This is a genomic window from Sphingobium sp. TomTYG65, from assembly GCF_055395525.1.
On sequence record NZ_AP027330.1, the window covers coordinates 2564970 to 2620081 of the forward strand.

At 60.6% G+C, this 55112-nt stretch carries 58 protein-coding genes, 2 tRNA genes and 1 riboswitch (2 of these 61 cut by a window edge); of the genes, 35 read left to right on the forward strand and 25 right to left on the reverse strand.

All coding sequences use genetic code 11. From position 1 onward, the window contains the following. The 11 genes from ACZ5Y5_RS12680 to ACZ5Y5_RS12730 form a co-directional block, all read left to right on the forward strand. A protein-coding gene (locus ACZ5Y5_RS12680) for a ribonuclease (protein WP_464808967.1) crosses the window boundary here: on the forward strand, positions 1-758 show its 3' portion. It extends 232 nt beyond the left edge of the window; the window shows 758 of its 990 coding nt (coding positions 233-990); the start codon falls outside the window, past its left edge; it ends in the stop codon at positions 756-758. Then, positions 748-942 (forward strand): DNA gyrase inhibitor YacG, encoded by a 195-nt coding sequence (locus ACZ5Y5_RS12685; RefSeq protein WP_464808968.1) that lies wholly within the window; start codon positions 748-750, stop codon positions 940-942. The genes ACZ5Y5_RS12680 and ACZ5Y5_RS12685 overlap by 11 nt, the downstream gene beginning before the upstream one ends. Positions 943-993: 51 nt before the next feature. Then, positions 994-1069: transfer RNA gene (locus ACZ5Y5_RS12690), tRNA-Phe, on the forward strand. 174 nt (positions 1070-1243) lie between these two features. Beyond that, positions 1244-2473 (forward strand): tyrosine-type recombinase/integrase, encoded by a 1230-nt coding sequence (locus ACZ5Y5_RS12695; protein WP_464808969.1) that lies wholly within the window; start codon positions 1244-1246, stop codon positions 2471-2473. A gap of 1056 nt (positions 2474-3529) precedes the next feature. Then, positions 3530-3739: a helix-turn-helix transcriptional regulator gene (locus tag ACZ5Y5_RS12700; protein WP_464808970.1), complete on the forward strand. Its 210-nt coding sequence runs from the start codon at positions 3530-3532 to the stop codon at positions 3737-3739. After that, a complete protein-coding gene (locus ACZ5Y5_RS12705; RefSeq protein ID WP_464808971.1) occupies positions 3736-3942 on the forward strand; it encodes a hypothetical protein in 207 nt (68 codons plus the stop codon). The genes ACZ5Y5_RS12700 and ACZ5Y5_RS12705 overlap by 4 nt, the downstream gene beginning before the upstream one ends. After that, complete coding sequence (locus ACZ5Y5_RS12710; protein WP_464808972.1) at positions 3939-4421, forward strand: hypothetical protein; 483 nt, start codon at positions 3939-3941, stop codon at positions 4419-4421. The genes ACZ5Y5_RS12705 and ACZ5Y5_RS12710 overlap by 4 nt, the downstream gene beginning before the upstream one ends. Further along, complete coding sequence (locus ACZ5Y5_RS12715) at positions 4414-4674, forward strand: hypothetical protein (protein WP_464808973.1); 261 nt, start codon at positions 4414-4416, stop codon at positions 4672-4674. Before ACZ5Y5_RS12710 ends, ACZ5Y5_RS12715 begins: the two co-directional genes overlap by 8 nt. Positions 4675-4676: 2 nt before the next feature. After that, on the forward strand, positions 4677-4934 hold the full coding sequence (locus tag ACZ5Y5_RS12720) for a hypothetical protein (protein ID WP_464808974.1): 258 nt from the start codon (positions 4677-4679) through the stop codon (positions 4932-4934). Between the two features lie 193 nt (positions 4935-5127). After that, positions 5128-5433, forward strand: a complete 306-nt coding sequence (locus ACZ5Y5_RS12725) for a hypothetical protein (protein WP_464808975.1) — start codon at positions 5128-5130, stop codon at positions 5431-5433. Positions 5434-5565: 132 nt separating this feature from the next. After that, positions 5566-7881: a DUF5906 domain-containing protein gene (locus ACZ5Y5_RS12730; RefSeq protein ID WP_464808976.1), complete on the forward strand. Its 2316-nt coding sequence runs from the start codon at positions 5566-5568 to the stop codon at positions 7879-7881. A gap of 24 nt (positions 7882-7905) precedes the next feature. Here ACZ5Y5_RS12730 and ACZ5Y5_RS12735 read toward each other — a convergent pair whose 3' ends face one another. The 6 genes from ACZ5Y5_RS12735 to ACZ5Y5_RS12760 all read right to left on the reverse strand — a co-directional run bounded on the left by ACZ5Y5_RS12735 (position 7906) and on the right by ACZ5Y5_RS12760 (position 14194). Continuing rightward, positions 7906-9351: an SEFIR domain-containing protein gene (locus ACZ5Y5_RS12735; RefSeq protein WP_464808977.1), complete on the reverse strand. Its 1446-nt coding sequence runs from the start codon at positions 9349-9351 to the stop codon at positions 7906-7908. 58 nt (positions 9352-9409) lie between these two features. Next, positions 9410-11551 (reverse strand): KAP family P-loop NTPase fold protein, encoded by a 2142-nt coding sequence (locus tag ACZ5Y5_RS12740; RefSeq protein ID WP_464808978.1) that lies wholly within the window; start codon positions 11549-11551, stop codon positions 9410-9412. Positions 11552-12100: 549 nt separating this feature from the next. Next, positions 12101-12856, reverse strand: coding sequence for a Crp/Fnr family transcriptional regulator (locus ACZ5Y5_RS12745; protein ID WP_464808979.1), 756 nt, complete (start codon positions 12854-12856; stop codon positions 12101-12103). A 149-nt stretch (positions 12857-13005) separates the two neighbouring features. Continuing rightward, positions 13006-13251 carry a DUF6894 family protein gene (locus ACZ5Y5_RS12750; RefSeq protein WP_464808980.1) on the reverse strand — a complete coding sequence of 82 codons (246 nt, stop codon included), beginning with the start codon at positions 13249-13251 and terminating at the stop codon, positions 13006-13008. A 202-nt stretch (positions 13252-13453) separates the two neighbouring features. After that, positions 13454-14062, reverse strand: a complete 609-nt coding sequence (locus ACZ5Y5_RS12755; protein ID WP_464808981.1) for a thermonuclease family protein — start codon at positions 14060-14062, stop codon at positions 13454-13456. Between the two features lie 6 nt (positions 14063-14068). Continuing rightward, the gene (locus ACZ5Y5_RS12760; RefSeq protein ID WP_464808982.1) at positions 14069-14194 is read right to left on the reverse strand and encodes an excalibur calcium-binding domain-containing protein; all 126 of its coding nucleotides are present in this window, start codon (positions 14192-14194) and stop codon (positions 14069-14071) included. A 118-nt stretch (positions 14195-14312) separates the two neighbouring features. On the opposite strand from ACZ5Y5_RS12760, the gene ACZ5Y5_RS12765 reads away from it, so the two are divergent. Continuing rightward, positions 14313-14975 carry a heavy metal-binding domain-containing protein gene (locus ACZ5Y5_RS12765; protein WP_464808983.1) on the forward strand — a complete coding sequence of 221 codons (663 nt, stop codon included), beginning with the start codon at positions 14313-14315 and terminating at the stop codon, positions 14973-14975. 88 nt (positions 14976-15063) lie between these two features. On the opposite strand, the gene ACZ5Y5_RS12770 is transcribed toward ACZ5Y5_RS12765, so the two are convergent. Beyond that, a complete protein-coding gene (locus tag ACZ5Y5_RS12770) occupies positions 15064-15300 on the reverse strand; it encodes a DUF5818 domain-containing protein (RefSeq protein WP_464808984.1) in 237 nt (78 codons plus the stop codon). A gap of 596 nt (positions 15301-15896) precedes the next feature. Here ACZ5Y5_RS12770 and ACZ5Y5_RS12775 point away from each other — a divergent pair. Then, positions 15897-16205, forward strand: coding sequence for a hypothetical protein (locus tag ACZ5Y5_RS12775; protein ID WP_464808985.1), 309 nt, complete (start codon positions 15897-15899; stop codon positions 16203-16205). Positions 16206-16315: 110 nt separating this feature from the next. Here the strand turns inward: ACZ5Y5_RS12775 and ACZ5Y5_RS12780 are convergent, their stop codons facing one another. After that, positions 16316-16537 (reverse strand): WGxxGxxG family protein, encoded by a 222-nt coding sequence (locus tag ACZ5Y5_RS12780; protein WP_464808986.1) that lies wholly within the window; start codon positions 16535-16537, stop codon positions 16316-16318. A 142-nt stretch (positions 16538-16679) separates the two neighbouring features. Here ACZ5Y5_RS12780 and ACZ5Y5_RS12785 point away from each other — a divergent pair, with 142 nt between their 5' ends. Both ACZ5Y5_RS12785 and ACZ5Y5_RS12790 read left to right on the forward strand, forming a co-directional pair. Beyond that, positions 16680-17567 carry an ATP-dependent DNA ligase gene (locus ACZ5Y5_RS12785; RefSeq protein WP_464808987.1) on the forward strand — a complete coding sequence of 296 codons (888 nt, stop codon included), beginning with the start codon at positions 16680-16682 and terminating at the stop codon, positions 17565-17567. After that, positions 17564-17743 carry a hypothetical protein gene (locus ACZ5Y5_RS12790; RefSeq protein ID WP_464808988.1) on the forward strand — a complete coding sequence of 60 codons (180 nt, stop codon included), beginning with the start codon at positions 17564-17566 and terminating at the stop codon, positions 17741-17743. The genes ACZ5Y5_RS12785 and ACZ5Y5_RS12790 overlap by 4 nt, the downstream gene beginning before the upstream one ends. Before the next feature lie 183 nt (positions 17744-17926). Here ACZ5Y5_RS12790 and ACZ5Y5_RS12795 read toward each other — a convergent pair whose 3' ends face one another. Further along, positions 17927-18184: a DUF6894 family protein gene (locus tag ACZ5Y5_RS12795; protein ID WP_464808989.1), complete on the reverse strand. Its 258-nt coding sequence runs from the start codon at positions 18182-18184 to the stop codon at positions 17927-17929. Between the two features lie 156 nt (positions 18185-18340). Continuing rightward, positions 18341-18787, reverse strand: a complete 447-nt coding sequence (locus ACZ5Y5_RS12800) for a ferritin-like domain-containing protein (protein WP_464808990.1) — start codon at positions 18785-18787, stop codon at positions 18341-18343. Positions 18788-18873: 86 nt separating this feature from the next. Here ACZ5Y5_RS12800 and ACZ5Y5_RS12805 point away from each other — a divergent pair, with 86 nt between their 5' ends. Together ACZ5Y5_RS12805 and ACZ5Y5_RS12810 are read left to right on the forward strand one after the other, a co-directional pair. Then, complete coding sequence (locus tag ACZ5Y5_RS12805) at positions 18874-19059, forward strand: hypothetical protein (protein ID WP_464808991.1); 186 nt, start codon at positions 18874-18876, stop codon at positions 19057-19059. 1 nt (position 19060) lies between these two features. Continuing rightward, entirely contained in the window at positions 19061-19423 is a 363-nt protein-coding gene (locus ACZ5Y5_RS12810; protein ID WP_464808992.1) for a low affinity iron permease family protein, read from the forward strand. Here the strand turns inward: ACZ5Y5_RS12810 and ACZ5Y5_RS12815 are convergent. Then, positions 19420-20085, reverse strand: coding sequence for an SOS response-associated peptidase family protein (locus ACZ5Y5_RS12815; protein WP_464808993.1), 666 nt, complete (start codon positions 20083-20085; stop codon positions 19420-19422). The genes ACZ5Y5_RS12810 and ACZ5Y5_RS12815 overlap by 4 nt on opposite strands. Positions 20086-20417: 332 nt before the next feature. Between ACZ5Y5_RS12815 and ACZ5Y5_RS12820 the strand changes: the two genes are divergently transcribed. Together ACZ5Y5_RS12820 and ACZ5Y5_RS12825 are read left to right on the forward strand one after the other, a co-directional pair. After that, on the forward strand, positions 20418-20774 hold the full coding sequence (locus ACZ5Y5_RS12820; protein ID WP_464808994.1) for a hypothetical protein: 357 nt from the start codon (positions 20418-20420) through the stop codon (positions 20772-20774). Continuing rightward, a complete protein-coding gene (locus ACZ5Y5_RS12825; RefSeq protein ID WP_464808995.1) occupies positions 20761-20931 on the forward strand; it encodes a hypothetical protein in 171 nt (56 codons plus the stop codon). Before ACZ5Y5_RS12820 ends, ACZ5Y5_RS12825 begins: the two co-directional genes overlap by 14 nt. A 667-nt stretch (positions 20932-21598) precedes the next feature. Here the strand turns inward: ACZ5Y5_RS12825 and ACZ5Y5_RS12830 are convergent. The 3 genes from ACZ5Y5_RS12830 to ACZ5Y5_RS12840 are packed head-to-tail and all read right to left on the reverse strand — an operon-like array spanning position 21599 to position 22232. After that, positions 21599-21832 carry a helix-turn-helix transcriptional regulator gene (locus tag ACZ5Y5_RS12830; protein ID WP_464808996.1) on the reverse strand — a complete coding sequence of 78 codons (234 nt, stop codon included), beginning with the start codon at positions 21830-21832 and terminating at the stop codon, positions 21599-21601. Further along, the gene (locus ACZ5Y5_RS12835; RefSeq protein WP_464808997.1) at positions 21832-22026 is read right to left on the reverse strand and encodes a helix-turn-helix transcriptional regulator; all 195 of its coding nucleotides are present in this window, start codon (positions 22024-22026) and stop codon (positions 21832-21834) included. Before ACZ5Y5_RS12835 ends, ACZ5Y5_RS12830 begins: the two co-directional genes overlap by 1 nt. Continuing rightward, positions 22023-22232, reverse strand: a complete 210-nt coding sequence (locus tag ACZ5Y5_RS12840) for a helix-turn-helix transcriptional regulator (RefSeq protein ID WP_464808998.1) — start codon at positions 22230-22232, stop codon at positions 22023-22025. The genes ACZ5Y5_RS12835 and ACZ5Y5_RS12840 overlap by 4 nt, the downstream gene beginning before the upstream one ends. 202 nt (positions 22233-22434) lie before the next feature. On the opposite strand from ACZ5Y5_RS12840, the gene ACZ5Y5_RS12845 reads away from it, so the two are divergent. Further along, positions 22435-22629 carry a helix-turn-helix transcriptional regulator gene (locus ACZ5Y5_RS12845; protein WP_464808999.1) on the forward strand — a complete coding sequence of 65 codons (195 nt, stop codon included), beginning with the start codon at positions 22435-22437 and terminating at the stop codon, positions 22627-22629. A gap of 46 nt (positions 22630-22675) precedes the next feature. Here the strand turns inward: ACZ5Y5_RS12845 and ACZ5Y5_RS12850 are convergent, their stop codons facing one another. Continuing rightward, entirely contained in the window at positions 22676-22930 is a 255-nt protein-coding gene (locus tag ACZ5Y5_RS12850; RefSeq protein ID WP_464809000.1) for a hypothetical protein, read from the reverse strand. Between the two features lie 224 nt (positions 22931-23154). Here ACZ5Y5_RS12850 and ACZ5Y5_RS12855 point away from each other — a divergent pair, with 224 nt between their 5' ends. Both ACZ5Y5_RS12855 and ACZ5Y5_RS12860 read left to right on the forward strand, forming a co-directional pair. Continuing rightward, entirely contained in the window at positions 23155-23517 is a 363-nt protein-coding gene (locus ACZ5Y5_RS12855) for a hypothetical protein (protein ID WP_464809001.1), read from the forward strand. Positions 23518-24254: 737 nt separating this feature from the next. Further along, positions 24255-27647: a phage tail length tape measure family protein gene (locus ACZ5Y5_RS12860; protein WP_464809002.1), complete on the forward strand. Its 3393-nt coding sequence runs from the start codon at positions 24255-24257 to the stop codon at positions 27645-27647. Positions 27648-27813: 166 nt separating this feature from the next. Here ACZ5Y5_RS12860 and ACZ5Y5_RS12865 read toward each other — a convergent pair whose 3' ends face one another. Then, a complete protein-coding gene (locus tag ACZ5Y5_RS12865; RefSeq protein WP_324058160.1) occupies positions 27814-28224 on the reverse strand; it encodes a type II toxin-antitoxin system PemK/MazF family toxin in 411 nt (136 codons plus the stop codon). 350 nt (positions 28225-28574) lie between these two features. Further along, positions 28575-28702, forward strand: a riboswitch (yybP-ykoY riboswitch). A 99-nt stretch (positions 28703-28801) separates the two neighbouring features. Here ACZ5Y5_RS12865 and ACZ5Y5_RS12870 point away from each other — a divergent pair. The 5 genes from ACZ5Y5_RS12870 to gltB all read left to right on the forward strand — a co-directional run bounded on the left by ACZ5Y5_RS12870 (position 28802) and on the right by gltB (position 37644). Beyond that, positions 28802-29380 carry a TMEM165/GDT1 family protein gene (locus tag ACZ5Y5_RS12870; RefSeq protein ID WP_464809003.1) on the forward strand — a complete coding sequence of 193 codons (579 nt, stop codon included), beginning with the start codon at positions 28802-28804 and terminating at the stop codon, positions 29378-29380. Between the two features lie 102 nt (positions 29381-29482). Beyond that, positions 29483-30418, forward strand: coding sequence for a complex I NDUFA9 subunit family protein (locus tag ACZ5Y5_RS12875; RefSeq protein ID WP_464809004.1), 936 nt, complete (start codon positions 29483-29485; stop codon positions 30416-30418). Positions 30419-30579: 161 nt separating this feature from the next. Further along, entirely contained in the window at positions 30580-31389 is an 810-nt protein-coding gene (locus ACZ5Y5_RS12880; RefSeq protein WP_464809005.1) for an undecaprenyl-diphosphate phosphatase, read from the forward strand. Between the two features lie 163 nt (positions 31390-31552). Beyond that, positions 31553-33004: an NAD(P)-dependent oxidoreductase gene (locus tag ACZ5Y5_RS12885; RefSeq protein ID WP_464809006.1), complete on the forward strand. Its 1452-nt coding sequence runs from the start codon at positions 31553-31555 to the stop codon at positions 33002-33004. A 101-nt stretch (positions 33005-33105) separates the two neighbouring features. Further along, entirely contained in the window at positions 33106-37644 is a 4539-nt protein-coding gene (gltB, locus tag ACZ5Y5_RS12890) for a glutamate synthase large subunit (RefSeq protein WP_464809007.1), read from the forward strand. 48 nt (positions 37645-37692) lie between these two features. Here the strand turns inward: gltB and ACZ5Y5_RS12895 are convergent, their stop codons facing one another. After that, positions 37693-38172 carry a hypothetical protein gene (locus ACZ5Y5_RS12895; RefSeq protein WP_464809008.1) on the reverse strand — a complete coding sequence of 160 codons (480 nt, stop codon included), beginning with the start codon at positions 38170-38172 and terminating at the stop codon, positions 37693-37695. A gap of 149 nt (positions 38173-38321) precedes the next feature. Here ACZ5Y5_RS12895 and ACZ5Y5_RS12900 point away from each other — a divergent pair. Then, positions 38322-38408 (forward strand) — tRNA-Leu (locus ACZ5Y5_RS12900). Between the two features lie 297 nt (positions 38409-38705). Here ACZ5Y5_RS12900 and ACZ5Y5_RS12905 read toward each other — a convergent pair. Continuing rightward, positions 38706-38843, reverse strand: a complete 138-nt coding sequence (locus tag ACZ5Y5_RS12905) for a hypothetical protein (RefSeq protein WP_464809009.1) — start codon at positions 38841-38843, stop codon at positions 38706-38708. A 48-nt stretch (positions 38844-38891) separates the two neighbouring features. On the opposite strand from ACZ5Y5_RS12905, the gene ACZ5Y5_RS12910 reads away from it, so the two are divergent. The 5 genes from ACZ5Y5_RS12910 to ACZ5Y5_RS12930 all read left to right on the forward strand — a co-directional run bounded on the left by ACZ5Y5_RS12910 (position 38892) and on the right by ACZ5Y5_RS12930 (position 42393). After that, positions 38892-39257: a putative quinol monooxygenase gene (locus ACZ5Y5_RS12910; protein WP_464809010.1), complete on the forward strand. Its 366-nt coding sequence runs from the start codon at positions 38892-38894 to the stop codon at positions 39255-39257. Positions 39258-39311: 54 nt separating this feature from the next. Next, positions 39312-40466 (forward strand): glutathione-independent formaldehyde dehydrogenase, encoded by a 1155-nt coding sequence (locus ACZ5Y5_RS12915; protein WP_464809011.1) that lies wholly within the window; start codon positions 39312-39314, stop codon positions 40464-40466. A gap of 80 nt (positions 40467-40546) precedes the next feature. After that, positions 40547-40879, forward strand: a complete 333-nt coding sequence (locus ACZ5Y5_RS12920) for an FmdB family zinc ribbon protein (protein ID WP_464809012.1) — start codon at positions 40547-40549, stop codon at positions 40877-40879. A gap of 39 nt (positions 40880-40918) precedes the next feature. Then, positions 40919-41500 (forward strand): type 1 glutamine amidotransferase domain-containing protein, encoded by a 582-nt coding sequence (locus ACZ5Y5_RS12925; RefSeq protein ID WP_464809013.1) that lies wholly within the window; start codon positions 40919-40921, stop codon positions 41498-41500. Then, the gene (locus tag ACZ5Y5_RS12930; protein ID WP_464809014.1) at positions 41497-42393 is read left to right on the forward strand and encodes an aldo/keto reductase; all 897 of its coding nucleotides are present in this window, start codon (positions 41497-41499) and stop codon (positions 42391-42393) included. Before ACZ5Y5_RS12925 ends, ACZ5Y5_RS12930 begins: the two co-directional genes overlap by 4 nt. A 329-nt stretch (positions 42394-42722) precedes the next feature. Here the strand turns inward: ACZ5Y5_RS12930 and ACZ5Y5_RS12935 are convergent, their stop codons facing one another. The 5 genes from ACZ5Y5_RS12935 to ACZ5Y5_RS12955 form a co-directional block, all read right to left on the reverse strand. Continuing rightward, the gene (locus tag ACZ5Y5_RS12935) at positions 42723-43799 is read right to left on the reverse strand and encodes a nucleotidyltransferase family protein (protein WP_464809015.1); all 1077 of its coding nucleotides are present in this window, start codon (positions 43797-43799) and stop codon (positions 42723-42725) included. Next, positions 43774-44913 carry a hypothetical protein gene (locus ACZ5Y5_RS12940; protein WP_464809016.1) on the reverse strand — a complete coding sequence of 380 codons (1140 nt, stop codon included), beginning with the start codon at positions 44911-44913 and terminating at the stop codon, positions 43774-43776. Before ACZ5Y5_RS12940 ends, ACZ5Y5_RS12935 begins: the two co-directional genes overlap by 26 nt. 21 nt (positions 44914-44934) lie before the next feature. Then, positions 44935-45237 (reverse strand): hypothetical protein, encoded by a 303-nt coding sequence (locus ACZ5Y5_RS12945; RefSeq protein ID WP_464809017.1) that lies wholly within the window; start codon positions 45235-45237, stop codon positions 44935-44937. 106 nt (positions 45238-45343) lie between these two features. Then, on the reverse strand, positions 45344-46738 hold the full coding sequence (locus ACZ5Y5_RS12950) for an HlyD family type I secretion periplasmic adaptor subunit (RefSeq protein ID WP_464809018.1): 1395 nt from the start codon (positions 46736-46738) through the stop codon (positions 45344-45346). Further along, positions 46735-48885, reverse strand: coding sequence for a type I secretion system permease/ATPase (locus ACZ5Y5_RS12955; protein WP_464809019.1), 2151 nt, complete (start codon positions 48883-48885; stop codon positions 46735-46737). The genes ACZ5Y5_RS12950 and ACZ5Y5_RS12955 overlap by 4 nt, the downstream gene beginning before the upstream one ends. A 696-nt stretch (positions 48886-49581) precedes the next feature. Between ACZ5Y5_RS12955 and ACZ5Y5_RS12960 the strand changes: the two genes are divergently transcribed. Then, a complete protein-coding gene (locus ACZ5Y5_RS12960) occupies positions 49582-50775 on the forward strand; it encodes a calcium-binding protein (RefSeq protein WP_464809020.1) in 1194 nt (397 codons plus the stop codon). Positions 50776-50904: 129 nt separating this feature from the next. Here ACZ5Y5_RS12960 and ACZ5Y5_RS12965 read toward each other — a convergent pair whose 3' ends face one another. Continuing rightward, the gene (locus ACZ5Y5_RS12965) at positions 50905-51177 is read right to left on the reverse strand and encodes a hypothetical protein (protein ID WP_464809021.1); all 273 of its coding nucleotides are present in this window, start codon (positions 51175-51177) and stop codon (positions 50905-50907) included. Positions 51178-51316: 139 nt separating this feature from the next. Then, positions 51317-52051 carry a S24/S26 family peptidase gene (locus tag ACZ5Y5_RS12970; RefSeq protein ID WP_464809022.1) on the reverse strand — a complete coding sequence of 245 codons (735 nt, stop codon included), beginning with the start codon at positions 52049-52051 and terminating at the stop codon, positions 51317-51319. 464 nt (positions 52052-52515) lie between these two features. Here ACZ5Y5_RS12970 and ACZ5Y5_RS12975 point away from each other — a divergent pair, with 464 nt between their 5' ends. Next, positions 52516-55112 carry the 5' portion of an autotransporter domain-containing protein gene (locus ACZ5Y5_RS12975; protein ID WP_464809023.1) on the forward strand. Its footprint extends 2281 nt past the window's final position, so the window shows 2597 of its 4878 coding nt (coding positions 1-2597); it begins with the start codon at positions 52516-52518; its stop codon lies beyond the right edge, outside the window.

Genomic DNA, 55112 nt, shown 5'->3' on the forward strand with positions numbered 1-55112 from the left:
CGACGGTTCTCCTCGAAATCCTGCGAGAGGCGATCCCTGAGGAAGGGCGCGCCAAACTTGCCAAGGCCCGCATAGCGCAGCCCGGCTCCAAGGCGCATCCCGCCCCCAGCCTGCTCCAGCGCCTGCGCGCCACCGGCCTGCCCGTCGTCCCATGTCCTGCGCATGAGGAAGATCGCTTCGAAGCCCATGGCTGGAGCGAACTGATGGAAGAGGCGATCTCGGGCGAGATCGGCACCGAGGAAGCTGCCCTGCGCATCTTCCCCACGCCCGCGATGATCCTGATCGATGTGGACGGCTCGCTCCCACCCGCAAAGCTTGGACCCAAGGGCGCGAAGCTTGCCGCACAGGCTATTCGCCGCTTGGGTCTCACCGGTTCGATCGGCGTCGACCTGCCGACGATGAACAACAAGGACGAGCGCGCCGTCGCCTCGGCGCAGATCGACAAATATCTGCCGCTTCCTTTCGAGCGCACGGCGGTCAACGGGTTCGGCTTCGTCCAGATCATCCGGCGCCGCGAGCGCATGAACCTGATGGAGTTGCTCCGCGCCGACCCCGTGGAGACCGCCGCGCTGGCGCTGCTCCGCCGGGCCGAACGCCACGGCAATGGCGGCCCGGCGGAGATCGTTGCAAATCCGGCAGTCATCGATCGTCTGCGCAAGGCAACCGACTGGATCGAACAACTCGCCCGCCGTCGCGGCGGTGAGATAAGCTTGAAGGCTGACCCCAGCCTCGCCATATCGAGCGGCCATGTCGCCTAAAGCCTCCTCCTGCCCCGCCTGCGGTCAGCCCTCGGCGGCCGAAACCCGTCCCTTCTGCGGAAAGGCATGCCGCGATCGCGACCTGCTGCAATGGCTTGGCGAAGGATATCGCGTCCCCGGCGCACCCGTCGCCGAAGAGATGAAAAAAAGCGACGATTATGGGGTGGACAGCCCCCCGGATTGATGCCTATAGGCACGCCTCTCGACGCTGCCGGTGGTCCTCGCCGGCACCCGTGCCCGGGTAGCTCAGTTGGTAGAGCATGCGACTGAAAATCGCAGTGTCGGCGGTTCGACTCCGTCCCCGGGCACCATTTTCCTGTATGATGATGTTGCCCTCCGTCTTTACTAAGCACGGTTTTCTGCGGTAAATCAGGCGTCCCCTGTTTGTTGCTGTTGCTTGGCGCATGCCTGCAACATGCAACTGATGGGGGCCAGATTGGGGGCTAAAATCGCTTGGCCCCCTGCCGCAGCAAGGATGGCCCCCAGTGGCGCTAACGGATACCGCAATCAAGGCCGCGAAAGCGAAAGACAAGCCCTACAAGCTCGGAGACTCGGGCGGCCTGTTTTTGTTGGTGCAGCCGACCGGCGGAAAACTCTGGCGCCTGAAATACAGAATCGACGGTAAAGAGAAGAAGCTGGGTCTCGGCACCTACCCTGATGTGAGTCTTGCTGACGCCCGCAAGCGCCGCGACGCCGCAAAGGGCGAGTTGGCCGCCGGGAAAGATCCTGGCGTGGAGAAGGTGCGGCGGAAAGTTCAAAGCCGCATGGCCGCTGGCAACAGTTTTTCGATGGTCGCTGCTGAGTTTATCAACAAGCGCACAAAGGAGGGGTGGGCGGCTTCGACCCAAGGGAAGGCCGACTTTTTCCTCAGCTACCTAAATCCGGTGATTGGCAAAATGCCTGTTTCGGAGATCGCACCCGCTGATCTGCTGCCCATATTCAAACGCGCCGAGGCAAAAGGGAATTTAGAGACCGCTCGCCGGCTGCTGCAATTCTCCAGCCAAGTTTTCCGGTATGCCGTCGCGACAACTCGCCTTGCGTCGGACCCGACGCGCGACCTTCGCGGCGCTCTGATTGCGCCCAAGCCGAAGCATCACGGCGCCATCATCGAATCCGTGAAGGTGGGCGAGCTGCTGCGCGCGATCGATGGCTATAGCGGCCACTACGTCACCTTGTACGCGCTGAAGCTGGCACCACACCTCTTTGTGCGACCGGGCGAACTCCGATTCGCGGAATGGGCTGAGATCGACCTTGATGGAGCGGTATGGGCGATTCCAAGCGCCCGCATGAAGATGCGCAAACCGCATCACGTTCCCCTCTCTCGGCAGGCGGTGGAGTTGTTTAGAGAGTTGCGGGAACTGGCAGGCAATCGACCGGGCTATGTATTCCCGTCGATCCGTTCAACGGCGCGGGCCATGTCGGAAAACACGTTGAATGCTGCGCTGCGCCGAATGGGCTACACCGGCGACGAGATGACCGCCCATGGCTTTCGCGCGATGGCGTCGACGCTGCTTAACGAAAGCGGCAAGTGGCACCCTGACGCGATAGAGCGCGCCTTGGCGCACCAGGACAGCGATAATGTTCGGGCGGCCTATCATCGTGGCGCGCATTGGAAGGAGCGCGTTGAGATGGCCCAATGGTGGAGCGATCACCTTGATCTGCTCCGCAAGGGTGGTGACATCGTGCCGTTCCCTGGCAGCGGGCAGGTGGCATGACAGCTCGGGCAGGTATGCAGTTCCCTTGCTGCGATGAGCGTAAAGGTAGGCCCACGCTGAACGGGATAGAGGCGGCATTGTTGCGCCAGTTCATCCGATTTGGCATTCCTCCCACGCCGCGCGAATGCTCGGTCAGGTCTATTACCTACCTGCGTCAGTTAGCCGATTTGACAGCTCGAAGCGCCTTACCACAAGGCGCGGATGGAGCGCTGAAGCATAGCGAATTTCAGGTTGAGGCACGCCGCCTGACGGCGGAAGCTGAGGAAGAAATAAAACGGCTACGAGCCGATCCGTTCAGCTATCGATACTGGCGACCGGCGGGAGACGATTGGCGCCGCTTGGCAATATGTCAAGCGATGTGGTCACACGAGGCAGATTTCAAAGAGCCGAACCTCCTTTTCCCTCTGCCTAAAAGGGCCAGAGGGCGTCCGCAATCCGGTAGGCTGTGGACATATGCACATTTCGCAAAGATGGCCCGGCGGAAACTTATGCTGGAGGCAGGATCGTCCAGCACCAGAATCCAGCAAACTGCTATTGCAGAAACTGCTGTCGAGTTGATGAGAGACGCTGCGGAGCGTGGCGAATGGACCGGCGATATTCCGGAAGCATCTACAATCGAGGTCTCTTGGAGACATTTGAACATCGATGATGCAGGGCGAGACCCACCTTATCCCCCCTCGACTCAGGTTCGGCTTGATGTGACTGAGCATCTGAGACGGATTGAGGCCGTGGCTAGCTGTTTGGGAATGGAGCGTGACCTAGTGCCGGAATACCCGGCCTTCGCATCCTGGGCCGCGGCAGAAATATGGAAGGAGCAAAACCACTGCACTGAGCCGCGACCTTGGTTTCAATTTCGGCCGCCAAACTATGTATGTTGTTGGAAGACGCATCGCATGTGGCTCTCGACGGTGCCGACTGTCGTAGCGGATCGATACAAGCAGCTTCTATCAGACTTCTATGAACTGCCCGGTTAGGGAATATCGCTCTGATCTGATGTTTTAGCCTAACCGCGAATCGCCGAAAAATACCTCCGAAGCAGAAGCAGAAGGAGGTCAAATGATTACGAAACCCTGGGCGGATGTGCCTGCAACTGGGCCGCTGTTACGGCCGGCGCAGGCTGCCGAATTTCTCGGCTTCAAAAGCCGCAGCCACTATTATCGACTCGCTGAGCAGGGGCGCGTTCCCTCGCCCATCCATGTGGGCGGCAGGGCCGCCGGCATCCCTCTTGCGTGGCTGCAGGCAGTAATTGCGGCGGCTGCGGCATGATGAGCACCATAGAGGAAGCGCGCAACGCGTTCGCCGCGATAGATGCGGCCAGCGCGAAGGTTGCGGCAGAACGCGAGAAGCTTTCAGCACTTCAGCGCCGGAAGATCGATGAGGATGAGGAGCGCGCTCGGCTGCGCGAAGAAATCGAGTCAGAAGCCGCTCGCCGCATTATTGATGGCGATGAAATGGGAGGAGGCGAATGATGGCCGCTTCCCGACTACGCCGGGGCGCGAAACGCAATTCCGAACGCCTCAGAGAACTAGATGAAAACGCCGCCCCGTTGGCCGCTGCGATCAAGCTCCAGCAAGGCGTCATCGCGAAGGCCGAAGCTGCAATCCCGCCGCTCCAAGTTCCCCTAGCTGCGGCGTCGCTTCGCCTTATCGCGGAAGTGCAGGGTGACGCCCTTAATGAGACCCGAACGGGCATCGAGCAACTAGCACCAGCTCTCGCGCGGCTGATCGCTGCTGATCACGTCATGGCGGGCACCGTCGGCACGAGCGGATTCCCCGTTCCGCCTGGCGCACCTCTACCCATCAAAGGTTCACTGCTTGTGGAAAGGCTGATCAAGGCCATTCCTGACGCGCTGATGCCTGACGCGCTGAAAGCGGAAAACTTGGCGACAGCGGCACGCGCGATTTCTGCGCCAATCATTTCGAAGGTGAAAGGAACAAAGAATGACTGACATGTTGTTTGCAATACATCGTCTGGGTGTCAGCGACCCCAATGTTGAAATGGTCACCACCGGCGAATGGAATCCGGACGGCAGCCCCGTCATGAAGAAAGCAGTCAAGACCATTGACGCTGGCACCCTGTTTTCCGCCAGCCTGCTTGAAGGCGGCGCGGCTGAGATCCAGCGCTTAATCGGACTTGGTGCCATCCGTTACCCCGACGCCACAGAGTTGGCGCTGTTCGAACAAGACCAGGCGGAGGGCTGAGCATGACCGTAGGCAATGCTAAAAATCCCACCGCCAAAGCTGATGACCAGGATGTAATCGCCTCCCTGAAATCCATGGGGGCAATCAGCGCCGAACAGCCGGAGACGAGTCGGGCCGGTCGCCTGAAGGAACTCGCCGGCCGCGTGCGCCTCAAAGGCTTCGAACAGGAAACCGCGAAGCAAAAGGCGGGGTCAGAACGCGAAGTTATCGCTTCTCTGAAGGCCCTTGGCATCATCGGCGACGAGGAGGCAGACAAATGAGTTGGAACTGCGCCACAAACTCATGGATGTCGCCTTCGCGCATGGCTGCCAGGTTGCGGCATATGACCCATCCCCAGCCCCAGCGGCCAAGCGGCGAAAGGACTTCCCTCGTCACTGTCATGCGCCAACGGGAGGAAGCACTCGATAATTCAGCGATCGTGGGGGCGCGACTGGTCAGGAGGCTGCTACCCTGATGGAGCACGTAAACCTCAAAGGCTGGAAACAGTGGTGGCGCCGCAGGCGTCGCGAGCTCCGCGCGGCATCGGTGCTGGATTTGTCCACATGCTCCCGTCTTGCGCTTCACGAGGCGCGCGTCAGGGCCAGGATCGCCAAGATCCTGGGCAAGCCCGCAGCGCTCGCATTCCGATTTCTGCCTTGCGAAGTCGGTGACGATCACAGCCTCGAATTCGGCTTTTTGCTGCGCGACAAGATCGACCGAGCAACCAGGCGGAAGCTGGAACACGTTCCGGGCCTGCTGCTGCCGCTCGACGCCGTCTGAGGCGAACAACTAAACGGGAGATTTCAAAAAAACCAAACGCCGACCGGAAGGGGATTTCCGATCGACGCCCGGCATTGATGTGGAACACGACAGGTATTCAGATACCACATCGGCGGCCGGTTGCCAAGGCTGATGAAGATGACCCTTATCGATCACGATGATTTTGACGCCCTCCTAATTTCCGATGATTTTGGTGACCTGCTGAGCCAGCCCCAGCTCACATTAGATAGCCTGGCCGATCTGCCGCAGTGGGTTGCCTGGCGTGAGGAGCCCAATCGCAAAGGCCAATTGCAGAAGCTACCATGGAACCCGCATAACCCCGAATACAAGGCGCGGTCGAACGATCCCCGCACCTGGGGTACCCGGCGGCAGGCGCAGTGGGCAGCTGACCAACTTCCCCCACTCGAGGGTGAGGGTATTCGCGGTATCGGGATTGAACTGGGCAAGATCGTAGACGGCCGCCAGTTGCTGCTCGGGGGTGTCGATCTCGACTCTTGCTTGAATCCCGAAACTGGGCAGCTGACAACTTGGGCGAACGAAATCATCACCCGATTTGCCAGCTATGCTGAAGTGTCACCCAGCGGCACCGGCGTAAAGATTTTCTTCGCTTATTCTGCTTCGGACACTGCCGCTCTCGCGGACGCTATGCGGAACCCGGAGACCGGTAAGGAACGACATCGGCTGCCTTGGAGCGCAGGGACGCACCATGAAATCGGCTTAGATGTTTCGCACCGGTATTACACGGTAACCGGCCAGCTCTGCCCAGGATCGCCCCGTACAGTCCGAACGGTCGCCTTATCTGATCTCCTATGGCTGATCCGGGATGCAGGTCCTGCCTTCCTGGCGGAAACCGTGGGTGGAGGCTCTGCAGTCAAGAAGCAGGACGAATCCGGCTCGGGATGCGCGTACAGGGAAATGATCAGGCTGGCTGCGGAGGGCCTCGACCGCGAAGCGGCGCTGCAGATCATGCGATCCGTAGAGCCTGACGCCGCTTCCCTTGATGATGCTGGCAGGGCAGCTGAATGGCTCAACCGTAAGGACGAGTCTTCGATCAACAGAAGCTGGAACAATGCAAAGGAGGTCGCCGATGCCTCGCGGAGTGCTGACGAAGACGACGGAGCTGATTATGACGAGCTGGAGGCGCGTGATCCGGTCACGGCTCGCCTGAATCATCGCCATGCTATCGTGGTCGTTCGGGGCCGGACGCTCGTGACGACAGAGCGCTCCGATGGAAGCGTCGATTTCGGCACGGTGCGGGATCTGCATGCATTTTACGAGAATGACCGTGTCTCCATCGGCGAGGGCAAAACAGAGGCTGCTTCGAAGCGTTGGATGCGCGATCCAGACCGCGAAACCTTTCCCGGTGGTGTGACATTCGCGCCCGGAGGCTGCCCGCGAACGGTGTTAAACCTCTGGCGAGGCTGGGCCGTTCAACCAGACGCGAATGCATCGTGCCAGCGTTTCCTCGACCACGTGCATCGAGTGGTTTGCAATGGCAACCAGGATCACGCCGCGTATGTGATCGGATGGCTGGCTCACATGGTGCAGCGGCCGGAACAGAAGCCCGGCGTCGCTCTCGTGCTGCGGGGTGCCAAAGGCGCGGGCAAAGACACCGTTGCGGATTATGTCGCCCGAATGATCGGTCGCCGACACGCCCCTACGGTGGCTGAGTCGGATCACATCGTTGGGAAATTCAACGCCCGCTTGGAAAATGCGCTGATGCTGCACGTCCAGGAAGGCAGTTGGGCAGGCGATCGCAAGGCAGAAGGCGTGCTGAAATACCTCGTCACCAGTGATCGCATCGAAATCGAGCGGAAGGGCATCGACTCCATCAATCTGCCGAGCGTGCTGCGCATGTTCATATCGGCCAACGCCGATTGGGTGGTGCCCGCTAGCGCTGATGAACGCCGCTGGGCCGTGTTCGAGGTTTCCAATAAGCGCCGCGGCGACGACGCCTACTTCAACGCTCTGCGTGCGGAGATGGAGGGTACCGGTCCTGCGGCGCTGCTGCACTATCTGCAGAACTATGACCTGACCGGCTTCAACGTCCGCAAGGCGCCGGAAACGGAGGGGCTGCGCGACCAGAAACTGGCCAGCCTCCGCAACGTGAACCTGTGGTGGTTCGAGATGCTGAACCGCGGCGCGCTGACTGAATATGACGATGGTGAAGGCTGGGCCGCATCAGCGCAATATGTCGGGCGAGAGGTCCTGCGCAGCCAATATCTCGATTGGATGAAGGGCCGCCGGTACGACGGTGAGGCAGTCGAAGAGCGCCATTTCGGAAGGCGGATGCGTGACATGCTGCCGGAACTGAAGGACCGGAGACCTTCTGCCAAACCCGGTTTCACCCGCATCCGGCAGTATGAGGTTCCGGTGCTTGCCGATTGCCGGGCTGCCTTTGACCAGTGGATGGGGCAGCCGGTGGATTGGGAGCCGGTGGAGGGGTGATATACCGACGCGATGGCGTTATGCCTATGAACGAATCCCGATGTGGGCCGCGTTTGTGAGTCTAGCGAGACTCGTGCCGGGATAACCGTAATGACCGCCACGGAACTCATTGGACAAAGCGGCAACCTTCTCACGAAACACATCGGCGCTGATCGGACCAAACACATGGGGAGCCCATTGTTCGAAAAACAAAGCGGACTCTGAGCGAGCAAATAGGTCCGGAACTCGATAGTAATTCGCGTGAATTATTGTCGATGGCCACCAATTTTGATAATCAGTTCCATCTTTAACGATCATTCCACGGAGATATAGGACGATGTCAGCTTCGATCATACTGTCCATAGAAGGAAAACTGGCGGAGTAGGTGTCCAAGATCAAGTCAGCGTAGAGGTCTAGACGATTTAACCCTAAGCGCTGGTTGCGCCGAGCAAAGCTGCTTGGCTGCTGACAAAAAATGCGAAAAGTTGTCGTTGATTGCCCCTCCGTGTAGTTTCGTCCGCGAACGACGAACGGATGCCGCAGCACGGCACCCAATACATCGAAGCGTTCCTCCAATATCAAAACGGCGGTTAAGGCCAGAAATCCTTCGTAACACATCATCCTGAAGGAATCGAAATCGTCCTCGCGCCAAGCGTTGACGTTGTCCGCCTTGTACATCAGGCGTCCCATGCCTTCGAATATGCGGAGGATGCGACTGATGTTGGTGCCAGCGTACCTGGCTTCTGCCAGAGCTACTTCAATTAGATGCCGAAGTGCAGGACGCATCGAGGCGGCGTGTCGAATCACTTCATCGTCAAACGGCACTGCCTCCTTATCGAGGTTCGATTCCTCAAACTCTGCGATCAAGGCCTCTCCAAACTCGGTAATGAGACCGCCTGCAGCCGGCGACCCCGAAATTATCGCATGTTCAGCCCGCTTAAACTTCGAGGTGGTGCCGGTTACAACCGCGTCTGGGTCAGTGATAAAAGCCGGTGCTTTCCCAAGCTTTGGCTTCACGTGGCGAGGCTTATTCCAAATCCAGCGTTGCAAGTCCTCGTAGCTTGTTTCAGCCAATTCAGGCTTAGAAAAATCGATGAACTGCCTACCACCATAGTACGCAGGTGTAATGGCTTTCCCGTCCGCATCTCGTTCGGTGATTAGCGCGGCATACTTATCTTGATCTACTTTCTCGTATATTTCTCGGGTGAGGATCTGCGCCTCCTTACCAACACCCCCCATTCGGCCGTTAGCTTTCTCGGCGTACACGTTGTCGCAGATTAGCAGAACTTTGGTGACGGTTGGGTCGGTGACCATCGACTCCATGAAGGCGTTCGCATCATGACCTACTTTCAGATCCCATTTATCCAAGATCACCTGCACCCCGTCCTGCATAAGACGAGTTGCTAAATCGATCACCCACGCCTCATGCGTATCCGAAGACCAGGAATATGAGATGAACGCCTTCGGGGATATATATTGATCATTAGCCATTCGACTGTTTCGCCAGTTAGTTTTGCAAAATCAATGGGTAGCCCTTTCGATAATGAGCCTAGTCCCACCCGTCAGATTCATCGCGCCTTTTCCAAGCGGCGAGAAAACGGGACACTATCGCTGCTTCTGTCGATGTAGGATCCAGCTTTACCTGGAGAGAAAGCAAATTCGCGCGGAACCGATCCAGGTCCATGATTTCGCTAAGACCGTTTATGGACGCACGATCAACCCTTTTGGCAACGAGGTCTTCAGAACTTTGAGTCCACGCATGGGAGGTGCATGCAGCGGCGAGTTTAACTAGAGAAGCGTCATCCTCAATGCGGTCGTCAATCCAATTTCGGACGCGTGCTCCGTTGGCATCGAAATGGAGCCACAGGAATAGAAGGCGGAGAAGATTCGGGGCGTGAATCAAGCTTCCATCTTCAGCGGCGGATGTGATCCGTTTCCTGAACAATTCGGCAACTGCTTCCGTGTCCGCTTCCAGCAGAAGGCATTGATTCTCCGGCTCAGGTTCGCCTTCGCGGGGGTGGAAGTCCGCCCATGCAGAATGAGCGAAATCTCCCAGCCAACCGAGGGAAGCATCCGAAAGGGCTTCAAGGAAGATCGGCGACCGCTCCTCAAGGGAGGTTCGATCCATTATGAGCGCGCGTAGAAGCCAGTGCACGCGCAACGCGTTGTCGCCCACATCAAACCCACGGGCGCGGTCTGCCTCCACATTAATTTCATCTACAGCGCAAAAGATGCCGCGCAAAAGCGGTCTGACCGTCGCAAGAGGGATCGCTCCCGCTTCGCTAATCAGGGCACTCAGCAGCGCCTTCACTCGTGTTGTGCCGTCACGCTGAACTACACCTGTTGCATCGATCAGAGCCTGCCTAACCGCTTTCGGATTGCCTGCGACATCCAGGAAGGCATCCAGCTCCTTTCTCGATATTACGTCTGGGTCCAGCGATAGGCGGAAGTAAGTCTGGAAGTGCTCATTCGAACATATCCGCCGATCCCTGTCGAACCCGCGCGTGCCGTGAATGGTGTTACCCCAAACAGCGTCTAGCCGCGGAAACAGGCGAATAAGCCCACTGCGATATCTCTCCTTCTCCGGCACATCGGATAGCAGGAGCGCATCCAATCGCTCGGCACCATTAGTACGGTCCCGATCCCAATTAGCCTTACCGCACAAGGTGGTCTGGCATCCCCGCAAAGATCGATAGAGGCTTGGGCGGAAAAGCCGATATGCCTCGACAGCCAAAAAGTCGCCGAGATTTACATCACCCTCGACGGCCGGCCAGGTGATCGTTAGCGCATTTACGTAGCGGGTCGCGTCCCGAGGTGTTCTCAGTTCAGGCGCCACGATCGCATGAAACATATTCATTGTGTGAACTAGCTGCTTGTCTTCTATTCCCCCAACGATCGCATGGATGTTCGCAACAACGTGTCGGTGCAGATCTGTTTCTAAAGGCGTTGGCAACTCGAATGATGCTTGTACGATTTTTTCGAGATAATGTGGTCCTTCCGAGGGAAAGCGATCAGCCACCACGCGCTCCGCCAATAGGCGGTCGAATGCGAGGATATAGATCAAATTCGGTAGCCGCCCGACCGACTTCACCAGGCGAAACATTGCTAGCGCTTCATCAGGTGCAAGACGATCGATGTCATCAATCAGGATGACGAAGCGCTTCGATTGGGCGGACAGAGCGGCAGAAAGTTCGCAGTGTAGCTTTTCAACGCTCTCCCCATCCTCAATCATGCCGCTCAGCCAGCCCATAATTCCAGATGCCACCGCGCCGGTTCCCGATGCGCCGGCAAGGTCAGCCACGGGTGCGACGACGCCACCGGCTTTGAGCAGCCTTGCGCCGAGTTTCGGCAGTATCTTCCTGGCGGCGCCTGTAAGCGTTGGGTTAACGGCGGCATGCAACTCACGAAAGAAGGCGAGCACGAGGGCCTCTTCTCCGCGGAACCACCATGGGTTGAAGTCGATGGTCTGAAGCTCTTCCGCTATTGCTGGGCCGGAAAGATGATGCTTCAGCAAATTGATGGCACTGCTCTTTCCTGAGCCCCACGGGCCATTCAGGGCCACTACGACGCCCTGAGGCGAGCGCATGCCTCGAATGCTTCGCGCTAGGGATTGCACGAAGGGGTCCACGCCGAAGATGTCCTGAGTTGGCGTGCTGATCGGCAAGTCGCCGAAATCCGGATCGATTTTCATAAGTTTGGAGATAATCGGAAAGCGCGTGAATTCCCAGAGCGACTAAAAGCGCATGTTGGTCGCCAGTCTTTGGACTTGCCTGCTTCATTGGACCGTTCATTGGACTGCTGAAACCCGCAGAAAACCTACTCTTTTGATCCCCAGTCCAATCAGTCCAAAGAGTCCAAAGAGAAAACCTTACGTGGACAGCAGAGGCGTCGATCCTCACCTGGGCAGTCACCAGCAGCATGGTGGAGTCAAAACGTAATAAAAGATTATCAATGTGGACTGATGGGACGCTTTGGACATCCTAGTAAATTCAGCAGCTTACGCTTTCACTTGATTGGACTGGTCATTGGTCCGTATTGGACCGAGCCATCAAATCGACTTGGGTCCCATCCGCCGAAAAATCGTTCTCGCGCGAAACGCTGAGCCGCGGAAGTAGACTGTAGCGAAACCATGCCAAGGGGCTGACGCGGTTTTTGCAAATGAGCCACCAGAGGCTGACGGTATTATAATACCGCTAGGTGTTTTTTGGGCGCATGACCGGGTTGGGTGGATAACAGACGTTCAGATGAGTGCCCGCTCGTCGTGGTGAAGGTGCAGGTAAGCGCTGTCAAAATCACCCACCTTGGCGAGTTTCTTCCAGTCTCCAATGACTACTGAACGGCGGGTACGACGTTCTATAAGGCCCTCCGCTTCGAGCGCCTTCAGTGTGCGATTGACATGGACGGACGTAAGCCCGGTGGCGTCGGCAATCTGCTCCTGCGTCATCGGCAATTCATATGCCGTCTCCTCCCCCATGCCCGCGACTTTCAGCCGTAATGAGAATTCGCAGAGCAAGTGGGCCAAACGGGTCCGAGAATTGCGGCGCCCGACGTTCGCAATCCATTCTCTGAATATCGAAGCATCAACAAGCGTGTCCAGCCACAATGCCATCCCAACCTGAGGGCGTTCGAACGCCACCTGCTTTATTGCATCGCGAGGGATGAAGGCGACCTCACTCTCCACCAGCACCTGGACGCTGTGATCGGCCACGCCCAAGAACGAGTTCTGGAGGTCGACCAACTCGCCCCTCATGTGCACTGCGACAATCTGCCGAGCTCCCCCAGCTACGATTTTATGTCTGATCGCAAACCCCGACACCAGTAGACAGGACTGTGTCGTCTTCTCGCCTTCACTCACAATGTAGCCGTGCTGCTCCAACTTTTTAATTCTGTGAGGGAGATCGCGGAGCGCTTGTTTGTCCGCTTCATCTAAGGCGGACCAGTAGCCAAGTTTGCGGATCAACGGTTCAAGCGCATGATGGGAGGCTGTTGCTGTCATCTCGCTTTCCGATCTAGAGCAACTTTAAACCTTCCGCATCTATGGCAGTTTGGTCAAGCTCCAGATGAAAGGTTAGCGAATGACGTCCCTCCCTTTGTATATGCGCGTTTTAAAAAGGCATGGCAGAAGGTGGCGACGGCGAGTTGAGTTCATCCGTACATGATCGTCACGGCGTCCTTGAAAGAGAGCGTGTGAATAATCGCTCCCGTCAGGTCCTCCGCATCGATTCTATAGCGCTGGTCCATGACACCCCGATTTTTGATATCATCGCTCATAGTGTCGCGAGCGCACGCCAGCGTTCCGGCGTGAAGCGCTTCAAAATTCGCGAAATCTATGCCTTCTAAATCAAGGATTTCGTCAGTCGCATCACGCAGATGGAGATAGTAGCGCGCCATAAAACGCTCCGGTTTTCGAAAGGGGGAGCAAACGCACTCTCAGCCGTCGGAGCCCTAAGAATTTCCGGCGATCCGTCTTCTTAACACTGGTGGCTTTCAGAAGGCAGATCATAGAGCCTTACCTATGTTTGCCGCATGAAGACTGACGGTCCGCTAATGGTCGGTCTCAGTCGGAGAGAAATGTCTAGTCTGCTGACTGCCGCTAACAAACCAAAAACCCATACCGCTTTACCGCAAACCCGCCCTCAACCTGAGCACACGACAGATCCCGCCCCTCCACAGAGCAACGGGCGACGGCACGGCCATAATGGTCCGTATCAACCTGCCGGCATTCCACCGCCTGGCCGCTAACCAGCGATCGCAGATTTCCGGTGCTGGCATACGGGTCGCCCGGTGTGCATTCGCGTCCGGGACGGCAGTGGCCGGGCATCTCTGGCGCATCGATCGACGAAAGCCGGATACGGGTAGAGCCGCAGCGAAGGGTATCACCATCGACCACTGTGGGGCTGACGCAGCCGACACCTAAGCCCGTGGTCTCTGAGGCCGCAGCCGGCCAGCCCGGCAGCTTGTCGCTATACTGGAGGGCCGCCCATCCTATGCCGCTGCCGATGATCAAGCCGGACACGATCAGTGGAACCAAGCTGATCTGCCGACCTTTCCGGCGGCGCTGTTGAGTTGGACGCCGAAACTGCACAACGTTGTTGCGCCGCCGCCGCGGCCGCCGCGGCCGGTCACGCATCATCGTGCGGAAGTCGAAATCATCCCCCATCTCGCTGATATTGTCATATTCGGCCGCTCTGTCACCCGGCAAAATTTGTCACCTGCCGCGATATGGTTCGCAGGCGATCCCATCTCCATCTCGGTCCAGGTGAGTGCCATAACCAGGCTGACCCGCCATGATCGGAGCGGCGCCGGCTGCACGTGCGGCGTCGCAATTTGGCAACGTACGTAGCCCGTTTAGCTGCAGTCCAGGATTAACCTGCAGCTGATGACGTTCAATCCCCTAGAATTGACGGGCCGAACCCGATACCCATGTGAATGGAATATATTGGGGGGTACATATGTCGGAGGAATGCGGAAACTGTGGTGCGAAGCTCACCGAAGGTTCCGCTTTCAAGATGCCAAACTTGCGCAGGCCAGCGGAAACAGTCGCATTCGTCAACTTCGTCAACAATACCGCCTCTTCCGAATTGTGCGGTAAGTGCGCCGAAAAACCTGTTGGCGAAGCCAGATCGGCCATCAACAATCAAATAGATGCGCAAATCAAAGACATCCAAGAGCGGATCGTTCATTTCCCGATGTTCACCGGCTCCTATTTGCCGCCTTATGCTGACGTGAAGCTGAAGAACCTGATCACGGCGAATGTCACGGTGGGCACCGGTTTCTTCAGCGAATTCAGTCAGGGCTTTTCAGATTTCGTTGGCGCCGTGAACGTCAACTCTGGAATGAGCTACAAAGTGAATAAGGGGGAGGCCGCAGCGCGCTCGATCCTTGTCGATAAGGCAATGGCTCTGAACGCCAACTGCATCATTGGCGTCGACATCGACTATGGAACTACAGGCAACAATTCTGCCACGATAAACATGCAGGGCACCGCGGCAACGATTGCGAACCTTCATGCCATCATGGATGCGGATGATTTCGCCAAAGCGCAGCAGCTGCACGAGGCTGTTGCGCGGTATGGGCAGCTCAAACGCTGGAGGAAAGGCGACATCGCTGCCTAGCTTAGCTGTCAGATGGCCGCTGAAGTGTGAATGTCCGCCAGGACATCAGCATCACACAGTACCTTCGCAGCTGGCGGAAGACGGACTCCTACATGCCCGCGCTACCGAGCTTCCTTCTTATCGGTTCGCATGCTTCGATCCAATTGACTGCTATCGCTTCAGCTCCGGTGCGAATGCCCTCTACGACAACGTGGGTCTGGAGGAGGTGCGCCGCATCCTTCAACCATCCAATGTCCCAGAACACGCCGTCGCGCGCTTGGACGAACAGGCTGACAGCCCCAGCGACGAGGACGCCCTCCAGGCGGAAGTATGAACCGATATTCATGTGTCCGCAGATAGGACGCAATCGATGACAGCGCCATGACCCGCATCACGGTGCGTGCCGATTTACAGGTGAGATGCGGCTGTCGTCACTTCGGGAACGGATTTTCGCTCGCTGCTGCACCTTGCGGAGGCGTCGACGATCCCACGCAGCCGGGCCTCATCAAGTAAGGCCAGCTGATAATCGGAGAGACTGGTGTGGCCTTTCATGCGTCGAATGGAGCACGCCAACTCACCATCGCTCATGCGACAAGCAAGGGCAGCGAACATCATCGGGTCGGATGAACTCATGTCGTACCCCCACCTAGCGGCAGACCAAACAAGTTCCGGCAGTCGACGACTCGAGGGAGTCCATGACGCCAATGAAACGATCATACGCCATCCGCTAAGCGCTTCTTTAACTTAGAGCAATTTTGGCGAGGAAAGTGCCAGCCTCTCTAGTTTTCAGCCCCAACCGCTGACTTACCCAAAAGTTTTTGGCACTTTCGGGCGTTTTTCGGGGCGCCTCACCGCTTAGGTTTTCGGAATCCCCAGGTAGGACCCGCAGATTTCCCCCGGCCTCAATGCCGTGATAGGTTGGCGCTTTCGGGAGGGTCTACCATGCCGTTCGAACGGGTTGCACAGATGCCGCGCGTCCCAGTGAACTGGAAAGTCATCACGCACATCCGCTTGTGCGGAGAGCCGGACAGCGATCATGCCAGGGTCAGATGGGAGCAGCTGCAGGCAGTTGCAGAGAATGATGGGCTTGTTTCCTTGGCTGTCGTGCTGAGAACGATCCAGCCAGTGCGCCGCCTGCCCTCTGGCCGTGAAGCTGCGATAAGGTCCGACCTGCGCAACTGGTCCAACCCGCGCGACCACGGCAACAACAGCCAAGACAAGGGCTGGATTGAACTCGGCCGCCTGAGTTAGGCGGTGGAAAGGCGGGGCGCCACCGAGAAGGAGGAGGCGTTATCATGTGCCGGCCTCAGCATACCACGGATGATGATTTGGAATTCTGCCGGGCCGACTGTAGGTGCGGTTCAATGGCGCGCAGTTGTTCCAATACCAGTATCCCGCCGCTTGAGCCCGAGCAATCCAGCAAGACCGAGTAGGCCTAGAAGCCCGATGGGAAAGTCATCGTCGTCTCCTGCATCCCGCGTCGCAGCGGGGTCGGAGGTTATGCCGGCGGGTTGCGCTGCCAGCGGGATTTGACTGAGCAGAAAAAGGACAGCTGCCGCAGCCGAGATAGAAACTCGCTTCATTGTGGCGCATCCTTGTGTTGTGGGGGTTCCGGAACAGCCCGTCGCGTACTGCGGTTCCAGAATGGAACTTAGGTGAACACTAGCTCATCCAGGGCTATCGCCGAGACGGGAACCCGACTCGATCGGCGGGAGTCGCGGACTCATGCTGGCAAAGTCGCTTCCTCACTTGGGCTTCGTGCCCACCATGCAGCCGACGCTCATCGACTCTGCGCCCGAGGGCGACGACTGGATTCACGAGATCAAATATGACGGCTATCGGACAGAGCTGCTGCTGAATGGCCCCGATAGCCGCGCCTTCACCCGCAACGGCCGTGACTGGACCGAGAAATATCGGCTGATCCTCGGCGCCGCACGCCAGCTACCCGGCGCGCCCGCGCTCCTCGATGGCGAAATCATTGTGCAAAGCGAATCAGGCACCTCCGACTTCCATGCTGTGCGCAGCGCGATCGCATCGGCCCCGCACCGGCTCGTCTTCTATGCCTTCGACCTGCTGATGACAGACGGCCGTGATATCCGGCGCGAACCCTGCGTTGGTCGGCGCGCACGGCTGCGGGATATGATCGGCGAGCACGACCCTGCTTTCCGCATCCAGTTTAGCGACCATATCGTCGGGCACGGCCCAGAGTTCTTCCATCGCGCCGAATCGCTCGGCTTGGAGGGCATCGTCTCGAAGCAGGCCAACAGCCGTTACCGGAGTGGCTACGTCACCTCCTGGGTCAAGACCAAGGCGTTTACGGTAGAAGAGTTCGTGATTGTCGGGACTGAGCAGGGGTTCGGGCCCACTACAGCGCTCTGCGCCCGCGAGACGCCTCACGGGCTGGAATATGCGGGTGGAGCGATGCTCACGCTGACGGCGAACGAGCGGGAGCGCTTCTGGGGGGTGATCAAAGGCTTGCGTCGGCCAGGACCGGCGTTGCGCATTGATAAACGCAAGGCAGCGGAATGGGTCGAACCGGTTATTCGAGCGAAGGTGCGGCATCTTCGCGGCGAGGAGAAGCTGCGACATGCAACCGTGATGGAGCTGCTATGATCGAAGACTTGTCGCGCGAGGAGTTGAACGCGCTCCGCTGCGAATATCCGCAGGTGCAGGATGAGGTGGAGCATTTCTACCTATGTCCATCTTGCGGTCAGGCGGTCGATATGCGCAGGCTCGGCGATGTGCTGCATCATGAAGAGCCGGGGCATGAATCATTGCCGGTGCAATGAATGTTGATTGCCGCATTGATCGCGGTCACCGGATCGGCGCGGTGGCCCGTTTGATCGGAAAGCACGGAAATACTTTCAACAAGGTATCTGATAACATGAGATGAGATGGTGCCGTAACGCCTCTCCATTCTGGGTGCGTGAGGCGTAAAGTGAGCCTGGTAAGTCGCACTTTCGTCGACGCTTTTAGCCACTTGTGAGGAGAGGCGCAGCGCCAGGCGAGTCCACTGCAGCAACGATCAATTCGAACAGGATGAGATCGCAGCCATCGGTGACGATGACCCTCAGCTGCCGGGTCTCCAAAAGGCGCCGGGCCTCCTCTTTTACGACGTCGCCCAGAAGGCGAGCGGCTTCCAACCTCGCTTGGGCGAGGTCGGGCAGGCTTAAAATGGTGCCGGGATCGTGGCTGACCCCATTGTCAATTTGAAAACGATAGTGCGGCATTTTGTTTGAAAGCAGAGGATTGCATCCGGTTCACTGCGATCGAGCGACGAGATTGCCTATGTTATCGATCGGCAAAAGCCCATCGCTGAGAGGAAGGGGACCACGAGCAGCTATTTTAGTGAGATGGGGCCGCCTCAGCAGGGCAGCCCCAGAACGTCAGGCCAAGCTGTGCTTCAGTGCGCTGGCGCGATCATGACCGGCTTTCACGGACTGGTACGCACGGTCCACGACTGACTGGGACGAGGGATCAAGATCGGTTTCTGCCAGGGCTGCCTCGAACTTGCCTTTGATGTAATCCTCGCCACGCTCAACCTCTTGGATGATCGCCTTGTCATCCTTGCCGGTAAAGGCCTGCTTCAAATCCATGAACGTCCGGTGAGCTGCGGCCAGGAAGCTGCTGTCATCTTCCGGATTGCCGCCAAGCCGCCTCACTTCGGCCTGAAGAGCCGTGGCGACCTCGCTGCGCTCTCGCGCGAAGTCGGCAAAGAGGGACGAGAACTGTGTGCTCTCTGCATCCTCCGCTGCATCCCTGAAGCCCTTCATACTGTCGAGCGTCGTCTTGATTAGACTGTTAAGCGTCGAGATTGTGCTGTCAGTGCTCATCGGGTTCTCCTTCTGATTGAGCCATTCCAACGGCCGCCGCAACGGAAAGGTCCGCGACACGTTGATCACTGGAGAAGGAGGAAGTCGTGCTCGCCGAATTTACCCTCTGCGACGGCAACCCCGTCACCATCAACATGGATCAGATCGACTATTTCCAGCCCTGCGATGATGGCACGTTGGTGGTGTTCGCTGACGGTCGGAAGCTGGAGCTTCAAGAGAGCTATGACGCTGTGGCGGAAGTGATGAACCCGGAACGCCAAGCGAGATGCTGACATGAAGGAGTGGTTCCATCGGGTAGCTACAGGCTGCGCTCGCTTCTCGGGTCAGCCCGGAATGTTGGCAGCGTGTTTGGGTATCTCAGCGGCCGGCATCCTCGCTTATGCCTCCGGTGATGATCATTTTCTTGGCGGCGCCAATCTCGCGATCAGCATCCTCACCTTGCTTCTCCTACCGATCTTGCAAGCAACGCAGAACCGCGACGGGGCAGCGCTTCAAGCCAAAATTGATGAACTCATTAAGGTCAACCATGACGCCCGAAATGCACTGATCGGGCTGGAGAACCGGAGCGAGGAAGAGATCGAACGGGTGCGGGCGGTGGTGGAAGAGAGCACGGAGCGGTTGCGCAAGAAGGATTAAAGCAATGTCCGGCCCTCGCCTCCAAGGGCTGGTGCCGCCTTCCGCTGGAACCAAGGTGTAGTGGTATGCTCGACCGCTAGCCGCTCAGCGGGATACGGTCGGTCGAACCGGTAAAGCTCCTCCAGCGGTGCTGTGAGCCAGAAGTCCCAATCTGCTGGATCGATGATGACCGGCGATCGGTCGTGAACATGGTGAAGCTCAGGCGCATTGTCCGTCATCACCCCCGTGAACACCGAGCCCCATTCATCGCTGTTTGCCCACAGGCCCGCCCAGGCGAAGATCGGCTGATCCCTCACCGACAGCCAGGTCTCGGTCATGCAGCCCGGCTCGCCGCAGGCTTCGCAGTAGCGCGCGGTCGGGATCAGGCAGCGATGCTCGGGCTTCGAAGCAGCCCATTTCCAAAAAAAGTTGTGCAGCTTGTCGAACCGGGCATTGTTGACCGGCTTGGGCTTCAAAGGTTTCCCCGTCTTCTTGCTCTTCTGCGAGAGCGGGAAGCCCCAGGTCATCTGCTCCAGTACGCGTTCGCCGTTTTCAAGCCGGATGACCGTCCCAGGCTGGGCTGGGTGGATCTGGAGCGGCCCTTCGTTGAACCGCGCGCTCTTCTTCGCGCCGAACAGGTTCAGCACCTTCTGCGTGTCGCCGCGTTCAGCCCGGTTGCACATGCGGGTAAGGTGGAAAACGAGGAGGGTGGAGTCAACCGGCTAGCTGCGTGCAGAGCGCAGGGAACAATCGGAGCGGCCGGGGCCTATCTTCAGTCCCTATTAGGAGACCGCGATGTTCTTCTTTTTCTCCAATCGGCTGGGCTGCCTTGGTTCGCTGCTCATCTCCGCTATTCTGACGATCGTCGTTCTCGCCATGCTGGGCTTCGTGAATTTGGGCAGCGGCTGGTGAGCGGGCAGCGGGTGAGTGTAGGTGAAGCTAAACCCGGCTGAACGGACTCCTCTGTGTTCCACTTTTGTTCTACACTGCGGACGCGAATCGAAAGGAGCCGATCATGTCCGTTGAGCGCCCCGAGTGGGATGCACCCTATGCCGTCTGGCAGAGCTTCTGTGATCACCTCAACACGGTGAAGTTCAGCAACGCCGATCAGATGGAAACAGGCTTTGTCGCCATTATGCGGGAGCGGAAGCACCCTGAGGAACTGCCACTTTTCGTCAGCGGTTTCACGGGGCAAGATCCTGCCACCGTGACTGCCGCGCTGCGCGCCCGGTACGAGATCTGGGCTGAAGCACAGGATTGCGGCGTTGATCTGAAGGAAGCCGCGCCTGATGTATGGGCAGCGCTCGCAATCCGGCCGCTCACCCCTGAAGACTTCAATGTATTTCCGGCGTTCGCAGATGCTGAAGCTTGAAGAGGTTCGTGACGCGGTCGCTTCCGAATTGGAGGCGCGCGGAATAGGCGATCCCCCCTTCTATGAGCAGATCAGAGAAGGGCGGCGCGATGATGGCCCCTTCATGATCGGAGCGCTGGCGCTTGCGAAGCGGCGGGAGAGTGATGAAGGTTCCTGATCGTTTCTACATCGTCTTAGGCGGGAGCAGGGTACGGGTTCGCCAACGCGAAAACATGGTGTCTGGAATCGGGCATAATTTAGGTCAGCTTGTGACATATCGCGGCGATATCCCCGAGGGTTTTCTACGCCCGTGGGGAATCACCGTTCATGTTGAGGAGGACACGGATCAGGGGGATGATGAAGCGTGATCTCAGAGACTGCGCCTGCTCTCCGCGCCTTCAACGCTATGACGGAACGCATAGAGAAGGGTGAACGCGTCTGGAAAGATCCAGCCGGGTTCAGGGCGGCATATCGGCCTTTAGTTGAAGCTTTAAAGGCCCGAGTGATTTGGGAACGAGAAGCGGTTTATCCGATCATCCTGCCAATGGCAGCGTAGATCGCTGCAGCGGTTGGTCACGAGGCGGTACAGTTCTGATCCAACTGTCTGGGGCGCCCACGCTGGAGCACGGCGGAACCTGAGCGTATGGCCGCGCGTATTCTGGAAACCGGCATTAGCCTAAGCCAGACGGTCGCAATGTAGTGCCCTTGTCCCATAATGGGGCAGGGGCGTTAATTTTACCGCGGAACCAGTAAGTTTGGTCGCCGGTTAGACCGCCCGCAGGTTTCCTGCATTGCGACCCAAACTGGCCCTGCCTCGTTGAGGTGGGGCTTTTTGCAGTCCCCGATCATTCGAACTCGCGGCCATTCTTAGCGAGAACAGCCTGTTGCCACTCAATGATCTCGGTCGAGAGCCAAAATTTCCGCTTGCCACCGTCTCCGTAATGAAGGCCCTGAGGAAATCGTCCTTCAGCAATTCTGCGGTAAATCTCCGTCTGACTCAGGCCGACTTTCTTCGCCACGAGCTTCATGGGCCAGAATTCAAGATCTATAGCCGATGGGCAACTGAGCGTGGCGGGCATCATTCTTCACCTAGAAGTTTTGCATGCCAGGCTCTGATTTCGCTCGCGAGCCAAAACTTTTTCGACCCTTCACCACCGTAAAGGTGACCATCTGGAAAACGGCCGTCAGCCATGCGTCGGTAAATCTCGGTTTTACTGAGCCCCACTCGTTTCAGAACCTGCTTCAGCGGCCAAAATTCAAGATCATCAGTCATCGTCTATGCTCCTCGGTCGGAGCGATTAACGCCTGCTGCCATTCTCTAACTTCGGTCGAGAGCCAGAATTTCCGCATGCCTCCATCGCGATACGATCTCGACTGAGGGAAACGCCCTTCAGCAATCCTGCGGTAAATTTCAGTCTTACTGAGACCAACCTTCTTGACCACGACCTTCAGCGGCCAGAATTCGAGATCTTCAACCATGACGGCCCACTCTGCAAAACATCATCATAGTGCCAATCAATGGATCAGTGAACCTGTTTTGATGATCCTGCCTAAAATCACGAAAAGCGTGAGTATAAGTTGTGTAATCACTTTTTTATTGATCTTGTAATCATTACAAAAATGCATTGACCAACAGCCCCACATGCGCAAATCACTATCATGTTCTTGTGGGGGGTTGGGAATGAGTGAAGAAGTTCAATTTTGGCGGCTTTCAAAGGTGACAGAGATGGTCGGCCTCAGCAGGGCTGAAATTTACCGGCGGATTGCTGACGGTCGGTTTCCAGCTTCCCGTCGCTATGGCGAGGGCTGCACCCGGGTTTTCTGGCTCTCGACCGAGATCAAAGCCTGGCAACAGTCCCTGATCGGCGAAGACTGAAAGGTCGGGACGGGGATATGTTTGCCGCATCCCGACCTTGCTTGCCTCACAACGTCGCGATCCCGATTGCTGTAGCAAACCCGATCTCAAATCCACCGACGACGCCGCCCTCGCAGGCCTCACGGAATGCGGCGAGAAAAGGCATCGGGTTATCCTCCTCACGCATCCGCTCCAGTAGCGCCTTAGCGGCGATTGCCCCGGCCTCGCAGTCTCTCGTATAGTCGCCAGTGCGAACCGGTTCCCAATAAACCGCCTTCAGATCCGACATATCCAGCTCGGTTTCTGCAGTAACGTCATACATAATGAATTCCCCCGAATGAAGTATAACGACTCGCTAGGTCGTGCTCATGTTGTCTCATGCCACTTCATTGGAGTCTAGCCTAAATCGTACCATCCGCACCATACGGTAACTGAGTCAATAAAGACGTGACTCTTTAGTCAACTGAAGCGTTACTTTGACGGTGTTTTACTTTTCGTGTTGATTTTGGTATTCGGCAGGAAGGGGGAGACATGGAGCGACGACAAATGGCTTATCCCGTTACCCCGCAGCAACTCGTACGATTGCTGGATAGCTTCCCCGATGCCGCGCAGCAGATTGCCTCCAGCGATCAGTCTGCCAATGGGCCGCTTATCGAGACGATCACCCGCATCATCTTTGAGAATTCCGAGCTGGTGCGACACCTTGCATCAATTGGGCGAGGCGTCTCTGTCGATGAGGTTCAGCCCGGCGGTATGATGAATATGATCGCGGCACTCGGATGCATCGAAGCCACCAGCCGCAGCCCTCATATTCTCGAACTGGTGCAGATCGCAGCCGGCCGCCTGACCCCCGCTACTCCCGCTGCTGCCAAGGCTCATCTGACGCTGGTGGGGAGCAACGATCAATGAGCAGCCGGTCTAAAGACGTTCAACTCGTCATCCGCGCCCGTGATGAGGCGCAGAAAACCATCGATGCCGTAGCGGGTGCCCTGAATAAGCTATACGGTATCCAGAATAAGGTCTCCGGTTCTGCGGAAGACACTGGCGAGAATATCAGCCAGCTCGCAACGGTACTCAACACGCTGGATAAGGCTTATTCCGCGCTTGCCGGTGGGGCCGAACGGGCGGAAACCGCCTTCACTAAGCAGAAAGTCGCAATCGCTGGACAACGGCAGGAACTGCAGGCGCTACAGGCTCAGGCCAGCGCAGCAGAAGCGGCTATGCAGCGCCTTAATGGGGCTGATGCCATTGTATCCGCCGGGCGCGACCAATCCGGCCGCCTGTCGCAGATCAAGCTCGTTGCTGCCGAATATGATCGATTGAACGGGCAGATCGATAAACTCGCCCGGTCAATCGCGACGCAGGAAGCCGGGCTGAACAGCAGCGCATCATCACTGCAGAAAGTCAGCAGCACGGCGAACGCCGTGGAGGCCGCGGTATCCGCAGCGCGCCGCGAAATCGAATTGCAGACAAAGGCGCTACGCGACCAGGCAGCGGTCGCGCAGACCGCTGCGAATGTTCAGCGCGTCACCGGCACGGGCCGCCCCGCCGCAACCGACAATGGCGCCGGCTTCGAAGCGCTTGCCCGTCGCGAGATCCAGCTTCAGGAACTTCGCGCAGCCGCAGCCCGAGACGCGGCCGCTGCGGTGGCGGAATCGGTGCGCCGCGCAACTGGCATCGGCAATGGGCGTGCGACCGATAACGGCGCATCGTTCCAGGCGCTGGCAGCACGTGAAGAGGCTGCGGCACTGAGGGAAGCTGCGGTTGCGCACCAGATCTTTGAAGCCCGCGTGAAGCAGGGCGCCGCTGCCATGGCGGATGCTGCTGCGGAAGAGCGCGCTATGGCTGATGCGGCCGCTCGATTGCGGGCGCAGCTTGATCCGGTCGCCGCGATCGAAGCACGGCTATCGGCCGAACAGGCGAAACTGAACAACCTCTTCAAGCAGGGGAAAATCTCTGCCGAGGAACTTAGCGCCGGCCTGAAGCTGCTGGACGGCGACGCCAAGCGCGCACTGAAGGCATTCGGGCAATCCGGCAGCAGGCCCGCGCTGTTTGGCCTCCAACCGCACGAACTAACGAATCTGAGCTATCAGGTGAATGACGTTGTGACGCAGCTCGCCAGTGGCACGTCGCTCGCTCAGACCTTGGGCCAGCAAGGCGGGCAGATCCTGCAGCTATTCCCCCGCGTCGGAGCAGCGGTTTTTGGCGCCTTGGCGTCAGGTCCTGCAATCGCCTTTGGTGCTATCCTGGCTGGCATCGTCGTCACGCTGAAGGATGCCTATGACCGTGCCGAGCGCATCCGGCAGCTTGGCGGCTTGCTCGCCCTTGATGCTGACGGCGGCCTCAACACGGCAGCCGGACTAAACGCTGCCGCTGAGGCGCTCGACCAATATGGGTTGTCTGCTGAAAATGCGCTGAAGGTTGTTCGCGTCCTGATAAAGGACGGGTTTGATGAAACTCGGATTGTCGAGCTGGGCAAAGCCGCGCAGGACCTTGCTGACATCCTCGGCATCGATGTAGCCGACGCAGCCAAGCAGGTTGGGGACGCCTTCTCCGGGGGATGGGATGCCGTCAAGAAGCTTGACGATGCAACCAACGTCTATACCGCGTCTCAGCGCGAACAAATCCAGGCGCTATATGAAGCCGGCCGCGCGGAAGAGGCGCGATCGGTGGCGCGTGACATCGCAACGCGAAAGCTGGACGAGGTAGCAGACAAGGCGAATGGGCCGTGGACTCGGGCTGCGCGAAATCTCGAGTCAGCTTGGGATAAGGCCCTTGCGGTGCTGTCGAACAGCCAGCCGGTGCAGGCACTGGGCGAGTTGTTCGATACGCTCGCCGAGAAAGTGGACGGCCTGGCCGGCTCGCTGGAAAACCTCAGCGCGAAAGATGTTTTCGATCTGCTGACCTTCGCCGTTAACCCGTCGCTGATCGGAACGGCGATCGGCAACCGGATAGGCGACGCCATTAGCGGCGGCAACGGCGCTCCGGCGTTTCCGAACAGTCTGACGCGTGGGCGCGCGACGAATATCGATCCCGCCACGTTCAGGCAGTCCAGCGGCAGCGCGTCGCCTGTCATGACGGAAGCGCAGAAGAAGGCCGCGCAGGATATTGCTGATGCGATTGAGCGTCAGGCGGTTGCCGCTGGAAAGGTCACCAGCGAAGCCGTTATCCAGAATAAGCTCGCTGCGAAGCGCCGGGAGCTGGAGTTGGAAGCCGCGGAACGCTTCCCGCGCGCGACCGCTGGCGACCGCGCCGATTTCGTGAATGCGGGCGTGACCCAGGAGCGGCTGCGGCTGGAGGAGCAGCTCACCCAGTATAAGAAGCAGCAGGCCGACGCCGCCGAACGCGCCCAAAAGGCAGCCATGGCGTTTCCCGCGCAGGCGATGTCACTGCTGAAGCAGTTCGAAGGCTTCCAATCAACCGCGAAATGGGATCGCAACGCCCTGCGTCTCGGCTTTGGGTCCAGCACGATCACGAATCCAGACGGTTCATTCCGCAAGGTGGCCGCGGGCGACACGGTGACACGTGAAGGTGCCGCGCGCGACCTGGAACGCCGAATCCAGGAATTCACGAACGTCGTTAAGCAGCAGATCGGCGGCGAACGCTTTGCGCAGTTCTCGCCATCTCAGCAGGCGGCGCTAACATCGATCGCTTACAACTACGGCAGCTTGCCAGATCGCATCATCGGCGCGGTGAAGGCCGGCAGTAATGAACAAATCGCCGCTGCTGTTCGCGGTCTCGCCGGCGACAACAAAGGGGCCAACGCGCGACGCCGCAACCTCGAAGCCGATATGCTGGGTTCGCCTAACCTGGCAGTCGACCAAGGCGCGGCGCAGGTGGCAGCCGATCTGCAGGCGAAGCAGGATGCGTTCAATCGGTCACTGCGCGAGGAGGCTGCATCTAGGCAGCGGAATATTGATGCTGCCAATGCCCAACGCGGTCTCAGTGGTGAGGCGCTAATTGATGCCCAACGCGAAGCTGAGGTGCAGAAGGCTATCGCCGATGCACGGGCGAAAGCTGGCAAGGATGGGCTGCGATTTAATGAGGCGCAGGCGGCCGCCATCCGGCAGCAGGTTGAACTGGAATATGAAGCAACGAAGGGCATCGAGGCGCGTGCCAAGGCTGCCCGTGATGCTGTCGACAAGCCGGTTAGTGACCTGACGGCGCAACGGGACGCGCTGCAGAGTCAGATCACGTTCCAGCGGGAGCAAGGCAACAGCGGGGCGGCCGACGCGCTCCTTCCTCAGCTTGATACCGTCAATTCGAAGCTGCGGGATGCGATCGGGAACGCTATCGACTTTTATAAGGCGCTGAAGCCTGGCGATGACCCGCTGCTGGATACCCAGACGAAGATCGACACGATCATTTCTGGGCTGGAGACTGCGCAGGCGGCGACGGCGAGTTGGCTACACGTTCTTGGCGTATCCGGGCAGCAGATTGCTGAGGTATTCAAAAACACGGCCGTCAATGCCTTCGATCGCTTTGCGCAGTCCCTCGCCGCAGGGAAGAACGCGTTCACTGCCCTGAAAAACGCCTTCCTGGAATTCGCGGCCGACTTCCTACAGCAGATCGCGAAGATGATTCAGCAGCAGATCGCCCTGAATCTGATTAGTACCGTGTTGCGCGCCGTGGGCGGCGGCGGCGGGTTCCGAGGCACGGGTTTCTCGCAAGGTTCGCTGGATGCGGGGCAGATATTCCACACCGGCGGCGTTGTCGGTCTCACGGCCGCGCCAAGCCGGCCCATTGCTCCGGCCTGGATTGCGAACGCCACGCGCTACCACACCGGCGGCGTCGCCGGACTCCGGCCTGACGAGGTGCCAGCCATCCTGCAAAAGGGTGAAGAGGTGCTGACGGCCTCAGACCCGCGCCATCGGGCAAATGGTGGCTTGGGTGGCCATGAGCAGTTGATCAAGATCGTCAACAGCTTCGATCCTGACGAGGCTGCGCAGGCGATTCTGAATACCCGCAGCGGCGAAAAGGCGATGTTGAATCTCGTTACCCGTAACCGGCGCGCGTTCCAGGATGCGTTGAGTCGATAGGGACTGGAAACAGAGAACCCCCAAGCCTTGCGACTTGGGGGTTAGATCTGGGCTACGCTATGGCTTGTTATCGCCCGGCAGCGTAGCTGCCTCCGAAGAGGTCTTGAGGCTCAGCGAGCATGCTCCTGAGCAATCTTGGCCTATATGATTCGGCAGGTGGCCAATGTCAACCACCGAGGCCGAGCGCGTACCTAACTGTTTCTTTTACCAGTTCAAAATTCTGGTCGCTCACACGTAAGTTACTAAGATATTTACGCTTTCCATACTGATCTCGCGTAGTCTGGAAAAGGTCCAGCCGATCCAGGCCTACGGTGCAGACCATATCCGCCTTGATCCACCAGACCCGCTCGTCAAACGGAGGGGGCAGCGCCTCATCTAGTTCGACCCGGCAGTGATATCGCTTGCTTTCCTCAGATTCAGTTCCGCTCATCGGAACAACCGTGTGAAGATTGTTGCGACCAGGTAAAGCGCCAACCAACACGATGGCCGGGCGCTTTTTGACCATCTCAGGAGGCCGAAAGCCTCCCGCGCTATAGTCGCACAGCAAGATAGTTTTTGGCTTTACCGGATACTTCAAGGAACGCCCCCGTTAGGGCGGGCTGTTTAGCCACTTACCTGGTGGCTTGCCAATCCCTTAGGGCTGTATGGAGCGGGGCATGATTCGCGCTGCTGAGACCTCCCCAACCGGGCCAGCAAAATCTTTTGGGGGCCACCTAGGGGGCCACAGTTAAGAACTGCACGCGAAAACTCGCCTTAAACCGCCGTTTTCTATTCGTTTTTCGACTCCGTCCCCGGCACCACTAACTCACTTATCCTACGTGGTTCGCCAGATTGTGGCTGGGGCTTCTGTGTCCTGTTGATGAGCGTTCCCTCATTTCGCCTCTGGCCGAGAACCAGCTTGTTTCCGCCATCAATCTCCCGTAAGCGCGTCCGGTCATCTGGGGAGTAGCCAGCCGTTCGGCTTTATCGAACGGGCCGCATGTCAACATATTTGGCCGAGAGGCCGTGGCATGCGGGATGCGATTGGACGGGCGCAGGCTCGGGCGGACCGTATCGGGCGAGACCAATGGCATCGGCTTTTCCCAGTCCGGCCGGGCGGGAAGAGGCGGTGGCATTGTGTCTTTTAACCCTTCGCCCGGCCCGGATTGAACCTGATGGAAGCTCTCTTCACCTCCACCGCCTTGGTCGCGCTCGCCGAGATGGGCGACAAGACACAATTGCTGGCCATGCTGCTCGCCACCCGCTTTCGCAAACCGGTGCCGATCATCATGGGCATATTGTTCGCGACGCTCGCCAACCATTTCCTGGCAGCGCTGGTCGGCCATTCGATAGCAGGCGTTTTGACGCAGGGCTGGTTCCGCTATGCCGTTGCGGCGAGCTTCATCGCCATGGCGGCCTGGACGCTGATCCCCGACAAGATCGATGAGGATGAGCCGCTGAAGGCCCCGTCCAAGGCAGGTGTGTTCCTCACCACCTTGATCGCCTTTTTCCTGGTCGAAATGGGGGACAAGACGCAGGTCGCCACGGTGGCGCTCGGTGCGCGGTTCGAGAATGTCTTTGCGGTGACGGCGGGTACGACGCTCGGCATGATGATCGCCAATGTCCCTGCGGTGCTGTTTGGCGAGGCGCTGGCGAAGAAGGTGCCGATGCGCGCGCTCCAGGTCGGCGCGGCCTTGCTGTTCCTGGGCCTTGGCCTGTGGATGATTGCTGATCTTCAGGGCTGGATCGGTTAAAAATCAACCTCGGTAGCCGCCCGCCTGTTGTCAGCGGGCGGCGGCTGTTGCAAGGGGAGCCCTTGCACTCATTCCCCAAGCAGGACAGGCATGGAACGCGTGATGAAGGACAGTCTGGTTACGGTGTTCGGCGGCGGCGGCTTCCTCGGCCGTCAGGTTGCTCAGGCGCTGATGGAACGCGGCGCGCGCGTGCGCGTGGCGCAGCGGGACTTGGCGGGGGCGATGCGCGTGCAGCCATTGGGTGCCCTCGGCCAGAAGCAGCTCGTCGCAGCAGACATTCGCAAGCCGCAAAGCGTCGCGCGCGCAATCGCGGGTAGCGACATCGTCATCAACCTGGTGGGCGTGTTGAGCGGCGATCTGGAAGGATCGCATCATGACGGCGCGGCCAATGTCGCGAAGGCGGCTGCGGAAGCAGGCGTGCAGGCCCTGGTCCATGTATCGGCCATCGGCGCCGATCCGCAGAGCCCGTCCGCTTACGGCCGTTCGAAGGCTGCGGGGGAAGCTGCCGTGAAAGCCGCTTTCCCGCAGGCGACGATCATCCGCCCCTCGATCATTTTCGGCCCGGAGGATCAGTTCCTCAATCGCTTCGCTGACCTGATCAGCCGCCTTCCGGTTGTGCCTGTGATTGGCGCGGAAACGAAGTTCCAGCCGGTCTATGTCGCCGACGTTGCGGAGGCGATCGCCAACGCCGCGGCCGATCCGGGCCGTCACGGCGGCAAGACCTTCGAACTGGGCGGGCCGCGGCAGATCAGCATGATCGAACTCAACCGCTGGATCGCCAAGGCGATCGGCCGTGATCGCACCCTGTTCGCCGTACCCCCTTCCATCGCATCGACGATCGCCAGCCTTGGCTGGTTGCCGGGCGCGCCGATCACGCGCGATCAATATGCGATGTTGCAGAGCGACAATGTCGTTGCGCCGGGCGCGCTTGGCCTGGCCGAACTGGGCGTTTCCCCGACACCCATGGAAGCGGTCGCCGAAAATTGGCTGGTACGCTATCGCCGCCACGGGCGCTTTGCGGGACGCGCAAAAGCCTGAGTCAGGCGGCGTGCCGGTCGGCGGAACGATGGGATGGCGCGGTCGATGAGCCTGCGCGGCCATTGCGCGCGCCCTGTGCTTCTGCACAATAGGCCCGCCTATCTTGCGTCCGTCCCGTCCGGGGCGGATCTCCCCTTTCAATTCAAGGATCAGAGCCGCCCATGGACCTGCACTATCTGACGGTCATCTTGCTTGGCATCGTCGAAGGGCTCACCGAGTTTCTGCCGGTGTCCTCGACCGGGCACCTGATCCTTGCGAGCGAGCTGCTGGGTTATGATGCTTCGGTCTGGGCGATGTTCAACGTCGTTATCCAGTTGGGCGCGATCCTAGCGGTGGTGGTGCTTTACTGGCGTACCTTCTGGGCGGTCGGCATGGGTCTGCTCCGGCGCGAGCCGGCGAGTTGGCGGTTCCTGCGCAATCTGGTGATCGCCTTCATTCCGTCTGCGATCATTGGCCTCGCTCTGCATGATTATATCGAGATGCTGCTGGGCGCACCCCAGGTGGTGGCTTGGGCGCTGATCATCGGCGGCGTGGCGATCCTGCTGATCGAACGGATGATCCAGGCCGGGCGCTTTCATGGCATCGCCGATATTCCGCTCGTTCGGGTGCTTGGAATCGGTTTGATCCAATGTATTTCGATGGTTCCAGGCGTAAGCCGGTCAGGCGCGACGATTATGGGCGCGCTGGCGCTGGGCGTGGAGCGGCGTACGGCGGCGGAGTTCAGTTTCTTCCTCGCCATTCCCACGATGCTGGGCGCCACCACTCTGGAACTGTTGAAAAAGGGGGATCAGATCACATCCGCCACGGTGGGGTGGGACAGTATCGCGCTGGGGTTCATCGTCTCCTTCATCGTTGCGCTGCTGGTGATCCGTTGGTTCGTGGGATTGGTCTCCCGCCACGGATTCGCTCCTTTCGCCTGGTATCGCATCGTTGCTGGAGTCGGCGCCTTGATCTGGCTGGTAGTGAGGTAGGTCCGTATCGGAACCAAATATTGCGTCAATTTTACAGTCGCCGCCGAAACGACCGAAAAATCGTCCAAATTTAGGTCATCAAAGCTGCCTTAATTCTCAGAATCCGCGTGACTCTGCGGGTTTTTCTGCTATGTGCGCCCTGACTTCATTTTAGGGACTCCTCATGGCTGACAATCCGATGCTGAAATTCGTGGGAACGGGCCAGGCCTATCCCGAGAAGCGTTCGGCCGATGATCGCGCCGACGACTTCCTGGAAATTAGCCGCAGCTTCCTGCTGGAAAGGGCGGAAGAGCAGGCATCGCGCTGCTCGCAGTGCGGTGTGCCTTACTGCTCGACTCATTGCCCGCTGCACAACCATATCCCCGACTGGCTGCGCCTGACTGCCGAGGGACGGCTACGCGAAGCCTATGAACTGTCCAACCTGACCAGCACCATGCCGGAAATCTGCGGCCGCATCTGCCCGCAGGACCGTCTGTGCGAAGGCAATTGCGTCATTGAATTTTCCGGCCATGGCTCCGTCACCATCGGCAGCGTTGAAAAATTCATCACCGACACCGCCTGGAAGGAAGGCTGGGTCGAGCCGCTGGTCCCCGGCAAGCCGCTGGGCCAATCGGTGGGCGTCATCGGTTCTGGCCCGGCGGGCCTGACCACGGCGGAATATCTGCGCGTCGCCGGTTATGAGGTGCATGTCTATGACCGGCATGACCGCGCGGGCGGCTTGCTGACCTACGGCATCCCCGGCTTCAAGCTGGAAAAGGATGTCGTCATGCGCCGCGTCCAGCGGCTGAAGGATGGCGGCATCATCTTCCATGAAGGCTTCGAAGTCGGCCGCGACGCGTCTCTCGAAGAGTTGCGCAGCCGCCACGATGCGATCCTGATTGCAACCGGCGTTTACAAGCCGCGCGACATCAAGGCGCCCGGCGTCGGCGCGGCGGGCGTGGTCAAGGCGCTCGACTTCCTGACCGCCTCCAACCGCGCTGGCTTTGGCGATGCGGTGCCCGAACATGAGGACGGCACGCTGCACGCCAATGGTAAGAAGGTTGTCGTCATCGGCGGCGGCGACACGGCGATGGACTGCGTTCGCACCGCGATCCGCCAGGGTGCGACCTCGGTGAAGTGCCTCTACCGCCGTGACCGCGACAATATGCCGGGATCGCAGCGCGAAGTGCAGAATGCCGAGGAAGAAGGCGTCGAGTTTGTCTGGCTTTCTGCGCCGATCGCGTTTGAGGGCACCGATCATGTGACCGGCGTCAAGGTGACCAAGATGCGCCTGGGCCAGCCCGACGCCTCCGGCCGTCGCGCGCCCGAGCCCGATCCGGGCAGCGAATATTCGATGGACGCTGACCTCGTCATCAAGGCGCTGGGCTATGATCCGGAAGAACTGCCCAAGCTGTTCGGTGCGGAGGATCTGTCGGTCACCCGCTGGGGCACGCTGCGCGTCGATCACAAGACGATGATGACGTCGATGGATGGCGTGTTCGCCGCTGGCGACATCGTACGCGGCGCTTCGCTGGTCGTCTGGGCGATCCGCGACGGTCGCGACGTGACCGAGCATATGCACCGTTACCTGAAGGCGAAGGCCAAGGCGACGGCTGGCGAGAGGCAAGCAGCCTAACCGGCTTCAATCCATTTCACCCGTTCAGTTCGAGCTTGTCGAGAACGGGGCGTAGAAATTCTCGACAAGCTCGAACCGAACGGAACGACGAGGAGGCATTCATGGCCAACACCCCCTATATGGCGAGCCCCGAAGAGCGCGCGCGCCTTGCCGCCGAGGGCATGTATCACCCGGAGATGGAAGGCGACGCCTGCGGCGTTGGCCTGGTCGCCGCGACGGATGGCCGTCCGAGCCGCCGTGTCGTTGCTTCGGCGATCGATGCGCTGAAGGCTGTGTGGCACCGCGGCGCGGTCGATGCGGACGGCAAGACCGGCGACGGCGCGGGCATCCATGTCGATCTTCCGGTGCGCTTCTTTGACGATGCCATTGCGGATTCTGGGCATAAGCCGCTGCCCAACCGCCTCGCCGTTGGCATGATCTTCCTGCCGCGCACCGACCTCTCTGCGCAGGAGACCTGCCGCACGATCGTTGAATCCGAAATCATCGATGCGGGCTACACCATCTATGGCTGGCGCCAGGTCCCCGTGGACGTGTCGGTCATCGGTGAAAAGGCGCAGCGTACGCGCCCGGAGATCGAGCAGATCATGATCGCCGGGCCCATGCCCGAAGAGCGTGACATTGCCGAGTTCGAAAAGGACCTCTACCTCATCCGCCGCCGGATCGAGAAGAAGGTGATCGCCGCGCAGATCCAGGATTTCTACATCTGCTCGCTGTCGTGCCGGTCGATCATCTACAAGGGCCTGTTCCTCGCCGAATCGCTGTCGGTCTTCTATCCCGACCTGCAGGACGAGCGGTTCGAAAGCCGTGTCGCGATCTTCCACCAGCGCTATTCGACCAACACCTTCCCGCAATGGTGGCTGGCCCAGCCATTCCGCACGCTGGCGCATAATGGCGAGATTAACACGATCCGCGGCAACAAGAACTGGATGAAGAGCCACGAGATCAAGATGGCTTCGTTGGCCTTCGGGGATCATTCCGAAGACATCAAGCCTGTGATCCCGGCCGGTGCGTCGGATACCGCCGCGCTCGATGCCGTGTTCGAGGCGATCTGCCGTTCCGGCCGTGACGCGCCGACGGCCAAGCTGATGCTGGTGCCCGAGGCATGGCAGGCTGCGGCAGGCGAAACGCCGCAGGCCCATGTGGACATGTATGAATATCTCGCGTCCGTGATGGAGCCGTGGGATGGTCCCGCTGCGCTCGCGATGACCGATGGCCGCTGGGTCGTGGCGGGCGTCGATCGTAACGCGCTGCGTCCGCTGCGCTATACGCTGACGGGCGACAATCTGCTGATCGTGGGTTCGGAAACCGGCATGGTCGTCGTTCCCGAAACCACCATCGTTAGAAAGGGCCGCATGGGCCCCGGGCAGATGATCGCCGTCGATCTGCAGGAAGGCGAGATCTACGACGACCGCGCGATCAAGGACCAGATCGCGAGCGAACGGCCCTATGCGGAGCTGATCAAGGACTTCATGACCGTCGGCGATCTGCCCGACGCCGGCACCGCTCTGCCCACATGGGACAAGGCGGAATTGACGCGCCGCCAGGTCGCGGCGAACATGACGCTGGAGGATATGGAGTTGATCCTCGCCCCGATGGTCGAGGATGCCAAGGAAGCCGTGGGCTCGATGGGCGACGACACGCCGCTGGCGGTCATCTCCGACAAGCCGCGCACCGTCAGCCATTTCTTCCGCCAGAATTTCAGCCAGGTCACCAACCCGCCGATCGACAGCTTGCGCGAACGGCATGTGATGAGCCTGAAGACGCGCTTCTCCAACCTGCACAACATCCTGGAGCAGGATGCGCAGAACAGCCATGTGCTGGTACTGGATTCGCCGGTTCTGACCTCGTCCGAATGGGCGCGGCTGAAGGCGCATTTTGGCCCGGCGGTGGCGGAAATCGACTGCACCTTCCCGGCCGAGGGCGGGCAGGAGCAGCTGCGCGCGGCGATCGGCCGCATCCGCGAGGAAGCGGAGCAGGCCGTGCGCGAAGGCCGCACCGAAATCTTCCTGACCGACGAGCATGTCAATGCGGAACGGGTCGCCATCGCTGGCGTGCTGGCGGCGGCGGCGGTGCACACGCACCTCGTTCGCAAGGGGCTGCGGAGCTATGCGTCGATCAACGTGCGCTGCGCCGAAGCGCTCGACACCCATTATTTCGCGGTGCTGATCGGCGTCGGCGCGACCACGGTGAACGCCTATCTGGCCGAGGCGAGCATCGCCGACCGCCACGCGCGCGGCCTGTTCGGCGACCTGGCGCTCGACCAGTGTTTCGAACGGTTCCGGATCGCCATCAACGAGGGCTTGCTGAAGATCATGTCCAAGATGGGCATCGCGGTCATCAGCAGCTATCGCGGCGGTTATAATTTCGAGGCGGTGGGCCTGTCCCGCGCGCTCGTCAACGATCTCTTCCCCGGCATGCCTGCGAAGATTTCGGGCGAGGGCTATGCGTCGCTCCACTATAGCGCGAAGCTGCGCCATGAGGCGGCCTATGACAGCGCGGCCGTGCGCTTGCCGGTCGGCGGCTTCTACCGCCAGCGCAATGGCGGTGAAAGCCACGCCTATTCCGCGCAGCTGATGCACCTGCTCCAGACGGCGGTGTCGACGGACAGCTATTCGACCTATCTGCAGTTCGCGCGCGGTGTGCGCGACCTGCCGCCGGTCTATCTCCGCGATCTGCTGGAGTTCAACTTCGCGCGCGAAGCGGTGCCGATTGACGAGGTCGAGGCGACGACCGAGATCCGCAAGCGTTTCGTGACGCCGGGCATGTCGCTGGGCGCTCTCTCTCCGGAGGCGCATGAGACGCTGGCGATCGCCATGAACCGCATCGGCGCGAAGGCCGTGTCGGGCGAAGGTGGCGAGGATGCGAACCGCTTCAAGCCCTATGAGAATGGCGACAATGCGAACAGCGTGATCAAGCAGATCGCGTCGGGCCGCTTTGGCGTCCATGCCGAATATCTGGGCTCGGCCGAAGAGATCGAGATCAAGGTCGCGCAGGGCGCCAAGCCCGGCGAAGGCGGTCAGCTGCCCGGCTTCAAGGTGACCGAGTTCATCGCCAAGCTGCGCCATTCGACGCCCGGCGTGACGCTCATCTCGCCGCCGCCGCACCATGACATCTATTCGATCGAGGATCTCGCGCAGCTCATCTACGACTGCAAGATGATCAACCCGCGTGCCCGCGTCTGCGTGAAGCTGGTCAGCCAGGCAGGCATCGGCACGGTCGCGGCCGGCGTGGCGAAGGCGCATGCCGACGTCATCCTGATCGCGGGCCATGTCGGCGGCACGGGTGCGTCGCCCCAGACGTCGATCAAATATGCCGGTACGCCATGGGAAATGGGCCTGTCGGAAGCCAATCAGGTGCTGACGCTCAACGGCCTGCGCCATCGCGTCAAGCTGCGCACCGATGGCGGACTCAAGACCGGCCGCGACATCGTGATCGCCGCGATCCTGGGGGCGGAGGAATATGGCATCGGCACGCTGTCGCTGGTAGCGATGGGCTGCATCATGGTGCGCCAATGCCACAGCAACACCTGCCCGGTCGGCGTCTGCGTGCAGGATGAGAAGCTGCGCCAGAAGTTCACCGGCACGCCGGAGAAGGTCATCAACCTCATGACCTTCATCGCCGAGGAAGTGCGCGAAATCCTGGCGCGTTTGGGCTATCGCAGCCTGGACGAAGTGATCGGACGCACCGAATTGCTGAAGCAGGTCAACCGTGGTGCTGAACATCTGGACGACCTGGACCTCAACCCCATTCTGGCGAAGGTGGATGCGCCCGACGAACAGCGCCGCTTCTCGCTGACCGAATGGCGCAACGAAGTGCCCGACAGCCTGGACGCGCAGATGATGCGCGACGCCAAGGCCGTGTTCGAGCGTGGCGAGAAGATGCAGTTGACCTATACGGTCCGCAACACGCATCGCGCAGTCGGCACGCGCCTGTCGGCTGCCGTGACCGAGCGGTTCGGCATGTCCACGCTGGCGGACGGGCATCTGACCGTGCGCCTGCGGGGGAGCGCGGGCCAGTCGCTGGGCGCATTCCTGTGCAAGGGCATCACGCTTGAAGTCTTTGGCGACGCCAACGACTATGTGGGCAAGGGCTTGTCGGGCGGCACGATCGTCGTGCGCACGACCGTCTCCTCGCCGCTGTCGAGCAAGGACAACACGATCATCGGCAACACCGTGCTGTACGGCGCGACCGCGGGCAAGCTGTTCGCGGCGGGTCAGGCCGGTGAACGCTTCGCCGTCCGCAACTCGGGCGCGCAGGTGGTCGTAGAAGGCTGCGGCGCCAATGGCTGCGAATATATGACCGGCGGCACGGCGGTCATTCTGGGCAAGACCGGCGCGAACTTCGGCGCGGGCATGACCGGCGGCATGGCCTTCATCCTCGATGAGGATGGCAGCTTCGAACAGCGCGCCAACCCGGAAAGCATCGTGTGGCAGCGGCTGGAAAGCGCCCATTGGGAAGCGCAGCTCAAGGCCCTGATCGCCGAGCATGCGGTGACGACCGACAGCAAGTGGTCGAACACCATCCTGGACGATTGGGATCGCTGGAGGCGCTATTTCTGGCAGGTTTGCCCGAAGGAAATGGTCCACCGGCTGACCCATCCGCTGAGCGATACGCCTGCAGAGGTCGTCGCGGCGGAATAAGGAAGATCAGGGGGAGCGAGGTGCAAGTCTCGCTCCCCTTTTTTTGTCTTAATAGGAAGCGGCGGTCACAGGCGGAGCAGGTGCGGCGATGCTGCCTTGCGCGATCTGGACAGGCTGGGGCGCGTCGCTCTCACCCGCGGCAAATCGCTCGATATTCGCTGGCAGCTGACGGATTGGCGTGGCCTGGACATATTCCGGCTGCAACGGCTGATCCTCATCCGGCTGATAATCCTGCGCCATATAATCTCGCACGACAGGATCGTCATAGCCGGTCCATCCGCCGCTCATCATCGCGGCCATCTGCCTGTCCGCCAATGTAGGGCCGCAGCCCCGGCACGTTATTTCAGTGGGTCCGTTCAAGCCTGTCGTATCCGGCTGCGCGACACTCTCTTGCGGAGCGGAATAGGAAGATTCCACATCGTCGAACGCCACGCGCGGAGGAGTTGTAGCGTAGAGGCCGAGCCCCAGCCCGCTTGCCAACGCAACCCCTGCACTTGCCATGCTGAACAACCAGAAACGGGCAGACATGCGACCTTCTCCTTTTACGCCCGCGCCCTATCCATCATCAACTTCGGCAAAAGAAACGCGCATGAAGATCGGTTGTTGCATGGGGACAAAGCCTTTGCTAAGGGCCGGCTCCTGCCAGGTGCCGGCCCCGCCGGTTCCCCTTGAAATGTGCGGTCGTGGCGGAACTGGTAGACGCGCAACGTTGAGGTCGTTGTGGCCGAAAGGCCGTGGAAGTTCGAGTCTTCTCGACCGCACCATTCAATTCTGAAAGCAAACCAAATTCACCCCTCGGGGGCGTCCCGCGTAAATGCGGCGCGGCTGCGCGGCATTGCGCAGCGTATTTTCTGCCTGAAGCCAGGGACGCGGCTCCGCGCTCGATTGGCGGCATAGGAACGGCGGCACTTTCCATCGAGAATAACCCGGCCTCACTGTGGTTCGGCCGATGGTTGGACGATCCACGCTGGTCCGCCTGGCATCTGAGCAGGCCGGGCTCGACCCTGGTCGGTCGTTAGCCGGCGCTCACGGGCTAGATCGATCCCCCGCCGCTTAGGACGTCAACATCCACGACAAAGCCGACCGATGCCGATCATGGCGTGTCCGAGATCCTCACCGATCTTTTCAGGCAACTTGCCGGCGTAGCGGCAATGCTTCTGGCCCTCGTAGGGTTCCTTAGGAAACGTGCGAATGCTCATGGCCTGGCGGCGAGTGCATAGCCATCCCAGCATCGAAAGGAGATTCGCATGGATGCCGCTGCACCTGAAACGACGCTTGAAGCATCTGCACCGGTGGTGAAGGCGCTGTTTGTCCGCCTGAGCGCCAAGGAGGGCAAGGGCGATGAGGTCGAGGCCTTCCTGCGTGACGGCCTCGGAGCAGTGATGGAGGAACACGACACGACCACCTGGTATGCTGTGCGCTTCGGCCAGCACGACTTTGCGATCTTCGATACCTTCCCGAGCAACACAGGGCGCCTTGCTCATCTCGCGGGCAAAGTCGGACGCGCCCTTATCGCCCGCACCCCCGAGCTATTCGAGGGTGCGCCCAAGATCGAGGATGCGCAGGTCCTGGCTTACAAACTGCCGGGGGAGAGCGGTCAGGTGAGCGAGTGATGCTTGCCGGCGCTGGTCGATGACCTTTCATCAGTTCACTTATAGGAGAATGTCATGAGGGCAGTTGTCTACAATGGCCCCCGAGACGTGGCGGTGCAGGATGTGCCGGACGCGCGGATCGAGAGGCCGACCGACGTTCTGATACGGATCACCAGCACCAACATCTGTGGCTCCGACCTTCACATGTTCGAGGGCCGCACCGACTTCCCGCGTGGCGGCGTGTTCGGACACGAGAATCTCGGTCAGGTGGCTGAAGTGGGGGAGGCGGTCGATCGAGTAAAGGTCGGGGACTGGGTCGCCATCCCCTTCAACATCGGCTGCGGATTTTGCAAGAATTGCGAGCGGGGCCTGAGCGCCTTCTGCCTGACGACGGCTGATCGAAGCGTCGTTCCGAACATGGCCGGGGCGGCGTACGGCTTCGCCGACATGGGACCTTATCGGGGCGGCCAGGCCGACCTTCTTCGCGTCCCGTATGGCGACTACAACTGCCTGAAGCTACCCCCGGCCGCGGAGGAGCAGCAAAATGATTATGTGATGCTGGCCGACATTTTCCCGACCGGCTGGCATGTTACCGAACTCGCGGGACTGCGTCCCGGCGAGTCGATCGTCATCTATGGAGCCGGACCGGTCGGCCTCATGGCTGCCCACGCTGCCATGATCAAGGGCGCCTGTATGGTCATGGTGGTCGATCGCCATCCCGACCGGCTGCGGCTGGCAGAATCCGTCGGCGCCCTTGCCATCGACGATTCTAAGGGCTCTCCGGTCGATCAGGTGATGGAACTCACGAACGGGATCGGCGCCGACAGGGGCTGCGAGTGCGTCGGCTACCAGGCCCACGACCCGCAGGGGCACGAGCACCCCAACATGACCATGAACGACTTGGTCAAATCGGTGAAATTTACCGGCGGGATCGGCGTGGTCGGCGTCTATGTGCCTCAGGATCCGGCCCCTCAGGACCCGCTCTACAAGCAGGGCGAGATCGTCTTCGACTACGGCCTGTTCTGGTTCAAGGGGCAGACGATCGGAACAGGGCAGTGCAACGTGAAGGCCTATAACCGGCAGCTGCGCGACCTGATCTCGACCGGGCGCGCGAAGCCGTCGTTCATCGTGTCGCACGAACTGCCGCTGGATGAGGCGCCGAATGCGTACCGGCATTTCGACGCGCGAGATGATGGTTGGACCAAGGTGGTGCTCAAGACCGCCGCATGACGGCCGATCCGGGCAGGCGGTCGCTACTCCGGCCGCTCCGCCACCCACGCTCTCCGTCACCACTTGCATCGAGGAACGCCATGCCGAACTACGACTATAGTTGCCCAGCATGCGGGCCGTTCACGGCAATGCGTCCAATGGCCGAGTTCCGCGACCCCTGCGCCTGCCCCGCCTGCGGAGCTGCGGCAGCGCGGACGATTATGGGAGCACCCGCCATCACCGGCATGAATTCAATCCGGCGCAGCGGCCTCCCCTCGCATGAGCCTGATGAGAGCAGCCAACATGTCACGAAAGCCGTTCACCCCGCCGGCTGCGGCTGTTGCGTGCGCAGGTCGCCTACCCCGGGCGCAATCTCCTCGAATGGCGGTCGCATCTTCTCGTCCAGCGGGCCGGTGCATCGGCGCGTGCGGTGAGGGCAGTCACACCCAATCTTTGTTGAATGGAGAACCGACATGGCTTCTGAAACTGAAACCCTCAACGGCCTCAAGGTCGCGATCCTGGTGACGGACGGCTTCGAGCAGGTCGAGATGACGGAGCCGCGCAAGGCGCTCGACGATGCAGGCGCCGATACAAGGCTCGTCTCGCCCAAAGAGGCGCAGGTGAAGGCTTGGAACTTCACGGATTGGGGCGACACCTTCCCGGTGGACGTGCCCCTCGAAAACGCCCGGCCCGAGGAGTTCGACGCCCTCCTGCTGCCGGGCGGCGTCATCAACCCCGACCAGCTTCGGATGCTGCCCGACGCAGTCGCGTTCGCGAAGGCGTTCTTCGACGCCGGCAAGCCGGTGGCTTCGATATGCCACGGACCCTGGACTGTCATCGAGGCGGGCGCTGCTCGGGGGCGGCGCCTGACTTCCTGGCCATCTCTGAAGACCGACCTCCAGAACGCCGGTGCGGAGTGGGTGGATCAAGAGGTCGTCGTCGATCAGGGCCTGGTCACGAGCCGCAAGCCCGACGACATCCCGGCTTTCAATCGGGAGGCGATCAACCTGTTCGCCCGGGCACGCGCGCAATCGCGGCAGGCAGCGGCCGAGTGAGCGCCGCAGTCGGCACTCCACAGCACCAGCCTTCTTTGCCCAGGTCGGACAGCATTGAACGCCGTCCGTTCGGTTCCGTCCTGCGAGAGGTCGCGGTGATTGGCCAAGGAACCTGGTATATCGACGACGCGCACCGGCCGACCGCAGTCGGCGCCCTGCGTCTCGGTCTGGACTTAGGCATGACTCATATCGACACCGCTGAGATGTACGGGGACGCCGAGGATGTGGTTGGCGAGGCGATCACCGGTCGGCGCGATGAAGTCTTCCTCGTCTCCAAGGTCTTGCCGAGCAACGCCTCCCGTGCCGGAACGGTGGCGGCCTGCGAGCGTTCGCTCGCGCGCCTGCGCACCGACCGGCTGGACTGTTATCTCCTGCACTGGCCCGGTCCGCACTCGCTTGAGGATACCTTTGCTGGCTTTGAGCAGCTTCGCGAACAAGGCAAAATCCTGTCCTGGGGCGTGAGCAACTTCGATGTACCCGATCTCGAAGCGGCCTGGAGGGCCGGCGGCAAGGGCCGGATTGCGTGCAATCAGCTTCTCTACAATCTGGAGGAGCGCGCGATCGAGCATGCCGTGCTGCCCTGGTGTGAAAAGCACGGCGTCGCCACGGTCGCCTATAGCCCGTTCGGTCATGACAACTTCCCCAGCCCGCGCTCGCCGGGCGGCCGCATATTGGGGGAAATTGCCGCAAACCACGGTGCGACCCCGCGCCAGGTGGCGCTTCGCTTCCTGCTGCGACGGCCGTCCTTGTTCACCATCCCCAAGGCGTCCAGCCCGGAGCATGTAGCCGAGAATGCGGGCGCCGCCGCGTTGCGGCTGACCGAAGCCGAGATCGAGCGGGTTGACGCGGCTTTCCCGCTCGGCCCACCGCCGCCGCGGCTTCCCGTGCTGTAATCCCAACGCGTGGTGGCGACGTCAAGGGCCGGTCCCGATGGGAAGACAGTGATCGGATCAATGTGACTAGGTCTGCTTACGATTGGAGCTCGGTTGGACCTAAGTGTGCGGCTAGGCTTCGCGCGGTCGGCATCCGCTTTGCTGACCTTCCATGGATGACCGGGGAGAGCGGCGAAGCGGCCGCCATGCCTTTCACGTTGGCAGCGCCTATGCCGCACTCTGTGCCCTGCTGGAATGCGGAATGGTGGGCACGCGACGGGAAAACAAATTCGCCAGCTATGCGCAGGCGAAACGATAGCCCGTGGCCCGCACCAGGGCAGCGTCGCTTTCTAGATTTTCCCCAATTCGTTACGAATGAAAAGCCGCTCCAGGCTGTCGCGCCGCGGAAGTCCCGCCCCGTCTGTTGCGCCGTCTCTACCCATTCGCCGCGAAGCGCGCCGCGCCGCGAGATAGCAGGGGTCGAGCAGCGACAGCAGCGTCAGCAGCGGCGCTGTGCCGGGCCATCGAAGCTGGATGAGCCGCCGCCCATATTGCAGCCGCGCGCGTATGCCGCGCGTGACGGCGCGGGGCGCGCCCATGCCCAGCAATTTGCGCGCGGTGAGCAACTGCGTCCGCATGGCGTTGCGGGCATAGGCCGAACTGAACAGCCTATCCAATTCCGCCCAGTCCCGTTCATCAAATTGCGCGGCATAGGATTGCATGTCGAGAAGATGGCGCAAGTCGATGCGGCCACGCAGATAGTCCCGGCCCTTGAGCTGGTCGTGCAGCAGCAGGATTGCCGTGCAGGCGACAGGGGAGGGGAGCAGCACCGTGCTGCCGGAGAGCCTCACTTCTCTCGCCGCATTCGCAAGGTCGGCATAGCGATAGAAGAGCGTGCTGGGGCTGCCATATTCGCTGTGAAGGTCGATCGTGGCGGCGTCCTGCGGGCGGGAGAGGACGGCGGGCACTCCGGGAGGGAGGTCCGGCGTCTCCAGCCGGTAACCGATGCTGCGCAGTTGCTCGATCGCGGCGCCGAAGCGGTCGGCCTCCACCATCAGATCGACGTCCGCCAACATCCGCGCCGACCGCTGCTGCGGCGGGCTTTGGGCAAGCCAGGCGGTGCCTTTCAGCAATATGGGGCGAACTCCCTGCGCGTTCATCACCGCAGCCGCTTCGTCGAGTTGGACAAGCAGACGACCGTTGCGCTCCGCATTGCGCCTTTCCATTTCGTCCAGGAACAGGCGGACGTCGGCGGGGAGGTCATCGAGGCGGTCCGCGTCGCTCAGCCGCACCGCAACGGTGGGGCTGCACAGCGTCTTGTTGGCAAGGGCGATGATAGCGGTCCAATCGGCCCGAGCGGGCAACTCTCCGCGCAGGCAAGCAAGCAGCCCGCGAAGAGGATCAAGCCGGCCCACAAAATGTGCCAAGTAGCGCCGCCGCCTCATCCAGATCGTCATAATGAAGTTCACAAGTCCGGGCAACGCTCACCGCCCGGATCAGCGTGTCGAGGGCGGCCGGATCGGCTTCGCCGCTGGCCGAAGCGGCTTCGGACAGAAGATGCTTGATGAGCGTGGCGGGATGCTGCGGCGCCAATTGCGCGCGCGCGCCCTTCACCCGGCGCAGCTTGACGATCCAGCCGACCGGTAGCGGGCTTTGCTCCGCCATGGCGGGCGCAGCAAGGTAGCGGACGCGCCGGCCATCGGGCCGCCAGTGGATCAAAGGCTGAAGCTGTCCCGGATAGCGCGCGGCCATCATCGGCCAGGCACCCGATTTGATCGTCGGCAGGAAGGGCAGGCCCTGGACCCGGCCATCGGGGTTCAGCATCGCGATGTCGTCGCCATGATAAGCGAAATCGCACTTGAGCAGCCACGAGATGAGCGTGGTCTTTCCCGCGCCCGGATGGCCGGTCAGCAGCAGCGCCTGCCCCTTGCGGCTCACGCAGCCAGCATGAAGCGCCAGGCTCCATCGAGGATCGCTGATGATGTCCTGGATGAGTTGCGCCTTCACGATAGTCGCAGCCTGGTTGAGCTGCAGCACCGAGGCATGACCGTCATCGCGGCTGAACAGGCACAAATCATGTGCGGACCAAAGGTGATAGACCGCATCGACCGGATCGTCCGCTGTCTCCGTCTGCAGATGGGCGAAGAGCGGCGCGACAAGCCGGACCAGCGCCTCGTCATGATAGCGCAGCACCATCCGCCGCCCGCCAAGCGCTATCGTCTGGAGCAGGACCGGGGAAGAAGCGGGGGGCCGGTTGGTCGCATGAACAAGCCCGGACTGCGACCAATCCGCAAGCACCGACTTGAGCATCGACGAGGCGGGCGTGAACCCGCGCTCGACAACCTCCTGCGCAAGCTGCGGCAGGCTGACGCCATCTTCCAGGCGGCAGCCGATATAGCCAGCGATCTGGTTCAGCTCGAACAGGGCGCGTCGGGACCGCGAAACGATGATCGGTTGGTCGTCGATGAAGGCCATCGAGGTCCCGGGTGTAAGGCGCAGCATCAATTCAGCCCCATCACGGGCGCTACGCCCATCTGTCATTTTGCCACTGACGTTCAAACATCACGGCTTATGCGCGCCGCCCTTGTTTCCGGGGTTGCCGGGGCCGGTGCCTGGCCCGTCATTGATCGGCGGGTTGCCCGGAGGCTGCGGGTCGGGGCCGTTGCCGACACCATTATTGCCCTTGGGTCCATGGCCGTGGCCACCTCCCCCGCCGCCGCTCGACTTCGCGATCGCTGCAGAGGAAAGCGAGGTCGACAACATGATCGTCATCGCCGGTGGGACCGTCGCGGCAAAACGGCCGCAGTTCATGAGAAAACGGCGACGGTCTTCGACCGAAGACAGGATGGTGGGTTCCTCAGCCAAGGGTAGCCTCCTCTTTGCAGGGTTGGCTGAAGCTACCACCCGCCCCGCCCCAAAGCGCAGTGCTATGGCGGGGTATATCAGAAGGTATAAGGTACTCGGCAGCCGATCAGCGCTCCCGCCCAGCTTCCGCCGCGGTCGCTTGCAGCGGGCTGATCAGATAGCTTGCAATGCTCCGCCTTCCCGTGCGGATGTCGGCAGTTACCTCCATGCCGGGGATCAGGGAGATCGCGTTGCCGTCACGCGTGCGCCAGGTCCGGTCCAGAGCGATCCTGGCCGTATAGACGAGGCCCAGCTTCTCATCCGGAATAGCATCGGTGCTAATGCTTTCGACTCTACCCACCACCACGCCGAAGCGCGTGAAGGGGAAGGCGGCGACCTTAACCGCTACGTCCTGCCCTGCCCGGACGAAGCCGACATCCTTGTTGAGCATCTTGACCTCGGCAACTAGCTGCCCCTTGTCGGGAACGATCACCATCAACGGCTTGCCCACATCCACTGTGCCGCCAACGGTATGCAGGGAAAGCTGCGCCACAGTGCCATCGACCGGACTCACCAGCCGCTGGAAGGCCGACCTTCGGCTCGCCTTGACCAGCTCTTCCCGGCGCAAGCGCACCTCCGCATCGGCTTGGGCCAGGTTCTGCAGCAGCTTCGCCCGCGCCGCCCCGTCCGACTGGCGGCTGTTTCCGCTGACCGACGCCATTTCGGCGCGCGCCTTTCGCGCCGTCTGCTGCGCAATCTCTCTATCCTTGATAAGGCCGAGGCGCTGCCGGTTCATCTCGATCAGGCGCAGCTTGGAAACATAGCCCTTGGCGAGCAGCTTCTGGTTGGCCTCGATTTGCTGCTCCACAAGCGGCAGCGTTTCACTGATCTTCGCGGCCTGCAGCATCGCCTCTGAATAGGCCGAACTTGCGGCCTGCCGCTCGGCGTCGTGCATCGATGAACTGCCCTGGATATTTTCCAGCTCCGCCCGTGCGAGCGCCGTCTGAACATCGATGACGGACTGCGGCGTGCCCGGCGGAGGCAGAAAGACCAGGCCCTTCCCGTCGAGCGAGGAGAGGACCGCCCTGCTGCGCGCCGCCTCCAGTTCGGCTGTCTCGAGCGCCTTTTGCGCCTGAGCCGCATCAGCGGAAGACAATGTGGGGTCCAGTTCCACCAGAACCTGCCCCTTCCTCACCGGCTGGCTCTCGCGCACCAATATCGCCCGCACGACGCCCCCGTCTGCGGCCTGGATAACCTTCACCGCGTCGGTCGGGGCAAGGCGGCCCGGCGCCGACACGACGATGTCCAGCTGACCAAGGATCAACCATAGGATGGCGATCGCCACCCCCGCTGCAAGCATCATCGCGGTATAACGGGCGGTCGGAGATACCGGGCGCTCGATGATCTCCAGGGCGGCGGGCAGGAAATCGACGTCATCGACCTGCGTCATCGCTCGGCCGCGCGCTTTCTCCTCCTCTATCAACCGGCGCGCCATCGCCCAGTGGTTTGCAAGGCTCGTCATTCTTCCGTCAGCCCATTTTGCAGCCGAAACAGCATCGCGTAGCGGCCATTGAGCGCCATCAGCTCGTCATGGGTTCCCCGCTCGACTATCCGTCCTTTTTCCATCGCGATGATCGTCTGGCAGCTTCTGACAGCAGACAGGCGGTGGGCGATGATCAGGACGGTCCGGCTTCTCGCGATCGCCTGGAGATTATTCTGGATGATCGCCTCGCTCTCCGCATCAAGGGCCGAAGTGGCTTCGTCGAAGACCAGGATGCGGGGCTTTGTGATGAGCGCACGAGCGATCGCGATCCGTTGCCGTTGCCCACCCGACAGGTTGACCCCTCGTTCCTCGATCATCGTGTCATAGCCGTGCGGCAGCGCCATGATGAAATCATGCGCGCCCGCCAATTTCGCGGCCGCGATCACCTGCGGCAGGGGCGCCGCCGGATTGGCCAAGGCGATATTTTCCCGCAGGCTGCGGTTGAAGAGCAGATTTTCCTGAAGGACCACACCGATCTGCCGCCGCAGCCATGCGGGATCCACCTGCGCCAGATCGATATCGTCGATGAGGATGCGGCCGCCCGCGGGCAGGTACATGCGCTGCAGCAGCTTGGCGAGGGTCGACTTTCCCGACCCCGATGAGCCGACAATGCCGACCGATCCACCAGCGGGAATGGCAAGATTGATGTCGCGCAGGATCCAGGGACCTTCGTCGGAATAACGGAAGCGGATGCCTTCGAAACGAACTTCGCCCTTCATGGAGGGTAGGGCGAGGCGGGAGGTCGAGCTTGGCTCCGGCTGTGCGTTCAACACCTCGCCCAGCCGGTCGACGGAGAGCCGCACCTGCTGGAAGTCCTGCCACAGCTGGGCCATGCGGACCACGGGGCCGGATACGCGCTGCGCGAACATGTTGAACGCCACCAATCCACCCACCGACAGGGTTCCGGCAATGACTTCCTTCGCACCGAAATAGAGAATGGCGGCAAGGCTGAGCTTCGAAACCAGCTGCACCATCTGGCTGCTGCTGTTGCCCAGATTGATCGCCCGCTGGCTGGCAGCGCTGTAGGAGGCCAGCTGCATTTCCCAGCGATGCTGCCATTGCGGCTCCACGGCGGCCGCCTTGATCGTCTGCATGCCCGACACGCTTTCGATCAGCAGGGCGTTGGTGGCCGCGCTCCGCTCGAACTTTTCGTTCAACCGCTGGCGCAGCGGCCCGGTCACCATGAAGGATATGGCGACATAGGTCGGCAGCGTCAGCATGGCGATGCAGGCGAGCAGCGGGGAATAGAGCCACATCGCGATCAGGAAGACGATGGTGAAGGGGGGATCGACCAGGACCGACAGGGAGGCGTTGGTCAGAAATTCCCGGATGGATTCCAACTGCCTCGCCCGCGTCACCGTGTCGCCCACGCGCCGCCCCTCGAAATAGGCGAGCGGTAACCGCATCAGATGGCGGAACAGGCGGGAGCCAAGTTCGACGTCGATCTTCTGGCTCGTCTCGGAATAAATGCGCGTCCGCAGCCAGCCGAAGGCCACTTCCCAGCAGGATACGATGACAAAGCCGAGCATGAGGACCTGCAAGGTCGCCATGCTGTTATAGACCAGCACCTTGTCGATCACATTTTGAAAGAAGAGCGGCGCCGCCAGACCCAGCAGATTGAGGCACAAGGTGATGAGCAGCACTTCACCGATAAGGCGGCGATAGCGCACGATCTGGGGAATGAACCAGCGAAGGTCGAAGCGCGGCTTTGCTCCGGCGATACCGGCGCGGGTGGCGATCAGCACCAGTTCACCTGACCAGATATCGCCGAGCGCCTCATGCGTCAGCTTTTGCACGCCTTCGCCCGGACGATGGATCATGACGCCATCGTCCGTGACGCGGCCCATGATGAACCACTCGCCTGCTCCGCGCGCCAAGGCAGGCAGCGCCGTTCGCTTCAGTCGGTCGCCGCCGGGCGCTATAGCACGTGCGCGCACGCCTTCATGGCGCTTGGCCAGGCGAAGCATGTCGCGAGTATCCAGCGGATCGGCATGGCCCAGCTCATGCCGCAACAGCTGAGCGTCGGCGGATATGCCGTGCATGCCAAGCAAGGCGGCCAGAGCGGCTGGCCCGCTCTCCGCAGGCGCCACGCGCTTGCCTTGTCGATCAGCGGCTTGTGCGTTCATCGTCCGTCGTTCAGCTCCACAGCGTACCGAGGCGCAAGGATGCTGCTTCCGCGCGCGCCGACCGCCGGTTTTGGCTCGCCGCATGGGGCATGCAGACCCGAGCCGTATATATATCTTCGGAAATTTCCCACCCCGAGGACCGAGCGGTAAGCGCTCAGCATGCCGCTAGCATAACTGACGCAGCCGTGCGTTTCCGATCGGTCAAATAGCGCTCTCATTCCTGCTCCATCCATCGTCAAGTTGATGGATCGGATGGAATGACAGAAGACCATAAATTTACGATGAACTGCGTAAGAGAGAAGCGTGTCTAATCTTTGATGATAAGGCTTAAAGTGCCGCAACTTTCCGAATTTCTTGGGGAAATCAAGCAACTAACATTTCTTAGAAGATCCCTTCGCCAAGTATCTGCTCATTTAGGTAAGATGTGCTGCACCTTTTCCATGTCATTCTTGGATGATGAGATAATCAGTCGTTGTTATCAGACGAAACGAAAATATAGACAGAAAAAATAGTAATCGGCATTGATAATAAAAGACAATTTTTTGGAATCGACTTCGTAACGATCTCCTCTCCTCTTTCCCTTCACATCGTTTAACCCTGATTCGACTCCAGCTGTAAATATGGCGTTCATAAATCTGTGGTCATTCGTCCGGTGCGGCTCGGGGAGGGCTGCGCGAAAATTCGGGAGAAGCGGGAATGGGGCGCATAAGCGGAACGGTCTTGAGTGATCTGCTCAAGGGCACGACCTTGGCCGACAGCATCTATGGCGGCGCAGGCGACGACGAAATCTGGGGTGATCTGGGCGACGACTATATCGAGGGTAATGACGGCCTCGACATTCTCCACGGCCAGGCCGGCAACGATTATATCAAGGGCGGCCTGGGCGATGATCAGATCTGGGGCGAGGACGGCAACGACAAGCTTGACGGCGGGGACGGCAACGACCGGCTTTACGGCGGTACTGGCAACAACATCTTGTCGGGCGGCGCGGGCAATGACTGGATCGAGGCTGGCGACGGCCATGACCAGATTCTCGGCGATGACGGCAATGACACCATCTATGCCGGGGGAGGCCGCGATTATATCGATGGCGGCGCGGGCGACGACATCATCTATGCCGGCGCGGGTGACGACGGCTTCCTGAACGAGATCAACCCGGCAACGGGCCTGATGACGTCGCAGGCCGTCGCTGGCGGCGCCGGTAATGACTGGATCTATGGCGAGGATGGCAACGACAAGTTGAAGGGCCAGTCAGGCGACGACCATGTCTTCGGCGGCAATGGCAACGATCGCGTCGATGGCGGCGACGGCAATAATTTCCTCTACGGTGACGCGGGCGACGACATCCTCGATTCCGAAACCGGCATCGACCGCCTTTATGGCGGCACCGGCCGCGATACGATGGAAGCGGGTGCAGGCAATGACTTTCTCGACGGTGGAGCCGACGCGGATTCGATGAACGGCGAAGCTGGCGCGGATATTCTCTATGGCGGCGATGGCGACGACCTGCTGCTCGGTGGCGACGGCGCGGACGAACTGCATGGCGATGCCGGGTTCGACAAGCTGACCGGCGATCTTGGCGCGGACAAGCTGTGGGGCGGCGCGGGCGCTGACTGGTTCGTCTTCAAGGGCGCTGGGGCATTGGACGGCGGCGATCAGATCCAGGATTTCGAGGATGGCGTGGATCGCATCGTGCTGGAGAAGTTGGGCGTCACCAAATATGCATCGGGCGGCGCGCCCGGCACTGTCTTTGCCCGGAACGGCGCGTCCGGCAATGTGCTGCTGGACGTTGTCACATCAGCCGGGGTGAAGTTCAGCATCGACATCGCCGATCCTACGGCGACGCTGTCGGCGCAGAATTTCTCCTCAAGCGACTTTCTGTTCGCCTGACATTTACCATCGGCATAGGTCGGGCCGCTCCGCACCGGGCGGCCCGGACTTAATCATCCATACCGGCAATTCCTCGCCGGGTTCTAGCGAGTGCCGAGGAAATGTCCCCCGCCAGCCCGGCGTCCTGGTTCAATGCCTTTCTGGATGAGCAGAACTTGGGGAGTCGGGCGGATTGATGCGGGTCTGCAGGGAATCGACGCCATCATGACCCTTGCCATCCTTGCCGCCATCGCTGCTGCCGCCTCCGCCGCCGCCACTCGACGCGGCGATTGCTGCCGACGTCAGCGAGGTGGATAGCATGATCGTCATTGCCGGCGGCACGGTCACCGCGAAGCGCCCGCACGTCTGAAGGAAACGGCGGCGATCTTCTTTCATATTAAGGGGCGCATCATCCTCGGTCATGGCAAACTCCTGCGTCGCGGCAATGCCGAACGCTAGCACCCGAGCGGGCTAGGAGGAGACTGCAAACAAGGATGATATCCAATGGTATAGGTGCCCCACAATAGTCCGGGCAGCACCAAAACTTTATCGCTCGATCAAATCAGACATCGTCATCGATCATTCCGATCACCGGGAAGATATGCTTGATCCTGCTGCGGTGGATGGACGCGGTGACTTTGTCACGATGCTGCGTCAGGCTGATGAGATTGCGGTCGCGCGCGTTCAGCCTGCCTATGGTCCAGAGCGACAGGGCGCCCTCATCCTGCAATTGCACCAGCACGTCGGCGCCGATCGAGGCTGGCTTTATCCGGTCAAGGATGATGCGTTCACCGGCTTTGAAGCGCGGCTCCATGGCTTCGCTGGGGATATAGATCGCGAAGTAGCGGTTGGCGTCTCCCAGGGCGAAGGGTGGCGACATATAGGCCGCGGGGCGCGCCAGATCGCCTTCCCAGATTTCGAGTTCGCCTGCCAGTGACAGGCTCTCCTCCTCCGGGAACAACAGTGACGCCGCATAGATGGGGATCTGCCGCTGGTTCGGCATGGAAAAGGAAAGTGGCCGTTCCTTCAGCATGACCGGAGCCGCCGCCGTGGAGGAGGGTGCAGTTCCGATGGCTTCGCACATGGCGAAAGGTTCAGGAAATGCTTCTTTCAGCTTCCCGATGCTGCGTGCGGACAGGGAATAGCCGACGGAAGGGGTGGGGTAGATGCGCGTCAATGTCGATGGCGCCAATCCTGATCGCCGCGCGATCTCCGTAGCGGACAGGCCAGTCTCCTCCACCAGGCAGTTGATCAGCCCCCGCGCGCGTTGCTGGTCCCATTCATAATCAACTGCCATTTTATGCGCCTATCCCCGGCACCTAGCTGTGCGGCCGTTTGTCGGAAAAACGCACGCACAGAACCGCGCGAACGCCTCGATCGCGCGATTATTTGCCGCCCCCGCAAGCCACCGCAAACTGCTAATAACGCTTCTTGAACAATCATATAATTTGCGCACAGTCTTGTCATTCGATTTACACGAAAGTCCCGATAATATGAATTTATCGACCGCTATATGCCGGCAACATTTGCGTTTGCGCATACATCCGCAAAAACAGTTTGCGCGATGAGGGGTTTGCGCATAGGACCATTTGCGCAAGTTGCGCAGACGCATATCTATGCGGCTGGGTGACGGCAGGGGGTGAAGGGGCATTTCACCAGAAAGATAGATCAGCCCTGCTGACCGGATTGGCGTCGCGCCGGTCGGGCTATTCCCCTGCACGATCCGCCTCGTGGCTTGGCACGATGACTAGGGGAATTGGAATGAGAAACAGGTCAAAATTCAACCGGATGCTGCTGCTGTCAGCATCCTTCCCGGCAGCGGCCCTTCTGGTCCATGCCGGTGCGGCATCGGCCGCTCCTGCGGCGGTGAATGTTCCCGCAGGCGCAGGCACCGGTGCGGCGGTCAATGCCGATATCAATACGGCCATCACGACGCCTGCAAACCCCGACTTGACGGTCACGATTGCCAGCGGGGCCGACATCAGCGGCGCGAGCATCGGCTATGATTTCGTGGCCGGCGGCTATGCAGCGGGCGAAGGCGACGGCGCGGTTGCGCTGACCAATGATGGTCAGGTCGCGGGGATCAGCTTCGGCGGCGTGGGCGCTGCCAGCGCAGCCAACAGCTTCACCGGCGTCAACAACGGCGACGTCACGGGCAGCGTCAGCGCCACGAACTTCGGCGGTGCGGCCTCAATCACCAATAACGGCGCAGTCGGCGGCAACATCGTCGGCTCTGCTTTCGGCGATGTCACGCTGGCGAAAGGCCTCACCGGCGCGGTGGATGGCAGCCTCATCGCTTCTGCGCTCGACGCGTCTAACGTCCAGATCAACAATGACGGCACGGTCGCTGGCGATGTGATCGGCTCTGCCACCACCGGCAGGGTCGGCATCGCCAATAATGGCGACATCGACGGCGACGCCCTGGCCTTCACCACCACCGGCGCGATCTCGATCAGCAACGGCGCATCCGCGCGCATCAGCGGCGATGTGTCGGCGGAATCGGACACAGGCGCGATCACCGTCGCCAACAATGGCGAAGTGCTGGGCCGCACCGACCTGATCAGCCAGGACAGCAATTTCACCAGCACGGGTCCGACCGTCACCGTTTCGGGCACCACCACCACGATCCAGTCGAGCAGCTCGACGGAGACGGCCGGCGGCGACATCAACGGCACCTATGCCGGGATCAACGGGTCGCTCAACTTCAACGCCGGCAACGACGGCAGCGTCAGCCAGTTCACCGCCGGGAACAGCACCGCGACGGTTACGGGCACCGTCTATGGCGATGTCTCCTCCGTGGCGCAGGGCAGCGCGTCGAACAGCGAGAACATTGATGTCGTGACGGATTCGCGCGATGGCGCGGGCACCGGCTCTGTCCTATCCAGCAGCACTTCCACGAACCAGTTCGCCACGACCGGCGGCACCAGCACGGTGAACATCAGCGGCACTGTGGCTCCCGGTGACTCCGGCCTTAGCGGCTCGGTCACTTCTGCCGGTCTCACCGGCAGCGCGGTGAACCTCAACGGCGGCCAAGTGTCGGGCAATGTGTCCTCGACGAGCCAGGGCTTTGCGATCAGCCAGGAAGGCAGCTTCTTCGCGCCTAACTTCGTTCAGACGGACAATTATGAAGCTGGCGTGTTCCAGGGCTTCACCCGTTCGGAGAATTTCGAATTCAGCCAGGAACAGATCGGCGGCGCGGCCTCCGTGTCGCTGCAGGGCGCGAGCAATGTCGATGGTTCGGTAAATGTCTTTGGCGGTTCTGCATCGGCTAACATTGGCTCCGCCTCGACCGTTGGCGGCGATGTGGATGTGAGCAGCGCCCTCTCGCCAGCTTTCACTTTCGCAGCTTCATCCGTCCGTACGGAAACCGCTGCGGGCGACGGCACGGCCGTTCAGACGATCTCGATCAGCTCCACGGCTCCTGTGGCCGCAGGCAATGCGACCCTCGCCAATGCCGGCCGTATTGAAGGTGATGCAACGGCTCAAGCCAGCTTCGGCAATGCCACCGCGACCATCACCGGCTCCGTCGGCGGCTCCGTGAGCGCCTTCACCGGAAGTGACATCGGCACCAGCGAGAGCATCGCTGAATATACCGTTGCTGGCGGTATCGACACGCTGACCAGCGTCACCAACCGTGACAGCTCCACCTCCGCAGGAGGCTTGGCTTCCGTCGTTGTGGACGCGCCGTCGCAGCAGGGTGTTCCGAGCGTGGCGGGTGACGTCTTCGCATCGGGCCTGGGCGGCGCATCGATCACGATCGGCGCGGGCAGCGTTATCGGAGACGAGAATTTCGGCTCCGGCGGCAACCTCACCGCTATCAGCTCAGGTTTCGACAGCCTGGAAGAGTTCGTCACCACCTATGCGCCGGACGGCTTCACTCCGGTCACCCAAGTGACGACCTTCACCGGCACGCCCGTTGGCGGGGCCGCATCGGTCATAAACAATGGCACCGCGATCGGCGACGTTGAGGTCGAAGGACTGACCTCGGCTTCGATCGTGAACAATGGTCAGCTCGGATCGCCGTTCAACGGCAATGAGTTCAGCGTCTCGGCGCTGGATACTGGCGGCAGCATCACGATCACCGACACCAACCCGACCGATGCGGGAACCCGCACCGTCGCGGCGGACCTGAGCGTGACGCCTGTTGGCGGCGCTGCAAGCTTCACCAACAATGGCATCGCATTCGGCGACGTCCAACTGGAAGGCGTCACCGGTGCCGTCACCAATAACGGCATCTTGACCGGCACGACCGTGATCGGCGCTTCGCAGTTCAGCGGGACGGCTACGGTGGATGCCGATGTGACGACCACCAGCGTCACCGTAACCCCTGTCCTGGCTGCTCAGACCTATACGGTCGA

Coding starts and splice junctions, on each gene's coding strand:
- ACZ5Y5_RS12685 (WP_464808968.1), top strand. CDS start 748: ATGTCGCCTAAAGCCTCCTCCTGCCCCGCCTGCGGTCAGCCCTCGGCG.
- ACZ5Y5_RS12700 (WP_464808970.1), top strand. CDS start 3,530: ATGATTACGAAACCCTGGGCGGATGTGCCTGCAACTGGGCCGCTGTTA.
- ACZ5Y5_RS12705 (WP_464808971.1), top strand. CDS start 3,736: ATGATGAGCACCATAGAGGAAGCGCGCAACGCGTTCGCCGCGATAGAT.
- ACZ5Y5_RS12710 (WP_464808972.1), top strand. CDS start 3,939: ATGATGGCCGCTTCCCGACTACGCCGGGGCGCGAAACGCAATTCCGAA.
- ACZ5Y5_RS12715 (WP_464808973.1), top strand. CDS start 4,414: ATGACTGACATGTTGTTTGCAATACATCGTCTGGGTGTCAGCGACCCC.
- ACZ5Y5_RS12720 (WP_464808974.1), top strand. CDS start 4,677: ATGACCGTAGGCAATGCTAAAAATCCCACCGCCAAAGCTGATGACCAG.
- ACZ5Y5_RS12725 (WP_464808975.1), top strand. CDS start 5,128: ATGGAGCACGTAAACCTCAAAGGCTGGAAACAGTGGTGGCGCCGCAGG.
- ACZ5Y5_RS12730 (WP_464808976.1), top strand. CDS start 5,566: ATGAAGATGACCCTTATCGATCACGATGATTTTGACGCCCTCCTAATT.
- ACZ5Y5_RS12735 (WP_464808977.1), bottom strand. CDS start 9,351: ATGGCTAATGATCAATATATATCCCCGAAGGCGTTCATCTCATATTCC.
- ACZ5Y5_RS12740 (WP_464808978.1), bottom strand. CDS start 11,551: ATGAAAATCGATCCGGATTTCGGCGACTTGCCGATCAGCACGCCAACT.
- ACZ5Y5_RS12745 (WP_464808979.1), bottom strand. CDS start 12,856: ATGACAGCAACAGCCTCCCATCATGCGCTTGAACCGTTGATCCGCAAA.
- ACZ5Y5_RS12750 (WP_464808980.1), bottom strand. CDS start 13,251: ATGGCGCGCTACTATCTCCATCTGCGTGATGCGACTGACGAAATCCTT.
- ACZ5Y5_RS12765 (WP_464808983.1), top strand. CDS start 14,313: ATGTCGGAGGAATGCGGAAACTGTGGTGCGAAGCTCACCGAAGGTTCC.
- ACZ5Y5_RS12770 (WP_464808984.1), bottom strand. CDS start 15,300: ATGAATATCGGTTCATACTTCCGCCTGGAGGGCGTCCTCGTCGCTGGG.
- ACZ5Y5_RS12775 (WP_464808985.1), top strand. CDS start 15,897: ATGCCGTTCGAACGGGTTGCACAGATGCCGCGCGTCCCAGTGAACTGG.
- ACZ5Y5_RS12780 (WP_464808986.1), bottom strand. CDS start 16,537: ATGAAGCGAGTTTCTATCTCGGCTGCGGCAGCTGTCCTTTTTCTGCTC.
- ACZ5Y5_RS12785 (WP_464808987.1), top strand. CDS start 16,680: ATGCTGGCAAAGTCGCTTCCTCACTTGGGCTTCGTGCCCACCATGCAG.
- ACZ5Y5_RS12790 (WP_464808988.1), top strand. CDS start 17,564: ATGATCGAAGACTTGTCGCGCGAGGAGTTGAACGCGCTCCGCTGCGAA.
- ACZ5Y5_RS12795 (WP_464808989.1), bottom strand. CDS start 18,184: ATGCCGCACTATCGTTTTCAAATTGACAATGGGGTCAGCCACGATCCC.
- ACZ5Y5_RS12800 (WP_464808990.1), bottom strand. CDS start 18,787: ATGAGCACTGACAGCACAATCTCGACGCTTAACAGTCTAATCAAGACG.
- ACZ5Y5_RS12810 (WP_464808992.1), top strand. CDS start 19,061: ATGAAGGAGTGGTTCCATCGGGTAGCTACAGGCTGCGCTCGCTTCTCG.
- ACZ5Y5_RS12815 (WP_464808993.1), bottom strand. CDS start 20,085: ATGTGCAACCGGGCTGAACGCGGCGACACGCAGAAGGTGCTGAACCTG.
- ACZ5Y5_RS12820 (WP_464808994.1), top strand. CDS start 20,418: ATGTCCGTTGAGCGCCCCGAGTGGGATGCACCCTATGCCGTCTGGCAG.
- ACZ5Y5_RS12825 (WP_464808995.1), top strand. CDS start 20,761: ATGCTGAAGCTTGAAGAGGTTCGTGACGCGGTCGCTTCCGAATTGGAG.
- ACZ5Y5_RS12830 (WP_464808996.1), bottom strand. CDS start 21,832: ATGCCCGCCACGCTCAGTTGCCCATCGGCTATAGATCTTGAATTCTGG.
- ACZ5Y5_RS12835 (WP_464808997.1), bottom strand. CDS start 22,026: ATGACTGATGATCTTGAATTTTGGCCGCTGAAGCAGGTTCTGAAACGA.
- ACZ5Y5_RS12840 (WP_464808998.1), bottom strand. CDS start 22,232: ATGGTTGAAGATCTCGAATTCTGGCCGCTGAAGGTCGTGGTCAAGAAG.
- ACZ5Y5_RS12845 (WP_464808999.1), top strand. CDS start 22,435: ATGAGTGAAGAAGTTCAATTTTGGCGGCTTTCAAAGGTGACAGAGATG.
- ACZ5Y5_RS12850 (WP_464809000.1), bottom strand. CDS start 22,930: ATGTATGACGTTACTGCAGAAACCGAGCTGGATATGTCGGATCTGAAG.
- ACZ5Y5_RS12855 (WP_464809001.1), top strand. CDS start 23,155: ATGGCTTATCCCGTTACCCCGCAGCAACTCGTACGATTGCTGGATAGC.
- ACZ5Y5_RS12870 (WP_464809003.1), top strand. CDS start 28,802: ATGGAAGCTCTCTTCACCTCCACCGCCTTGGTCGCGCTCGCCGAGATG.
- ACZ5Y5_RS12875 (WP_464809004.1), top strand. CDS start 29,483: ATGAAGGACAGTCTGGTTACGGTGTTCGGCGGCGGCGGCTTCCTCGGC.
- ACZ5Y5_RS12880 (WP_464809005.1), top strand. CDS start 30,580: ATGGACCTGCACTATCTGACGGTCATCTTGCTTGGCATCGTCGAAGGG.
- ACZ5Y5_RS12885 (WP_464809006.1), top strand. CDS start 31,553: ATGGCTGACAATCCGATGCTGAAATTCGTGGGAACGGGCCAGGCCTAT.
- gltB (WP_464809007.1), top strand. CDS start 33,106: ATGGCCAACACCCCCTATATGGCGAGCCCCGAAGAGCGCGCGCGCCTT.
- ACZ5Y5_RS12895 (WP_464809008.1), bottom strand. CDS start 38,172: ATGTCTGCCCGTTTCTGGTTGTTCAGCATGGCAAGTGCAGGGGTTGCG.
- ACZ5Y5_RS12905 (WP_464809009.1), bottom strand. CDS start 38,843: ATGAGCATTCGCACGTTTCCTAAGGAACCCTACGAGGGCCAGAAGCAT.
- ACZ5Y5_RS12910 (WP_464809010.1), top strand. CDS start 38,892: ATGGATGCCGCTGCACCTGAAACGACGCTTGAAGCATCTGCACCGGTG.
- ACZ5Y5_RS12915 (WP_464809011.1), top strand. CDS start 39,312: ATGAGGGCAGTTGTCTACAATGGCCCCCGAGACGTGGCGGTGCAGGAT.
- ACZ5Y5_RS12920 (WP_464809012.1), top strand. CDS start 40,547: ATGCCGAACTACGACTATAGTTGCCCAGCATGCGGGCCGTTCACGGCA.
- ACZ5Y5_RS12925 (WP_464809013.1), top strand. CDS start 40,919: ATGGCTTCTGAAACTGAAACCCTCAACGGCCTCAAGGTCGCGATCCTG.
- ACZ5Y5_RS12940 (WP_464809016.1), bottom strand. CDS start 44,913: ATGACAGATGGGCGTAGCGCCCGTGATGGGGCTGAATTGATGCTGCGC.
- ACZ5Y5_RS12950 (WP_464809018.1), bottom strand. CDS start 46,738: ATGACGAGCCTTGCAAACCACTGGGCGATGGCGCGCCGGTTGATAGAG.
- ACZ5Y5_RS12955 (WP_464809019.1), bottom strand. CDS start 48,885: ATGAACGCACAAGCCGCTGATCGACAAGGCAAGCGCGTGGCGCCTGCG.
- ACZ5Y5_RS12960 (WP_464809020.1), top strand. CDS start 49,582: ATGGGGCGCATAAGCGGAACGGTCTTGAGTGATCTGCTCAAGGGCACG.
- ACZ5Y5_RS12965 (WP_464809021.1), bottom strand. CDS start 51,177: ATGACCGAGGATGATGCGCCCCTTAATATGAAAGAAGATCGCCGCCGT.
- ACZ5Y5_RS12970 (WP_464809022.1), bottom strand. CDS start 52,051: ATGGCAGTTGATTATGAATGGGACCAGCAACGCGCGCGGGGGCTGATC.